Here is a 57671-nt window from a genome sequence, read left to right as displayed (position 1 = left end):
GGCTTGTCCTGCGTATTGATTGAAATACAGCGTACCGGAGAACACGTCCCCGGCGTCCAAGAGGATCGAATTCGGCGTCTCCGCGCGAATGTCCTGGATCGCGGCCCAGCGGCGAGCGACGTTGTCCAGATGCGCATGCGTGTCGTTGGTGAAGATGACGGTCAGGTCGCTCGGATCCGCGGCCCGGGCTTGCGGCTGAACGGCGAACAGGCCGGCCAAGAGACTCGTGGCGGCGGCGACGATCAAGGCTTTGCGTGGAGCTTTCTTCGTCGTAAGATAGGGCATTCGGTTCTTTCCTCCTATACGCTCTATAAAAATATGAAAACACTCTACTAGCATACTATATTTTCGAGGGTTGAGTGTTAACCAATTGTTAATTCTATCTGTTGACAACGATTCTCAATAGAATTATAATCATAACTAGATTAGAATTATTATAAATTAATAATTATGCAAAATATTAACGAGGTGAAGGAATCGATGAGCGAACAAGAACGCAATTTTCTCACGACGAACCAAGGCGTACCCGTAGGCGACAACCAGAATTCCCGTACGGCCGGTCCGAACGGACCGACGCTGCTAGAAGACTATCATCTCATCGAGAAGCTCGCGCACTTCGACCGGGAGCGGATCCCGGAGCGCGTCGTGCACGCAAGAGGCTCGGGCGCCCACGGCGTCTTCGTCCTCGAGAACAGCATGAAGCGATATACGAAAGCGAAGTTTCTGCAAGAGCCGGGCGCCGAGACGCCGGTGTTCGTCCGCTTTTCCACCGTCATCCACGGGCAAGGCTCGCCGGAGACGGCGCGCGATCCGCGCGGGTTCGCGACGAAGTTTTACACCGAAGAGGGCAACTACGATCTCGTCGGCAACAACCTGCCGGTGTTCTTCATCCGCGACGCCATCAAGTTCCCGGACATGGTGCATTCGCTCAAGCCCGCGCCGGACACGAACATCCAATCGGGCGACCGCTATTGGGATTTCATGAGCCTGACGCCGGAATCGACGCATATGATGACATGGGTCATGTCCGATTACGGCACGCCGGCGAACTATCGCGAGATGGAAGGCAACGGCGTCCACGCCTTCAAGTGGATTAACGCGCACGGCAACTATGTGTACGTGAAATACAAGTGGGTGCCGCATCAAGGCATCCGGAACTTGACTCGGGCGCAGGCGAAGGAAGTGCAGGGGAACGACTTCAATCACGCGACGCGCGACTTGTACGACAACATCGCCGCGGGCAACTTCCCGAAGTGGGATCTGTGCGTGCAGATCGTCGCGCCGGAGGATCTGGACAGCTTCGACTTCGATCCGCTCGATCCGACGAAGCTGTGGCCGGAGGAGCGAATTCCGCTGCAGAGGGTCGGCACGATGACGCTGAACCGCAATCCGGACAATTTCTTCGCGGAGGTCGAGCAGGTCGCGTTCGCGCCGAGCGCGCTCGTGCCGGGCATCGAAGCGTCCGAGGATAAGCTGCTGCAAGGCCGGTTGTTCTCGTATCCGGATACGCAGCGGTACCGTCTGGGCGCGAACTATTTGAACCTGCCGATCAACTGTCCTTACGCGCCTGTGCGCAACAATCAGCGCGACGGCTTCATGCAGACGAAGCAGAACGACTCGCCGATCAATTACGAGCCGAACCGCTACGCGGACGCGCCGAAGGAAGCGCCGGAGTACCGCGACAGCAGCATGCCGCTCGGCGGCGACGCCGGCCGCCGGAAGATCGCGAAGACGAACGATTTCGGTCAAGTCGGCTACACGTATCGCAAGTTCACGCAGGAGGAACAGGACAATCTGGTCGCGAACCTGATCGACGAATTGAGCGCGGTGCACGAGCGGACGCGGCTGCTTTCGATCTGCAACTTCTTCCGCGGCGATCGGGAGCTCGGGGAGCGCATCGCGTCCGGTCTCGGCATCGACATCTCCGGGTACTTGTCGCAGGCGGCGGCGGCGAGGCATCAATAACGGGCTGAAACGATGGAACAAGGGGAGGGCTCGCCGATGGAATCCGCGTCGACGCTCGCAGCCGCTCGCGAGAGGCTGGAGCGCCTTCACATTCGACTGACGCCGCTGCGCCGCGCCGTGCTGGAGACGATGCACGGGGAGGCCGCGCGGCCGTCCGTGGACGCGTTGTGCCGGCTCCTCCGGCCCCGATTTCCGCGCGTGAACGCGACGGCCGTCCGCAACGCGGTGCTCGTCTTCGATAAGCTGGGCTTGCTGCCGCCGTCGGACGGCGGCGGATCGAGCCGGGCGGGCTGACGAAACCTCTCGAGGCGCTTGTCTCGAGAGGTTTTTTTGCGCGTGCGCCGGCGGGGCGGAACGATGCGCGAGCGGAGCTCGCCGGGACAAGCGCATAAAAAAAGAAGTTGACACCGCTGTCAAGGGCATGGTAATTTACCACTTGTAAACAATTGGCTGCACACTACTCGAACGAAACGGAAAGGAGGGATCGCAATGTTGTCCAACGTCAATGCAGGAATGCTTGTTCGTCGTCTCCATGGATTCGTCGGCCATTGCGTGACCTCCTTGTCTCCGGATTCGCGTACCGGAACGCTCGCCCGATCGGCGTAGCGTCTCCGGCACGCGTCATATACGGATTCTCAAGCGCAGGTCACGAATCTTCACTTCGTGGCGTGCGCTTTTTCATTTCATTCGAGGAATGAACGAAGCACACCGCGCATACGTCAGAGCGGTGTGCTTTTTTTTCGCATAGGAGAGGGGTTGGAATTGTAACATGTTGTCCGTATTGGGGAAATTAGGTTGGTTTTTCCGACTGGAATGGAAGCGGTACGCGATCGCGATTCCGCTATTGATTTTCGTCGGGATTCTGGAAATTATTCCGCCGAAGCTGGTGGGCGACACGATCGATACGATCCAGCAGGGCGCGCTGACGATGCCGAAGCTGGCGGAGACGCTTCTGCTGCTCGCCGGCATCGCCGTCGTCGTGTACGGCGTCACGTACATATGGATGTCGCGCCTGTTCGGCGGCGCCTTCGTCGTCGAGCGGCTGCTGCGGTCGCGCCTTATGAAGCATCTGCTCAAGATGACGCCGACGTTCTACGAGAAAAATCGGACCGGAGACCTGATGGCCCGCGCGACGAACGACCTGAAGGACGTCTCGATGACGGCCGGGTTCGGCATCCTGACGCTCGTCGATTCGACGGTGTGGATGCTGACGCTGCTTGTCGTCATGACGACGCTCGTCTCGTGGAAGCTGACGCTCGCGGCGATCATTCCGCTGCCGGTGCTGGCGATCTGCATTCAAGTGTACGGGAACTGGATTCACACCCGGTTCAAGGAAGCGCAGGACGCCTTCGGCGACATGAACGACGGCGTGCTCGAGACGATCTCCGGCGTGCGCGTCATCCGCGCGTTCGTGCAGGAGCGGGCCGCGGAGAAGCGGTTCGCCGGCGTGACCGGAGACGTGCTCGATAAGAACATCGCCGTCGCCCGCGTCGACGCGCTCTTCGAGCCGACGATCAAGATCGTCGTCGGCCTGAGCTACCTGATCGGCATCGGATACGGCGCTTACCTCGTCTTCCGCAACGAATTGACGGTCGGCGCGCTGGTCACGTTCAACGTCTATCTCGGCATGCTCATCTGGCCGATGTTCGCGATCGGCGAGCTGATCAACATTATGCAGCGAGGCAACGCGTCGCTCGACCGCGTGAACGAGACGCTGTCGTACGAACCTGACGTCAAGGAGCATCCGGAGCCGCAGCGCGCGGCGCAAGCGGGGACGATCGAGTTCCGCGACGTCACGTTCCGTTACCCGACCTCGGAGACGGTCAACCTCGACCGCGTCAGCGTGACGCTCGAGCCGGGCCGGACGCTCGGCATCGTCGGACGGACGGGGAGCGGCAAGACGACGTTCGTAAAGCAGCTGCTTCGCGAATACCCTGCCGGCGAAGGCGAAATTTCGATCGGCGGCGTGCCGATCGAACGGCTCGCCTACGACGACCTGAAGGGCTGGATCGGCTACGTGCCGCAAAGCCCGTTCCTGTTCTCGCGTTCGGTGCGGGAGAACATCCTGTACGCGAAGGGCGAGGACGGCGCGGATCGGCTCGACGAGGCGATCGAGCTGTCGGCGTTCAAGAAAGACCTGGAGTTCTTGCCGAGTAAAATCAGCACCCTCGTAGGCGAGAAGGGCGTCGCGCTCTCGGGCGGCCAGAAGCAGCGGGTGTCGATCGCGCGGGCGCTGCTCGCCGATCCGCAAATTCTCATTCTCGACGACGCGCTGTCGGCGGTCGACGCGAAGACGGAAGCGGAAATCATCGGCAACATCCGCCGGTCCCGCCAGGGGAAGACGACGATCATCGTCACGCACCGCATCTCGGCCGTGCAGCATGCGGACCGCATTCTCGTGCTGGACGAAGGACGCGTCGTCGAGGAAGGCACGCACGAGGCGCTGCTCTCGCGAGGCGGATGGTACAAGGAGCAATTCGAACGGCAGCAGGCGGAGGCGTCCAATCAAGCGGACGCGGTCGTCTAGCGCGCCGCGGAAGAGAATATAGAGAAAGCGGGAGGGATCCCAACGTATGCATGACGAGGACTTCGAATGGGAGCTGGACCGGGACGCGGTACGACGCGCGAAGCCGGGAAAGCGACTGTTCCAATATGCAATGACGTATAAGAGAACGATTATTTTCGCCCTCGCGATGCTGCTGATCGCGATCGGCACGGAGCTCGTCGGCCCGTTCATCGCGAAGCGCATGATCGACGTGCACATCGCGGGCATCGAGCAGCCGTGGTACCGCGCGACGGCCGAAGACGCGAAGACGGTGCCGTACGACGGCGCGCTCTGGAAGCGGGCGGACCGGTTCGCCGAAGGCGAAACCCGGGGCGAGGAGGCGCGCGTGCTGCAGGTCGGCCGCGGCTTCGTATTCGTGCCCGGCGGGATCGAAGCGGACGGCGCTCGGTCGATCACCGAGGACGGCGACCTGCGGGTCGAGCGGGACGGCGAGAGCCGAGTCTACGACGCGAGCGTCTTGACGAACGCCGACATCTTCGCCTTCTACCGCCCGGAGGTCGCCGGCATTCTGCAGCTGTCCTGGCTGTATCTGGGACTGCTGCTCGTCTCGGCCGGCTTCAGCTGGGGGCAGCGGTATTATTTGCAGGCGTCGGCGAATCGGATCATCCGCAAGATGCGCGACGACGTGTTCGCGCATATCAACCGGCTGCCGATCCGTTACTTCGACAACCTGCCGGCCGGCAAGGTCGTCTCGCGCATTACGAACGACACCGAGGCGATTAAAGAGCTGTACGTGACGGTGCTCGCGAACTTTTTCTCCGGGACCTTATATATCCTTGCGATTATCGGCGCGATGTTCTTCCTGGACGCGCGGCTCGCGCTCGCCTGCACGCTCGTCATTCCGCTGCTCGCGCTGTGGATCGTCGTGTACCGGAAGTTCGCGGCGGGCTACAACCGGGTCATCCGGTCCACGCTGAGCGAGATGAACGGCATGATCAACGAGTCGATCCAGGGCATGCCGATCATTCAGGCGTTCCGACGCGAGAAGCAGACCGAGACGGAATTCGAGACGATGAACACGCGGTACTTCGACTATCGCAACAAGATGCTGCGCCTGAACTCGCTGACGTCGCACAACCTGGTCGGCGTGTTCCGGAACGTCGCCTTCGTCGCGATGATCTGGTATTTCGGCGGCGTCTCCATCAACGGGGTGCAGGGCGCGGTGTCGCTCGGCGTGCTGTACGCGTTCGTCGACTATTTGAACCGGATGTTCCAGCCGGTCGTCAACATCGTCAACCAGCTGCCGAACCTCGAACAGGCGCTCGTCAGCGCGGAGCGGGTGTTCGTCCTGCTGGACGAGAAGGGAGAGGACGTCGCGGACGAGACGATGCCTCGCTACCGCGGCGACGTGAAATTCGACGACGTCTGCTTCTCTTATAAGGAAGGGGAGCCGGTGCTCAAGGGCATCTCGTTCGAGGCGAAGCAAGGCCAGACGGTGGCTCTCGTCGGGCATACCGGCTCGGGCAAGAGCTCCATCTTGAACCTGCTCTTCCGGTTTTACGACGTCGACTCCGGCCGGATTACGGTGGACGGCGTCGACATCAACACGCTGCCGCGGCAGACGCTGCGCCGGCATATGGGCATCGTGCTGCAGGATCCGTTCCTGTTCACGGGCACGATCGCTTCGAACGTATCGCTGGACGATCCGTCGATCTCGCGCGAGCGCATCGAGAAGGCGCTGAAGGACGTCGGCGGCGATCGGATGCTGGCGTCGCTCGCGAACGGCATCGACGAGCCCGTCATCGAGAAGGGCAGCACGCTCTCGGCAGGCCAGCGTCAGCTCATCTCGTTCGCCCGCGCGCTCGCGTACGATCCCGCGATTCTGATCCTGGACGAAGCGACGTCGAACATCGATACCGAGACGGAAGCGGTCATCCAAGAGGCGCTGGACGTCGTGAAGCAAGGTCGCACGACGTTCGTCATCGCGCATCGGCTGTCGACGATCAAGAGCGCCGACCAAATTCTCGTGCTCGATCGGGGCGTCGTCGCCGAACGCGGCAGCCACGACGAACTGATGGCGCTCGGCGGGAAGTACTACCAGATGTATCAGCTGCAGCAGGGCGGCGCGAGAGCGGACGTCGGCGCGCCGGCGTCCCCCGGGGCGGCCGCCGGAACGCCCGCCATCGCGGCGCAGGCGTAAACCGGGATTCGCGGCAGGAGAAGTGTGAACGTTTGGTTACATCGGGGGCGGGAGTTTGCGCGAGGCGGTTCGTTTTCATTATGATGGGGGTAGCACGTAATCCAAGGATAAGGACGGGATTGAAGTGGCACCGACTCAAGAACGGAACTATACCCCTCTCATCGTGACGCTGTCCATCGTGATCAACGCGCTCGTGGCGATCCTGTTTTTCCTGCCGGAGGCCGAGGGGCTCGATCATATCGACTGGACGATCCTTCCGATGCTGAACGCGATCTTCAACAGCTTCACCTTCGTCTTCCTGCTGGCGGCGCTCTTCTTCATTACGCAGCGCAATATCCGGATGCATCGCAATTTCATCTTCGCGGCGTTCGCGTCGACGACGCTGTTCCTGCTGTCGTACGTGACGTACCATTACGCGACGGAATCGACGGCGTACGGCGGCGAAGGCGCGCTTCGGTACGTATACTTCTTCATCCTGATCACGCACATTTTGCTCGCCATCGCCATCGTGCCGCTGGCGCTCGTGACGACGGCGCGCGGATTGACGAATCAGACGGCGAAGCATCGCAAGATCGCGCGGTGGACGATGCCGATCTGGTTGTACGTCAGCTTGACGGGCGTTGTCGTCTACCTGATGATTTCGCCGTATTACGCATAACGAAGGCGCGTTTCGAGCCGGTCCGGGAATATCCCGGGCCGGCTCGTCGTCGTTTTGGGTGAATTGTTCGATTCTGGGAAAAGTAATGGTACAACGGTCGACGGAGGACGCTGACGTCATGGAAATACGTCTCGGTTACGTGTCGACGGCGCTCGCCCTCTTCCATAACACGCCGAGCTCCACGTTCACTTATAAGCGCTTCGGCGCGCTCCCGAGGGAAGAGGCGACGGAGCGGCTGTTGCAGGTCGCCCGGAACAATCTGGAGGCGACGCGGCGCATCCTCTACTATAACGCCGCCCACGGCGTGCGGCTGTTCCGGCTGAGCTCGGCGCTCGTGCCGCTCGCGACGCATCCGGACGTCGAGCTCGACGTCCGAGAGCGATTCGGCGTTACGCTCGCCGAACTGGGCGCCTTCGCGCGCAAGGAGCGGATGCGGCTGTCGATGCACCCGAACCAGTTCACGCTGCTGAACGGCAGCGACGCGGTCGTCGCGGCGGCGATCCGCGACCTGGAATACCATGCCGCGATTCTCGAGGGGATGGGGCTCGATGAGGAGCATATCGTCAACATCCATATCGGCGGCGTCTACGGGGACAAGCCGTCCGCGATCGAGCGGCTGCACGAGCAGCTGCCGCGGGTGCCGGAACGGATCCGCGCTCGATTGACGTTCGAGAACGACGACAAGACGTACACGCTCGAGGAGACGCTAGCCGTCTGCGAGCGCGCCGGGCAGCCGATGATGCTCGATCTGCATCACGACGCGTGCAACCCGTCGCCCTCGCCGCCGCTCGAGTATCTCTCCCGCGTCGCGGCCAGCTGGGGCGGGCGGCCGATGAAAATTCACGTCTCGTCGCCGAAGTCCGAGAAGGAGTTTCGCTCGCATGCGGACGACGTGGAGGCGGGGCCGGTCGCCGCGTTCCTCAAGGGATGCCGCGAGGCGGGATTGCCGCGGATCGACGTCATGGTGGAGGCGAAGCGGAAGGATCTCGCATGCTTCCGTCTCGCGGAGGAATTGGCCGGCATTCGAGGGATCAAACGAATAGAGGGGGCGGTATTGCAATGGTGAGGCGCCGCGGAGGAACGGGTATGCCGACGCGCCGGAGCGCGCACGACTTCCCGGATGTACTAAAATATGCTAATATGAACATGATTGGCGTCATGGAAGTCGCTGATTCATCTGGAATGGAAACAGACCAAGAGGATTCGGTGAAGCGAGCGGACATGATGATTCAAGAGGAATTGAAGAAGATTAGCAGCTATGTCAGTAAGCTGCTGCGGCAGAAGTTCGGGCGCGGCCCGGAGGCATGCTTCGCGTCGGCCGGCAGCCGGTTTTTGGTGATCACGATCCGGGGATTTCTCTCCCCGATGGAGGAAGTGCTGCTACAGCACAACAAGGAAGACAGCGTCGACACGACGCGGTCGATTATCGTCTCTTCGATGCTTCCCGAGCTCAAGGGCGTAATCAGCGTATCGCTCGGCGTCGAAGTCGATCGCTTCTATCACGATTGGAACTACTCCAATAACGCGGGCGTCGTCATCGCCGTGTTCGGGAAGGAGCTGCCTTTCGCGCGGACGGTCGACCTGCCGCCGCTGCGCACCGCGATGGACGTCGAGGCGTTCCGCGAGGAAGTGAACCGCATCAGCGGGTACGTACAGAAGGTGCCCGAAGGGGTGGATATCCATGCGATTACGCCGAAGCTGGTCGTCGTCCTCCGCGTCGGGATCCTGATCCCGATCGAGAAAGCCCTTCTCGGGCGCGGCTTTGACAGGGAACTGCGCATCGCCAAGGATCGACTGGAGAAGGAGCACTTTCAACAAAGCCCGGTTTTTGCCCGCCTCCTGGGAGGGCCGCTCGAGAACGTATTCGTCGACTGGAACTTCCTGAACGACGAAGGGATCGTCTGTTTTCAATTGAAATAAGGGAACGGTAAATGAGAGAAACATCCGTTGGATGCCGTCTGATCATGGCCTAGCTTTCTAAACGGGAGTTAGGTCTTCTTTATGTTCCGAGGAACCGGAAGGCAGGTGATTGGGAATGAGAACGGTCGCGTACGTCGGCGTGGCGTCGGTCGCCCTTGCGATCGACTGGTGGCTCAGCAGCGTATTGATCGGGCCCGCGCGGTACGTGTGGATCGGGGGATCGAACGCCGTTCTCTTCGTCATCTTCGGCCTGGCGATGCGCAAGCTCTATCGAGACATTCGGACGGCGGAACGGGGGCTGATGCGATTCACGCGGGAAGCCGTAAGCTTGTACTCGCTTCAAGGGCAGTCGATGGATATGAACGAGCAGAGCGAACGGCTCACCGGATATTCGAAGGGCGAGCTGCAGGGCATGCCGTTCGACGCTTGGTTCCCCGAGCATTGGCGTCCCCGGGCCCGCGAGGCGTTCGCGATGGCCGCGGAGGGACGCCCGCAGCACTTCGACTCCGTCTGCGTCTGCAAGGACAAGACGAACGTCGATGTCGAAGTGTCGTACGTCCCGGTGTTGTCGGGCAACCGAATCGTCGGCGTGTACGGCATCCTGAAGGACATCTCGGAGATGAAGCGGAACCGCGAGCTGCTGCAGCAATCGGAGAAGCTGGCCGTCGTCGGCGAGCTGGCGGCCGGGATCGCGCATGAGATTCGCAATCCGCTTACGAGCCTGAAGGGTTTTATGCAGCTGTCCCACAAGAATCACCCGACGTACTATACGCAGATCATGCTTTCGGAGATCGACCGCATTCACGCGATCACGAGCGAGCTGCTGTTGCTCGGGAAGCCGAAGGCGCTCGATTTCGAAAATAAAGCGTTAATGCCTCTGCTCGAGGCGATCCTAACGCTCGTCAACACGCAAGCGATCTTGTACAACGTGCAGATCGTGACGCTCGTCCGGCCCGGCGCGGACGGCGTCGTCGTACGCTGCGAGGAGACGAAGATCAAGCAGGTGTTCTTGAACGTGTTGAAGAACGCCGTCGAAGCGATGCCGAACGGGGGGGACTTGACGATTGCGTTGGAACGCGAGGGCGCCTTCGTGAGAGTGAGCGTCGCGGATCAGGGCGTGGGCATCTCGCAAGAGCAGCTCGCGAAGCTCGGCCAGGCGTTCTTCACGACGAAGGAGAACGGCACCGGACTCGGGCTGATGATCAGCCTCAATATCATCGAGCAGCACGGCGGACGCCTCGCGATCGAGAGCGAGGAGGGCGTCGGCACGAAGGTGGACATTCGGCTGCCGATCATTGAAACCTAGGGGGGATATCATGAACGGAACAGAGGAGCAGCGGAGGTACATGGAAGAAGCGGTCCGACTCGCCGAGCGCAACGTGACGAGCGGGAACGGCGGGCCGTTCGGCGCCGTCATCGTGAAGGACGGGCGCATCGTGGCGACCGGGGTGAACGAGGTGACGAAGAAGCACGATCCGACGGCGCACGCCGAGGTGCAGGCGATTCGCGAGGCGTGCCGCGTCTTGGGATCGTTCCAGCTGGAGGACTGCGAGCTGTACACGAGCTGCGAGCCGTGTCCGATGTGCATCGGGGCGATCTATTGGGCGCGCCCGAAGGCGGTCTACTTCGCCGGCACGAAGGACGAAGCCGCGGCGATCGCGTTCGACGATAAATTTATTTACGACGAACTGGGGCGGCCGATGGCGGAACGTCGGCTGCCGATGGTTCGCATTACGCCGGAGGGGTACACCGCGCCGTTCGAGGCGTGGGCCGCGTCGGAGCGGAAAGTGGAATATTGATATGGATAGCGAACGAAAATCGACGCATCGATCGGGGTTCCCGGATCGATGCGTCGATTTTTCGTCCGTCGATCGCGTTACCAACCGAAGGCGGCCGCGCCGGTCAGCGCGGCGATCCCGACCAGCGCCCAAGGCGGCAGCTTCCAGAAGGCGAGCAAGGCGTAAAGCGCCGCGGCGATCGCGAAGTCGGCGGACGACGTCACGGCGCCCGTGAAGAGCGGATCGTACAGCGCCGCGAGCAGAAGTCCGACGACGGCGGCATTGATGCCGTACACGACATGCGCGACGCCGGCGATGCGGCGAAGCGACTGCCAGAACGGCAGGGCGCCGATGACGAGCAGGTAGCCGGGCAGGAAGATCGCGACGGTGGCGACGACCGCGCCGGTCCAGCCGTGCGAGTCGGCGCCGAGATACGACGCGAACGTGAACAGCGGTCCCGGCATCGCCTGCGTCGCCGCGTAGCCGGCCGCGAACGATTCGGCGGATACCCAGCCGCTCGGCACGACCTCGCGCTCGAGCAGCGGCAGGACGACGTGGCCGCCGCCGAAGACGAGCGACCCGGCGCGGTAGAAGCTCTCGAACAGCGAGAGCAGCGGCGGCAGGGCGCCGGCTTCGCGGGCGATCGGGAGCCCGACGAGCAGCGCGGCGAAGAGGAGCAGCAGCGCTGTCGCGCCGGAGCGACCGCCCGCCGCCGCGGCGGGAGGCTGCGCCTCGGCGGCGGGAGGCGCGCCGCGCTTCAGCGCGAAGCCGACCGCGCCGGCGGCCGCGATAGCCGCGACCTGCGTCCAGGCGTACGGCAGCAGCAGCACGGCGGCCGCGGTCGCGACGAGAATCGCGACGCGCGGCTTGTCCGGGGCCAGCGTGCGGCCCATGCCGAGCACGGCGGATGCCACGATCGCGACCGCCGCCAGCTCGAGGCCGCGAAGCCAGCCGGCGTCCGCCGCTCCCGGAACGGACGACCGCACCCAGGCGAAGGCGGCGAGAATCGCCGCGGACGGCAGCGTGAAGCCGATCCATGCGGCGAGGGAGCCGAGCCAGCCGGCGCGCATCCAGCCGATCGCGATGCCGACCTGGCTGCTCGCCGGTCCCGGAAGCAGCTGACAGAGCGCCACCAAGTCGGCGAAGCTGCGGTCGTCGAGCCACCTTTTCCGATTCACGTACTCTTCCCGAAAATATCCGATATGCGCCGTAGGCCCCCCGAACGAGAGCAGCCCCAGCTTCAGCGCGGTCGCGAACGACTGCAGCCAACCGTGTTTCATCCGAATCCCATCCTCTCAGAAGCATTCTAGCATACCGCCGGAATTCATGTGTAAAGCGAGGGTAAAAACCATTGACGGCGCGGCGGGCGATGATTACGATTAGGGGACAACAACGGAAAAAGAAGGCGTTCGCGATATGTTGGCACGAATCAATGCGGGATTGGAGAAGGCGCTCCCGCTGATTACGCCGGTCAGCGTCTGTATCGGCGTCCTCTTAGGAGGCTACTTATCGGGCTATCGGGAGTGGACGCCTTGGATCTTCGCGTTCATGACGTTCTCGGGCAGCATCGGCATGAGCTTGAAGCAGTTCGTGGGCGTGCTCGCCCATCCGACGCCCCTATTCGTCACGCTCGGCATCCTTCACGCGGCGATGCCGCTGCTGGCGCTCGCCGTCGGGCATGCGTTATACCCGAACGACGCGTATACGATTACCGGCCTCGTCGTCGCCGCGGCGATCCCGACCGGCATCACCAGCTTCGTCTGGGTCGCTATTCTGAAAGGGAATACGCCGTTGACGCTCTCCATCATTTTGGTCGACACGATGCTGGCGCCGTTCGTCGTGCCGCACACGGTTTCGTATTTGATCGGGGCGAAGGTGCAGATGGATACGGCCGCGATGATGCAGGGGCTGTTCTGGATGATCGTGCTGCCGTCGCTGCTCGGCATGGCGCTCCATCAGTGGACGCGGGGGCGCGTCAAGGAAGTCTGGGGCCCGCGCCTCAGCCCGTTCTCGAAGGTGGCGATGGGCGTCGTCGTCGCCATCAACGCTTCGGTCGTCGCGCCGTACCTGCAGCGCGTCGACGTCCGGCTGCTCGGCATCGCGGGAACGGTGCTCGCGCTGGCGGCGGCGGGCTACGGGCTCGGCTGGCTGGCCGGGCGGTGGCTGAAGGTCGATCGGGGGACGGTCGTCGCGCTGACGCTGAACGGCGGCATGCGCAACATTAGCGCGGGAGCGGTGCTGGCGGTGACGTACTTCGCCCCGCCGGTCGCCGTGCCCGTCGTGCTCGGCATGCTGTTCCAGCAGTCGCTCGCCTCGTTCTTCGGCCGTCTGCTGAGCCGGGAGCGGACGCAGCGGATGCCGCCCGCGACGCCGGTATCCGCCGAACCGCATCGTCGGCGTACGGGAGGGACGTTGTAAGTCGGCGAAAACCAGGAAGGGGCCGCCCCTCGAGTAGAATGCTTCTACTTGAGGGTGCGACCCCTTTTGTTTCTTAATTCGCTCTCGTCGCTTGCAGCGCCGCGTCCTTCTCCTCGCAAACTTCGGAGCAGTATCCGCCTTTCGCCTCTTCGCAAGCCTCGCACACGATATGATGATTGTGGCAGAAATCGTACGTGCAGTTGATGTACTTCTCCGACGGCGTGCCGCAGTGGAGGCACTTGCCGACGACCGTCTCCTCGTCGGTCTGGTTCACGCGTACCGTGATGCGCTCGTCGAACACGTACAGCTTGCCGTCCCAGAGTCGGCCTTGCACCTCCGGATCCTTGCCGTACGTCACGATGCCGCCATCCAGCTGGCTGACGTCTTTGAAGCCCTCGCGGATCAAGAAGCCCGACAGCTTCTCGCAGCGAATGCCGCCCGTGCAATACGTCAGCACCTTCTTGTCCTTGAACTGCGCCAAGTTCTCCCGAATCCACTCCGGGAACTCCCGGAACGACTCGACCTCCGGACGAATCGCGCCGCGGAAATGGCCGACGTCGAATTCGTAATCGTTGCGCCCGTCGAGCACGATGACGTCCTCTTGCTGCAGCGCCTCCATGAACTCCTTCGGCTTCAGCCGCTTGCCCGTCAGCTCGTTCGGGTTGATATCGTCCTCTAACCGGAACGTCACCAGCTCGGGGCGCGGGCGGACGAAGATTTTCTTGAACGCGTGCCCGTCCGCCTCGTCCACCTTGAAGATCATGCCTTGGAACAGCGGATGGGCATGCATATGGTCCATATACGCCTGCGTCTGTTCTACCGTGCCGGACAGCGTGCCGTTAATGCCTTCGCGAGCGACGAGAATGCGCCCCTTCACGCCGAGCTCCTTGCAGTAAGCCAAGTGCTCCTTCGCGAATTCTTCGTAGTTCTCGATCGTTACATATTTATAGTAGAGCAAGACTCTGTACGGTTTCGTTTCGGTCGTCATGCGTTCACACCTTTTTCCTTCTAATTTCGAAAATGCCGCGCTGCCCCTATGATACCACAGTTCGAACGAGCCATACAAAAACCCCGCCGCGGCGGGGTCCGAACGAGAAAACGGTTATTGAATGTTCCGGACGATGGACACTTCGACGCGGCGATTCTGCGCCCGTCCTTCCGCGGTGTCGTTCGAAGCGACCGGCTTGTACTCGCTGTATCCGACGCTGGAGAAGCGGTTTTCCCCGACGTCCGGATTTTCCAGCAGCACGGCCATGAACGTGAGCGCTCGTTCGGCGCTCAGATGGAAGTTGGACGGGAATTGCGACGTCTTGATCGGCACGTTGTCCGTGTGGCCCGAGACGACGACCTCGTAGCTCGGATATTGCTCGAGCAGCTCCGAGATCGTGCCGGCCAACGCGCGGGATTCCTGCTTCAGCTGCGCGCTTCCCGAAGCGAACAGCGTATTGTCGCTGATCGTGATCTTGAGCTGTTGATTGTCGAGCTGAGTTTCGAGCTGCGTCGTCAGTCCGTTCTCGTCGATGTATTGATCGATCTTGCGCTTCAACTCGAGCAGCTGCTCGGTCTCTTTCTTCCGGAGCTGTTCCTCCAGCTCGCTCGCGCTCTGTTCGTCCTTCTCTCTCTTGCCCTCGTTGTCGATCCCGACGTTGTCGCGGCTCGGGACGGGGGAGACGTTGTCCATAAAGCTAGGCCCGCCGCTAAGCGCCGATTGGAACGACATCTTGATCTGTTCGAACTTCTTCTGATCGATCTGGCTGGAGGCGAACAAGACGATAAACAAGGCGAGCAGCAGCGTCAGGATATCGGCATACGGGACGAGCCACGACTCGTCCATATGCTCTTCATGCTCATGCTTGCGCTGTTTTTTGCTCACCGGCCGCTTCCCCTTTCTGCTCCGCCGCCCGTTCGGTTGGGGTCAGGTATACGGAAAGCTTCTGGTTAATCGCGACGGTGGAGACGCCGGATTGAATGGAGAGGAGGCCTTCGACCATCATCGTCTTCAACTCGATCTCTTGCTTGGAGAAGCGCTTGAGCTTATTCGCCATCGGGTGCCATAATACGTACCCGGTGAAAATCCCGAGCAGCGTCGCGATGAACGCCGCGGCGATGGAGTGGCCGAGCTTCTCGATGTCCGATAAATTGCCGAGCGCCGCGACGAGGCCGACGACGGCGCCGAGCACCCCGAGCGTAGGCGCGTATGTACCCATTTGGGAGAAAATCAACGCCCCGGACTTATGGCGTTCTTCGATCGCGTGAACTTCTTCCATCAACACGTCATGGACGAAATCTTGATCGTTGCCGTCGATGATCATCCGCATCCCGTTGCGAAGGAACGGCTCTTCGATCTCGTCGACCTTGCTCTCGAGCGCGAGCAAGCCTTCCCGGCGCGTGATCGTCGCCCATTCCATAAACATGCGGATGATTTCGGTTTTGCCGATATGCTTCTGCCCTAAGACGGCTATTTTAAACAACTTCGGCATCTTCTTGAGCTCCGACATCGGAAAGCCTATGAAAATCGTCGCGATCGTTCCCCCGATAATGATCAAGAATGCCGCGGGGTTATTTAAGCTGGACATCGGCGCTCCCTTCAGCATCATCCCGACGAATACCGAGATGACCGCCAGCACTAACCCTACGATCGTTGACTTCTCCATGTCAAAGCACGCTCCTCTTCCGTATGTACCAATACTTCCTATATTATATTAACTTTCGACACGATGAAAGAATCTACGATATATATCGGCAGGATTCGCTATTATTTTAGATTCGCGCCAATGGAAGATATACCATGTTGACAACGAAATGCGCGCCTCTTCCGGGAATCGGCAGCTCGTACTCGTCGACCGCGCGGAAACCGGCCCGTTCATACGCTCTAACCGCGCGGACGTTGCGCTTCTCGACCTCGAGATCGACGACGCAGCCGGGGTGAAGCGCCGCGGTCTCCCGGGCGAGGAACGACGCGAAGCGGGCGCCTCGGCCCGCGCCGCAGTCGTCCGGATGCAGCCCCAGGCCGAGGCGCACGACCGGGGGGCCGACTTCGGCGGCCAGGGGAAGCCATTGCGCGAAGCCGCAAAGTCGGCCGCCGCGCCGCACGGCGCGGTAGTGGCGCTCCCGCAGCGCCGGGTCGGCGAAGTCGCGCCCTTCGCGAACGGCGACATCCCACGCGGGCCAATCGTAAATATCGTACGGCGCGGGGTACCGCCATTCGCAGATTTCGGCGGCGTCGCGCTCGGTCATCGGCGTCAGGACGTATTCGGAAGCGTCGGTCGGCTCGATCCGCTCGGTCGGATGCATAACTTCGAACTCCTTTTAGGGAATATTACAGTTTGATTATAATGTGCGGACGACACTTCTCACGAATCGGACTCTCTGCTAATATAGCAGAAAGCGCTTGTGACAGGTTGTACGGAAATCAGAAAGGGTGTAGAGAATGCGGCATATCGTAAGTTTGGAGAAGGCGTATGCGAAGTGGAAGGACCGGGAGGCGGTATTCGTGGACTGCCGCTTCGCGCTGGGACAACCGCAATCGGGTGCCGACGCTTACGTGACGGAGCACATTCCGGGCGCCTTTTATTTAGATTTGGAGAAGGACCTCTCCGCCCCGAAGCGCGAGGACGGCGTCGGCGGAAGGCACCCGCTGCCGGACATCGACGAGCTGGCCGGTAAGTTGTCTCGCATCGGGATCGTTAAGGGCCGCTGCGTCGTCGCTTACGACGATCAAGGCGGCGCGATGGCGTCGCGCCTCTGGTGGCTGCTCGCATATATGGGGCATGACGAAGCCTACATCTTGGACGGAGGCTTCGCGTCGTGGAAGCAGGCGGGACATCCGACGGCGAGCGGAGCCGAGCAGACGCCGGAGGCCGATACGCGGTTCGTGCCGCAGGTGCGCCGCGATTGGCTCGTCACCGCGGAAGACATCGCGGCCAAGCGGGAGAAGATCGAATCGGGGAAGGTCGTCCTGCTCGATTCGAGGGAAGATTCGCGGTACCGCGGCATCGCGGAGCCGATCGACAAGGTCGCGGGCCATATTCCCGGCGCCCGCCACCTGTTCTGGAAGGCGAACTTGGACGCGGAAGGCCGTTACCGTTCCGTGAAGGAGCAGATGAAGCGGTTCGAGCCGTACCAGGGCGCCGAGGAGATCATCGTCTATTGCGGCTCCGGCGTGACGGCATGCCCGAACGTGCTGGCGCTGCGCGAGGTCGGCTTCACGAACGTGAAGCTGTACGCGGGAAGCTGGAGCGACTGGATCAGCGACGCGTCGCGTCCGGTCGTCGCGGGGGAGAAGTAGAAACAAGTAGCAACGACGAATCGAGGGCCGTCCGCGGAATCAACGCGCCGACGGCCCTCTTTCGTTTGGGTTCGGGCGGGTCCGGGGCCGACGGATTACGTCATGCTTGACCTTGGGGTGCGCCCCAAGGTGTATGATGCAAGAGGAGGCGGAACCATGTACAAGGTCAGCGAATTTTCGGCCATGACGGGACTCAGCAGAGACGCCCTGAGATACTACGACGAGATCAAGCTGCTCGAGCCGGCCCGCATCGACCCGAACAACGGCTATCGGTACTACGACGACGGCTCGTACGTCCTCGCCGTCCTTCTCGTCAAGCTGCGTGGTCTCGGCTTCACGATCCAAGAGATGGTCTCCGTCATGAACGACGAATCGTTCGCCAACCTGGAGAGCTTGCTGCTGCGGAAGCGGGAGCGCATCCAGTCGGAAATCGACGGCCTCCAAGCCAAAATGAAAGACATCGACGAATTTCTGGCATCGGGAAGGGAGAGCGATTCATGATTCAATGGAAGGAAGAGATCGTCATCGACGCGGACCTCGAGACCGTGTGGGCGTTGTTCGCCGTCGAAAACATGCATCGGATCATGCCGAACATCGCCGAAAATCGGTGGAAAGAACGGAAGGAGGGAGTCGTCGGCTCTTCGTTCCTGCAGACGTACCGGGAAGGCAAGCGCTCGGAGACGTACGAAGTGTCCGTCGTGGAATATATGGACGCGCCGGAGGAGAAGCGGCTGCGGCTTGCGTTCGTCCTCGCGAAGGCGTTCGAGATCGACTTCGCGTTCACGCTGCGGCGCATCGACGACGGGCGGACGAAGCTCGGATACGAAGGCTCGAATCGGGGCGTCAACTTCGTCGGAAGGGCGATGACGAAGCTGGGCGGGGAGAGCAACAACAAGAAGGTCGTCGCCGACTTCCTGCGGACGGTGGAGCGGGAGGCGACGTCAAGGTAAGCGGGACGCCGCCGGCGCCCCGGCTCAGTCGGCCAGCTCCAAGGAGACCGGACAATGGTCGCTGCCCATGACCTCGCATTCGATCGAGGCGTCGACGAGGCGCGGCTTCAGCCGCTCGGATATCAAGAAATAATCGATGCGCCAGCCGACGTTCCGTTCGCGGACCTTCGGCATGTACGACCACCACGAATAGACGTCCCCGCGATCGGGATACAGATGGCGGAACGAATCGACGAAGCCGGCGTTCAACAGCCGAGTCATCTTCTCGCGTTCTTCGTCCGTAAAGCCGGAGTTGCCCCGGTTCGCCTTCGCGTTCTTAATGTCGATCTCCTCGTGAGCGACGTTCAGATCGCCGCAGACGACGACGGGCTTCTTGGCGTCGAGCTCGAGCAGGTATGCGAGGAACCGATCCTCCCATTCCATGCGGAAGTCGAGGCGGGACAAGTCGCGCCGCGCGTTGGGCGTATACACGTTCACCAGGTAGAAGTCCTCGAACTCCAGAGTGATTACCCGACCCTCCGGTTCGGCGTCTTCCTCGAGGCCGTATCGAACCGAAATCGGCGCCACCCTCGTGAATACCGCAGTGCCGGAATACCCTTTCTTCTCCGCGTAATTCCAGTAGGACGCATACCCTTCGAACGGCGCTAGGTCGAGCTGGCCTTCCTGCAGCTTCGTCTCCTGCACGCAGAAGACGTCCGCCTCCGACCGCTGAAGGAAGTCCAGAAACCCTTTATTGATGCAAGCCCTCAGGCCGTTCACGTTCCAAGAAACCAATTTCATCGAATCTCGCGCCTCTCCTATGGGATCTATTCCAGTATATACGATAATAGCCGCAGCGGCTCGCCTCTCGGCTTACGCTGCGGCTATCGATCCTCTGCTCTCGCCCGAATCACAATCCGGCCAGTTGCTTCAGCTTCTCGTGGTCCGGGAGGAAAATCCGCTTTTTCTCGACGATGATGATCCCTTCCTCGGACAGCTCCTGCAGTACCTTCGTGGCCGATTCCCGTGCCGTGCCCGCGAAGCTCGCCAGCTGCTGGTGCGTCATGCGAATGTCGACCAGCAGGCCGTCGCCGAGCTTGACGCCGCGCTCCTCCGCGAGACGGAGAATCGTGCGGATGATACGCGACCGGACGTCGAGGAACGTCAGGTTGTAGATTTGATCGTTCGCGTTCCGGAGGCGCTGCACCGTCACCTCGAGCAGTTTAATGCAGATGCGCGGGTGCTTCTCCATGAACTCGTAGAAGACGGACCGCTTCATCGTATAAATCAAACAAGACTCTAACGTTTCCGCGGTGGCGGAGCGGTTGAGAGCCGGTTGAATGACCGCCATTTCGCCGAAGAAGTCGCCGGGACCGAAGAGCGCCAGAATGATTTCCTTCTCGTCGTCGAAGCGGTAAATTTTGACGACGCCGGACTTCACGACGAACAGCTCGTCGCCCGGGTCGCCTTCCATGAAGAGCAGCTTCCCGCGATTCCACTTGTTCTCTTGGAACAAGGGGGCGATCGTCCGCAGCTCTTCCTCCGTCAAATCTTGAAACAAAGGGACGTTGCGCAATAGCCCGACAAGGGCGCTCATGACGAATCCTGGCCTTTCTGCAGCGAGGATTGGGACTTGTTATCCGGCGTAGGATCGGATGTCGCCCACGGATCGAATCATGATGTTGAGATGCTTCGCCAGTTGGAGTTCGTAAGGGGTTTTCAATTCTTCTCCGTTAGGGTTCGTCAATACGCGGATCGTCGGCCGCTGCAAGCACGACGAGTCGAGGCGGGAGACGACCCCCTTCTCGCCGGTGTTCAACGTGACCGCCGTACCTGGAGGGAAGATCGCTACCTTGTTTCTAAATTGCTCTACCTTACCACGATCATACGCGCTTTCGACGTTCGCGTAAAGATAATCCATCGCTTCGTGCGGCAGCATGGCGTTCCGGTAGCTCCGGTGGCTGACGAGCGCGTCGTAGGCGTCGATCATACCGATGAGCTTGGCATACGGGTGAATGTCGCTGCCCCGCAGCCCGAAGGGGTAGCCGAGGCCGTCCACGCGCTCGTGATGCTGCAGCGCGCATTGCGCGGCGACGAGCGAGACGCTGCCGTCGTTCTTGAGCAGCCTGTATCCGAGCTCCGCATGGCGGCGGAGCGTCCGGAGGTCCTCGTCGCTCAGCCTCGTCCGCTTCGACAGCAGCTCCTGAGGGACGAGCAGCTTGCCGATGTCGTGAAACAGCGCGGCGGCGCATACGGTGCGCAGCTCGTCCGCGGAGGCGCCTTCGGCCATGGCGAGCTTCGTCGCGAAGACGGAGACGTTCAAGGCGTTATTGACGAAATGATGTTCGAGCTTGTCGCCCGTCGCGGCCGTCGACCGAATATGGACGATCGGCATGTTACGGTTCAAGACGACGTCGTCTACGATACTATTGACGCTGTCCGAGACGAGCCGAGAGAACGTCACGACGCGTCCGCCGCCGGCGGGACCGCCCGCCCGGACGTAGTCCATGCATTGTTGGAGCGAGCCGTGCACGAGACGCCGCGTCTCTTCCCGAATCGTCTCTTCGACGACGATATCGTCCGTCCGCGGATCGTCGATATATAGTTGATGAATGCCCATATTTCGCAGACGAAGAATAACGGGTTGGGTCAGCTCGTACCCGTACCCGAGCAGTACTTGCCCGTGCTCCGTCAGGACGGCCTTGCCGAGCTTCATGCCCGGAGCGCAGGATTCGATCGTTACTAATCTCATGACTTTCTCACACCTCGGAAAACCGCTTGAATCGGTCGGCCACCGCCGCCGCCTACGTATTATGTCACAGATGCCTGAGGGATTCTGTGAGTTGGGTAACAAAACACAACATATCCGTCACATTCTTGCATGAAAATGGGGAAAAGGAACCGCCTGAATCCGGGAGTAACGACTCTGTTGCGTGCGGCTGAGGTTCGGCGGAGCGGAAGGAAAGCGGAATTCGTGCGCCTATGGATGTCTTTCGACGTAGGTATCGAGGGGATGGGGAAAAGAAAAACCCCCGATGCGCTTGGATCGCATCGGGGGTTTCGACGTTACATGCGCTGCCGCAGCGATTCGACGACGTCTTCGACCGAGACGTCCTCGCCCGCATGCTCGGCCGCGAGCTCCGCCGCTTCCGTCGAAAGCACGACGTCTTCCGTCACGGCGGCCGCTTCCGGCGCTGCAGGGGCCGGTGCGGCCGGCGCTTGCGCGACGACCGGCGCCGCCGGAGCGGCTTCCGTCGCGAGGGCGACGTATTGCGTCTCGTCGAAGACGCGACGCGCAGTGACGTAACGCTTGGAATAATAGCTGTCGTTCATCTTGCTGATCGACACGCCGCGGGAGCTGGAAGAATGGGCGAAGTTGCCGTCTCCCATATAGATGCCGACGTGCGAGATGCCCTTGCCGTCCGTGTTGAAAAATACCAGGTCGCCCGGACGAAGCTCGTCCTTGCCGACCTTCGCGCCGACGGTCGCTTGATCCGCGGATCGACGAGGCAGGTCGATGCCGAGCTTCTCGAAGACGTAGCCGGTAAACCCGGAGCAGTCGAAGCCCTTCGTCGTCGTGCCTCCGTACTTGTAATCGATGCCGACCAATTGATCGACGGCCGTCTCGAGTTCCGTAGCCGCGGCCGCGCCGCCGGCGAACGCGCCGAACCCGATGGACAATGCCAACACCAGAGATGCTGCCTTCTTCAATTGTATACCCCTTCCGATGCCGACGAGGTTAGCTTAAGGGTTCGGTTGAAGGTTCCCTATGATCCCTAGTTGCGAGATCAATTCACCCAAGACTGGTTCCCCCGTAGCCCGGGTCGCAAGGCGACGCGGACATTAGGCACTAATCGATTTTTTTCGACCTACGGTATATTCGACAGCATTCGTCGGAATCCTCCTATTCTAGTAAAATATTCAGCCGTTAAATGATAGTGACGGACGATCGAAAAAAGAGGCGGCCGATCAAGCGGGAACGTGAACGCGCCGTTCCAACGAGAGAGCGAAGGAGAAAATCGCCGGCGATGAGATTCGATCTATACCGGCACGAGGCGCTAGAAATAGCCAAAGTTCGAAGGAGGATTCGAAGTGTCGGAACGGACGCATTTCGCGTTCGAAACGAGGATCCGGAGCGAACGATGTCGCTTTCCGCCGCATGGTTCGGATGGGCGTACGAGGAAGCGACGGGAGGGAAGCGGTCATGGCTTCGAGCGTGCCGCAGGGCGCAATAACGAAGAAGAGGACATCGAGCGCGCATGGCGCCCGATGTCCTCGTATTATATATGAACTTACCGATGCGCCGACCAGAGATGATACTGGGCGCTGATGCCCCATAGTTTCAGCAGGGCGCGAACGATCGGGTACGACTGATGGATGACGACCGCGAAGAAGCCGGCCCACCAGAGCGACAGCGCGCTCGCGGTCAAGCTGACGGCGAGGCCGACCGCGAACGTCGCGAGCGCGAGGGCGGCGATCGGCAGCCCTCGGCGGGCGAACAGCCCAAGTCCGGCCCAGCCGCCGCGTCCCTCGACGATGCCGAAGCCGACGTACATGAAGGCGAGATCCAGGATGCCTTGATATACGAGCCAACCGATCGCATACGGGGCGGCCGCTGCCGCGACGGACGGCCAATCGTACGCGGCCGACGCCGCCTCGAGCGCCCGCGGAATCGCCCAGACGAGCGGCGCGAACGTCAGCAGCGTCTGCAGTCCGTACAGCAGCAGGAACGGCTTCGCGTACGTCTTCGCCCCGCGGACGAACGCTCTCCGGTGGCCGTCCCCGCCGTTCGCCAGCGCGTTGTAGATCCCGCCGTTCAGCAGCGGAGTGAGCAGCATGCGGACGAGCAGCAGGACGAGAATCGTCCACGCGTAAGGGGCGATCAGGTCGGTCTTCGTCAGTTGGAATTCCGCCTCCAGCCAGAACAGGCGGTCCGCGGATTGCGCCAGCTCGCCGCCGGGGTAGCGATGAAGCAGCGGAACGACGATCGACTTCACATATTTATAGAGCGCGAAGCCCCATCCGTACTGATATAAGAAAATGAGAAACAATAGAAACCAACTGCGACGGGCGGCGGCCCATCCCGATTTCGCGTACGACCACATGAAGCGCGCCTCCTCTCCGTAATCTCGGCTCGTTCGTTACCAGACCACCGTGCCGAACAGCGCTTCGAGCAGCTTCGCGACGCCCATCGTCCAGCGGGTCTCTAGTCTTTCGTCCACGTCGGTCTTCATGAAATTGTTAATGCGCTTATGCTCGAGAACGACGCCGTGTTCCGGGTCGACGACGACGTGCTTCAGCTTCGCGGCGTGCGGCGGCAGCGCGAAGACGACGCTGTCTTCCTTCCCCGGCCATTCCTCGCGGATCGTCTGACCGTCCTCGTAGAGGAACCGGACGGATACCGGACCGTCCTTGCCGCCGCGGCTCGATACGGTGACGCGGTAAGCGTACGTCCCGTCGTCCGACTTCGCGCGTTCGATGCGCTCCACCGCGTAATCGGCCATCTGGTCGCCGTAGACGAACTGATCGAAGAACGGCGCCCAGCTTTGTTTCGTTACGTCTTCCGCCGTCTTCTGGAAGTCGCCCGTCGACGGGTGCCGAAACTTCCACCGGTCGAAGTAGGCGCGAAGCACGCGTTTCATCTTCGCTTCGCCGATCTCCTTTTCCATCGCCAGCAGCACGAGCTTCCCCCGAATGTACACGTTGTCCGCGTAATGATCGTGGCTGTCGAAGTTCCAGGCGAAGCGGGTGAGCGAGGCCGGGTTCGTCATGTAGCTCGCTTCCAGCGTCGTGCTCGGCGTCAAGCCGTATTCGGCTTCCATGAGCTTATCCTCGGCGTACGAGGTGAAGCCTTCGTCCAACCACGCTTCCTCGAATTCATTGCTCGCGACCATGCCGTACCAATATTGATGGCCGATCTCGTGCACGACGACGCGTTCGAGCTCGTACCCGACGTCCGCCGAATCCGCCGCCCAAGCAGTGACGAGCGTAGGGTATTCCATGCCGCCCGCGCCGCCCGCGCCTTCCGGGGGCACGACGATCGACAGCGTGCTGTACGGATAAGGGCCGTACCATTCGCTGAAGTGCTGCAGCGACTTCTTGGCCGCGTAGAGGTATCGCTCCTTCAGCTCCAGATGCGTCGGATCGAGATACAGCTTGATCTTGACGCCGGGCACGTTCGGCGCCGAATACGGCTCCTCCGCGTAGATGAAGTGAGGCGAAGCCGACCATGCGAAGTCGTGTACGTCGTCCGCGTAGAAGTGGTACGTCTTCGTGCCCGACTTCTTATCGACGACGGCGGGCTTCGGCGGAAACCCGGTAGCGGCGACGACGTAGTCGGTCGGAACCTTGATCTTCACGTTATAGATGCCGAAGTCCGCGTAGTATTCGGAATTGCCGTGATATTGGTGGGCGTTCCATCCCTCGCCCGTACGGCCGCGCGTCCCGGCGGGCTCGTAAACCGCGATCTTCGGAAACCATTGCCCGGCCATCACGAAGTCGTCCTTGTAGCCCATGCGGGCGAACACCTCGGGCAGCTGCACGGTGAACGACATCTTCAGCGTCACCGTTCCGTTCGGGGGAACCGCCTTCGGCAAGCGGAGCTTCGCCAGCGTCTTGTCCGCCTTGTTGCCGTCGTCGGGCTGCTCGAACGAGAGGCGATGGGTCAGATCGAGCCCCTCGGTCGTCTCGATCGAGGAGATCGTCATGCCGCCGTAGCTGTTCGCCGTCCGCTTATCCTCGCGCAGCTTGCCCCCCGACTCCCTCATGAAGGTCGTCTTGTCGGATTCGAACGCGTTCGGATATAAGTGGAAGTACAGCTCTTGCACCTTCTCCTTGCCCGGATTGCGCCAGGTCACGGTCTGCGTGCCGTGGAGCGCATGGTTTTCCGCGTCCAGCGCCACGCCGATGTGGTATTCCACGACGCGATTGCTCATCGGCTTCGGAGCGGGAGGCTTCTCGGGGACCGGGGGCGCCGCGTTCGGAGCCGGGTTCGGATTCGCGCCCGAGTTCGTCTTCGGCGCCTGCGCCTTCTCCGGGCCGGCGCCGCCGAACGTCGCGACCGCTTCGCCGAAGGAACTGTCGCCGGCGGCGGGGGCGCCGAGCTCGCCCCAGAGCGCGACCCATACCGCGAAGGCGACGCCGGCGATCGCGACCGGCCGCCAGCGCCCTAACTTCATCTTTTTCATGATTTTCACCCCGTTGACAAGCGTCTAGTGGATGTATATGTTTGTCCCCCGGGGATTATTTCGGGTACAATAGAAGAAATTCTAACGAGGAACGAAGGTGGGGGCGCACGTGGAAATCGGCGGGAAGAAGATCAATGCGCTGAACGTCGTCAGCAATAAGGAGCATAAGGGGTTCGGCGCGGGCTCCATCGATTTGAACAACGTATCGGCCGTCATTATCGATAAGGACGGGGAAGAAGCCTACATCGACCTGGGCGCGCTGCATGCGAAGAGCAAGGTGGAGAAGGGCATCAAATTTTCCGCGAACAAGGACGACGTACCGAACGGCCGCCGCTGCTGGATCGTGTGGATCGCGGTAGACAAGCGCGAAGAGGGCATGTATTACGCGGGAGCGACGGCTTGCGAGATGCTGGTCGATCCCGAAGCGCGGCGCGGGTGGAAGATTCTCGCGGATCACGTGAACAAGATGGATTACGCGATGAAGCGACGCATCATTCTGGACGGGATGTCCGACGGGGAGAAGGCGGCGTTGAAGCGTTGCCTGATCGAGTACAACGAGGGCATGTGGCACGCTTCGACCGACGAGTTGAAGGAGAAGCTGGGGTAGACGGATCGACCGCTTTCGCGCGGAACGTCGCGCGGGGGCGGTTTTTCGCGCGAGCCGGTTGGACGAAGGGGACCGTGTCATGGCTAAGCCCGATCGCAAAACATTCGTAGATCGTTCCAATCAATTGATCGCCTATATTCGAACGAATTTGGCGAACGGCACTTATCGGGTCGGCGATTATTTGCCGTCGGAGGTCGCGTTCGCCGAACAGTTCGATCTGAGCAAAAACTCCGTCCGCGCCGCGATGGGGAAGCTGGTGGAGGAAGGCTTGATCCGGAAGGTCCCGCGCGTGGGCACGCAGGTGGCGGCGTCGGGCCGGCAGAACGCGCTTCGCCTCGGGCTGTACCCGTCGTTACACGCGGACGCGAAGCTGAACGACTTGTTGGCGTCGTATCGACGGGAGCATCCCGAGGTCCGCGTGGAGACGGTAACGCTCCCGTATTCGAATCCGGATTCCATTCGGCAGCTGTTGGCGTACGGCGTCGTGGACGTCGTGCTGCTGAACAATCTGGACTATTTCTATTTCCGGGACAACCGACTCCTATCGTTATTCGAGCCCCAGGCTCCGCAAGCGAGCGCGTTCCCCTTTTTAAATAAGCTGTTTATGGAACGTACGGAGCCGAACCGGGCTTACTTGCGGCCGTTCGTGTTCTCGCCTGTGATCCTGTGCTATAACCGCGATCATTTCCGGGAAGCGGGAGCGTTCGAACCGGACAGCAGCTGGACGTGGAGCGACCTGCGGCAAGCCTTGAAGAAGCTGGCCGGGGAGAGCCGGTACGGCTTATTCTTTCACTTGTCCTCCCACAACCGGTGGCCGATCTTCCTGCTGCAAAACGGCGTCGCCTTCGACCGGGAGGACGGGCTCCCGCTTCCGGGACGATCGAACCGGCTCGACGCGTTCCGGGACGTGAGGGAGCTCATCCACGAAGACGGTTTATTTCCGCGCATGCTGTCGTTCAGCTTGCACGACGTGGAGCTGCTCTTCAAGCAGGAGAAGGTTTCCGCCATACTGACGACGTATTATCGGTTGAACGAGCTGGCGGACGCGGGGTTTCCGTTCGATATCGCGCAGCTGCCGCGATCCGAGGGCGGGAGCGGCGATACGCTGCTCCTGTGCACCGGCGTCGGCGTCAACGCGTCGTCGGCGCAGAAGAAAGAGGCGGAAAGCCTGGCGAATTTCCTCTTATCGGAGGAAGCGGCGACGACGATTCGCCGCGGCACGTTCACGCTTCCCGCGAATAAGCGGGTCGCGGACGGGATCGCGTCGGAGCTGCCGAACGCGCCGAGGCGGTTCGATATGTACCGCGAGATGATCCCGAGCTTCGCGACCTACGAGCGGCTGGGGTTGGTTCCCGAGGAGATCGAGACGTTCGGGAAATGTCTCGGACAATACTTCGCGAAGCTGATTGACGAAGAAGGTCTTATTCATATGTTTCATACGTTGATCCGGGAAGGGAACACGCATACGCAAGGATAAAGGTTCATCATGCAACCCACAGAGGGTGCAGGATGGACTTTTTTTGTTTACCCGCTCATTTTCTCGTTGATATTCCGATTTTCATTCTTTAAAATGAACTACAAATGAACCACAACTATTATTTTAGGAGGTTAATAGAAGTTAATTCCTTTTATGTGATCCACATGTAAACTAGTTCGCGACAAATTCGAAAGGTTGTGAATGCGATGTTTGAAAGCGTTATCCATCATGGGAAGAAATTCGCTTCCGTCGTGCTTTCCGCGGCGTTGATCGGCGCGGTCGCCTTGCCGGCCCCGCCGGATTCGAATGCGCTGGCGGCGGATGCCGTCGTCGTTCCGAGAACGTTCTCGGTTCCCGAGGATCTCGGTACCCAGGTGACGGCGCCGAATACGTTCAATGCCGCGTTCGGCGCGGAGGACGGGAAAGACGTCATGTATACCACGGTAGCGGGTTCCGCCGTGCATTCCGCGATCTTCAGCGTCGTCGATCTGGATACGAACCGGGTCGTCCGGGAGCTTCCCTTAAGCGGCGGGGGCCAATCCTGGGGTCACGCCATCGATTCTCAAGGAAATGTGTATACCGTGGCGGGCAACGTATTGTACGCGTATTCTCCCGTAACGAAGCACATTCGAACGATCGGAGCCGTGCCGGAGGCGACGTCGTTATATTCGATCGTCGTGGACGAGTCGGATCGCGTCTACGGCGGAGGATATCCGAGCGGCAAGGTGTTCGTGTACGACCCGGCGCAAGACAAACTGACGCTGTTGACCGGCCAGCTGGCCGAGGCGCAGCAATACGTTCGAGGGATCGCTTATTACGACGGGTATTTGTACGCGGGAACCGGGACGAAGGGCGGCTTGTTCCGAATCGATCCGGCCGACGGCGCGAAGACGCAAATCCCTTTTCCGGAAAACGCGCTGTTCTCGCCCGCCGACGCTCCCACCGTGTATTCCATGAACGCCGTCGGTCATTATTTGTTCGTTATGATGAGTACGAGTCCGACGTCGCTTTTCATTTATGATTTGGAAAACGGGCGCTGGGCGGGAATCGTTGAAAATTATAGAGGCTTGTACGTGTCGCCGGAGAAAGACGGCAAAGTGTATTTCCCGGCCGACGGAGAGCTGAAGTCGTTCGATCTGACGACGGAGGAAGTGGCGGGCACCGGAATCGTGTTCGGCACCTACATCCGGACCGGCGCTTGGGTCGAGCTGGACGATCAGGAGCGGTTCCCGGGCATGTCGCTGGTCACGGTGACGTTCAACGGCGCTCCGTTGATCGCGAACGTCGAGACAGGCGTCGCGACTAGCTTCCCTTCCCTTATCTCCGGCACGCCGGTTTCCATTCAATCGATCGCGACCGGACCCGACGGGTTGATTTACAGCACCGGCTACCAAGGGACGAAGGGCGCCCGGTACGACATCGACACCGGGGAGATCGAGCATTTTCGGATGGGGCAGGCCGAAGGGATGATCGCGTGGGGCGACAAGGTCGTCTTCGGCGAATATCCCGGAGGCTACATCTACGAGCTCGACACGAAGCAGCCGATCGGCGACGACAACCCGAAGTCGATCTATCATATCGGCGGCAAGCAGGATCGCCCGTTCGCTTTGGCGGTTTCCCCTGACCGGTTGTTTATCGGGACGATCCCGAAAACCGGCGAGCTCGGAGGCGCCCTGACCGTCTACGACGGCACGGAATGGAAGGTGTTCGCCGAGATGTTCCAGCCCGGCGGCCCGCTGGAAAACCAGAGCGTGATGGGATTGGCTTATCACGACGGCATGCTGTACGGTTCCACGACCGTATGGGGCGGTCTCGGCATCGATCCGGCGGCGGACAAGGCGAAGGTATTCGTCTGGGACGTGGCGGAGGAACGATTGGTGACCGCATTCTCGCCGGACGTCGCGCAAGCGAGCGGCGTAGCGGCCCGGTCGATCGGCGGGCTGTCGGTCGGTCCGGACGGGCTGCTGTGGGCGGCCGCCTACGGCACGATCTTCGCGATGGATCCGGCCGATGGATACAGGGTCGTGAAGCAGAAGGAAATGTACCCGACCAATTGGGATTTCAGCCATTACTGGGTGCCGGTGAAGCTGCTGTGGGACCCGAAGGGCGACGGCGTTCTGTACACGACGCTAGGCAGCACCGTGACCGCGGTCGACACGAATACGATGGCGCACGCGCAGGTTCCCGGGACGAAGACGAACCTGATGACGATCGGGCCGGACGGAAACTTGTATTTCAACACGGCGGATATGCTGAAGAAAATTACGGTCACGGAAGAATCGCCGCCGCTGTACGCGGACGTTGCCGTTCCGCTCGTCAATAGCGGCTTCGAAGCGCGGACGGCGGACGGTACGATTCCAGGCTGGGACGACTTCGGCCAGTCGACGGCGACAGGCTATTCCGAGATCAGCGGGGCGCGCGCGTCGGAAGGCGAGAGCAGCCTTAGAATCTTCGACTCGACCGATCGGCAAGAAGTCGGCGTCATCTCGCTCCCGTTCGCCGTGGAGCCGGGCGCCGAGTACAAAGTCTCGGCGGACATCTACTTGGCGTCCGGCCGGACGATCGCCGCGATGCGGTATTACGACGCGAACGGGCAGGAGATCAAGCTGACGCCGGCGCCGGCCGCGTACCATCAAGGCTCGCTCGGCGCATGGAGTCCCGCGAATTTCAGCTCGATCGCGCCGGAAGGGGCCGTCGCGGGAAGAATCGTCTTGTTCTGTTCGCTCGGCTGGGCGACGGACGCGTACTACGACAACGTGAAGGTGACGAAGCGCGTTCCGTTCGAGCTTCCGCCGGAGCAGCCGGTCCTCGGCCGGCTGAAGCTGACGAATCCGGGCTTCGAGAGCGCGGGCGCGGACGGGGCGATTCCGGGGTGGACGCAGCGCAATCTCGACAAGTATACGGCGGACGCCTACGTGCGATTGTCGCAAGACACGGTGAAAAGCGGAACGCAAAGCTTGCTTCTCTACGATAATAGTACGACGATCGAAGTGGCGGCCGAATCCGACTTCATTCCCGTCGTCGGCGGAAAGACGTATACGGCTTCCGTCGATGTGTACCGAGGGGACAATCCGCCGGGACGCAGCTCCAACCGGCCGATTCTGCAGACGCGGTATTACGATGCGAATAAGGTCATGTTAAGCACAAGCGCCGCGGTGAATCCCGGCCCGTGGAGTAAAGAAGCGACCGTGCCGCTGGGACGTTGGGGAACGGAAACGTTGACGAATACCGCGCATGCCGCAGCGAAATATATGCGCGTGTTTATGGTCGTGCCGGCGACTTATGTGGCCAATGCCTATATCGACAACGTCCAAGTGTCGACCGCGTTGGAGCCAAGCGAGGTGGCGTCGTTCCGCATGCACGCGGAGCCGTATTCGCACCTTGCCGCGGGCGGCGACGTCGTATTCCAGGCGGCGGCTTCGGAGGGTTCGAGAATCGTCGTGGAAGAGAACGGGGCCGTCGTAGCGGATGTGCCCGCCGTCGGACTCCAAACGCCGGTTTCCGTGACCGTCCCGTCGCCTGCGGCGGGAGTGCACGGCTACACCGCGTACGCGGTTAAGGGAATCAGCCAGTCGGCGCCGTACGGCATCTCGACGACGATTCATGCGCTCGACGACTTGGCGCTCGTTCCCGACGCGCTGGAGCTGCTGACCGGCGAGACGAAGCCGATCGCCGCGACGGCTTGGTTCGGACCGTTGGCCGTCGACGTCGTGCCGGAGGTTGCGGTGGCGTCCGGCGACGCCGTGAGCGTAAGCGGCGCGGCGGTGACGGGCGTTAGCGCGGGCGAAGCCGTATTAAGCGTCGCTTACGGAGGCATGCAGAAGACGCTTCGCGCGTCGGTCAGCCAAGGCGCGCTGGCATCGATTCGCATCGCGCTGCCGAAATCGACGATCGGGCTCGGAGAATCGGTGACGGTTCAAGTGTACGGTACGTACGACAATCCGTTCGACGCGGCGCAAGAAGAGGTTGTCATCGAGGAAGGGGTGACGTTGACCGCGGAGCCCGCCGGCGTCGTCTCGATCCAAGGCTCGACCGTGACGGGCGCTTCGACCGGAAGCGCGGTCCTCCACGCCGAATACGAAGGCTTGTCGGCGTCCGCCGCGATCGCCGTCGAGCGCGGCAACGGTCCGCCGGATCCGGAAGCCCCGAAGCTTGCCGCGATTCGATTGGATCTCTCCGAGACTCGGATCGGCGTCGGACAGAGGGTGACCGCTCAAGTGTTCGGCGTATACGCCGGCGCATCGAAGCCGGTTGCGCTGACGGAAGACGTCGCGCTCTTCGCCGACGATTCCGGCGTCGCGAACGTCGACGGACTGACGCTGACGGGGATCGACGAGGGGCATACGTTAATCCGGGCCGAGTACGGCGGGAAGACCGCTACCGCCTCGATCGTCGTCCGAAACCGAGATGCGAACGGTCCGCCGGATTCGAACGGACCGAAACGCGGCTCCATGCCGTCCCCCGAAGAGGAATGACGACGATGTCGCGCTGAAAGCCGCATAGGACGGAAGGCTGCCTCGCATCGAGGCAGCCTTCCGTATTTTTTAATACGGGATACATGGCTTGCGTTGTCTTACGCCTCCGCTGCGCCGGCATGACGGTCGAGCCAGCCGACGATGTCGCGCAGCACGTCGTCCCGCTCCGGCTCGTTCATGATTTCGTGGTGCAGTCCGGGCAGCAGGCGTACGTCTTTATCCGGCGAAGCGACGCGGCGCCCGAAGTCGAGCGACGGTTCGGGCGCGATAATTTCGTCCGCGCCGCCGTGCAGCAGGAGCAGCGGCAGCGAGATCGCCTCGGCTTCGGCGAGAGCCGCCGCTTGCGCGCGGAGCAGCTCGTTGTAGAAGCGCACGCTCGCGACGTACACCATCAGCGGGTCGGCGGCCGTCGCGAGCAGAACGTCTTCGCTGCGCGTGACGCGCTGCTGCTTCAAGCCGCTCGGCATGCGCAGCCGGGGCAGCACGCCGTCGAGCCGCCGGCCGAGCGCTTCCTTCCACGCCGGGATCGGGAATCGCAGCCGGAAGGCCGGCGACGTCAGGACGGCGCCCGACAGCGCGCCGGCGAGCGGCGACGTCTGCAGCAGCCGCGCGGCGACGAGCCCTCCGACGCTGTGCCCGAGCAGGAAGAGCGGAAGATCCGATCGACGGCTCCGGGCGTCCTCGATCCAAGACGAGACGACGTCGACGAAGTCGTCGAACCGGTCGATATGGCCGCGCAGCCCTCCGGAACGGCCGTGTCCCGGCAAGTCGCCGGAGACGACGTCGTACCCCGCCGCGTTCAACGCCGCGGCGACGTGCGCGTAGCGCCCGCAGTGTTCGCCTTGTCCGTGGACGAGCACGACCGCCGCCTTCGCCGGCGTCTCGTTCGAAGTCGGCCAATCCTTCCGGTATCGTTCCCATGCCATAGCTATTCGCCTCCGGTACATTCTAGTTGATTCCATACTATAAGGTTTTCGTGCAAAAGAAAATGGAGAAGCGGGAAAACCTCCCGTTCATAACGGGCAGGGGAAACGCTTCTCCCTATGGTCAAATCGGCTAAAAGATAGGAAACAAGAAACCCGGAGAGCTATAAGCTCCCCGGGTTCCAATAAGGCTAACTGTTCCACCAGCGCTTCAGATCGTCCCACCAATTGCGTTCTTGCTCCTGCTGCGGCGCGTCCTGCGGCAGCGGCTCGGCGCCGTGGCCGGTGCACGATTCGGTCGGCTCGGTGCCGGCGATGAACGACTCTAACCGCGGATTCGGGCAGTCGGCCGTCGCCAGCAGCCCCGTCGCCGGGTCGATGTACACGGTCGTTACGCCCTCCGGCACCTCGAACAGCTTCGGCGGCACCGCCGACAGCGTCCGCTCCGTAAACTCCGCGAAGATCGGCGAGGCGGTGTGCGCTTCGACGGAGGTGACGGCCCGGCCCTTATCGTAGCCGACCCAGACGGCCGTCGCGAGCTCCGGCGTGAAGCCGACCATCCAAGCGTCGGTGTTCGTCGTGCCGGTCTTGCCGGCGACGGGCCGCTTGATCAAGTCGGACACCCGCCGGCCGGTGCCGCCGTCGTCGAACACGCTTTGCATCAAGTGCGTGAGAATGTACGTGTATTGCGGCGCCACGACCCGCTGCTCGCGGGGCTTCGCCTCGTACAGCACCCGGCCGTACATGTCCTCGATCCGCAAAATCGCGACCGGCTCCCGCCGGATGCCGCCGCCCGCGATCGTGGCGAACGCGGACGCCATCTCGTACGGGCTGACCGGGTACGTCCCGAGCGCGAGCGACGGCAGCGGCTCCATCTCGCTCGTGATGCCGAGGCTCTTCGCCGTCTCGATCACCCGTTCCGGCCCGACCTGCATCATCGTGTTCACCGCATAGATGTTATCGGACTTCGAGATGGCGTAACGCAAGTCTACCAGCTTATTCGGGTATTTGTTCCCGTAGTTCTGCGGCGAATACGTCTTCCGTCCTTCGTCGTAGGTGAAGACGGTCGGCTCGCTCATGAATCGGGTGACGGCCGTGAAGCCTTCCTGCTGCAGCGCCGTCAGGTACAGAATCGGCTTGAACGACGATCCGGGCTGACGCGTCTCCGCGAACGCGCGGTTGTATTGGTTCTCCTCGTAATTCCGGCCGCCGACCATCGCCTGAATATGCCCGTTGCGCGGGTCGATCGAGACGAGCGCGGCTTGCAGCTCTTCGTGCGGTTCCAAATATTTCGCGACCGCCGCTTCCGCGTTCTCCTGCGCGTGCAGGTCGAGCGTCGTAAAGATCCGAAGTCCCCCGGAGTCGTACAGCCGCTCGTCGATGCCGAGCTTGCCGACGGCGACGCTGCGGACATAGTCCCGGAAGTAGGGGGCTTTGGAGGATTCCTTGTCCGTCAGGGGCAGGAGGTTCAGCTCTTCCGCATACACCGCCGCCGCTTCCGCGTCCGTAATGACGCCTTGCTTGGCCATGGTCGTCAGCACGAGTTTCTGCCGCTCGCGCGACCGCTCGTAATCCATGTGCGGCGAGTAGTACTTCCAGCTCTTCATGACCCCGGCGAGCATCGAGCTTTCGGCGAGGGTCAGCTCGGACGCGCGCTTGCCGAAATACAAATTCGACGCGGCTTCGATGCCGTACGCGCCGTGTCCGAAGTAGATCTGATTCAAATACATCGCGAGGATCTCGTCTTTCGTATACGCCATCTCGAGCTGCAGCGCGTACATCGCTTCCTTGATCTTCCGCGACCACGTCTTCTCGTGGGTGAGGAACAAGTTGCGCGCGAGCTGCTGCGTCAGCGTGCTGGCGCCTTGGCTGTTCGCGTCGAGCGAACGGATGTTCACCCAGATCGCGCGGGCGAGCCCCCTTGGGTCGATGCCGAAATGGCGGTAAAACCGCTTATCCTCGATGGCGAGCGTCGCCTTAAGCATATTGGGCGAGATGCTGGAGAGGTCGACGATGTGCCGATTCTGCCCGTCGTGGAACGAATCGATGAGCGAGCCGTGAACGTCGAGCAGCTCGGTCGACTGCGAGAACGACAACGGCGGCATCGGTTGCACCCGCAAGTAGAGCAGCAGTCCCGCGAACAGGACGGACGCCAAGACGATCATAGCGATCGAAAATACGATAAGCCGCTTCGCGGCCCGCAGAAATCGAAGCGGAGCGGGCTCGCGGTGCGCCGCGAGGCGCGGCGGTTGATGCAACGGTTCGTCCATGGGAATCGCTCCTTCGCCAAACTGGCACTTCTTAAGGAAAATGATACCTCTCTCTCCATTATGGGTGGAAACGTTATGGGCTATACTTTGGTTGCATTTTTAGGTAAGTTCTCTATAATACAACTTGTTGCGGTTTCGCGCGGAAGAACTTGGAACCTTACGGATATGGACGAAGAGAGGGATTTAACCATGGATTTATGGTATACGGAGAAGCAAACCGACAATTTCGGCATCACGATGAAGGTGACGAAAACATACGAAAACGAGCAGACGGACTTCCAGCATCTGACGATGATCGAGACGGAAGAATGGGGCACGATGCTCACCCTCGACGGCATGGTCATGACGAGCGTGCGCGACGAGTTCGTCTACCATGAGATGGTGGCGCATCCGGCGCTCGTGACGCACCCGAATCCGGAGCACGTGCTCGTGGTCGGCGGCGGCGACGGAGGGGTCATCCGCGAAGTGATGAAGCACCCGAAGGTGAAGAAGGCCGTGCTCGTCGACATCGACGGCAAAGTCATCGAATATTCGAAGAAGTACCTCCCGACGATCGCGGGCGAGCTCGACAACCCGCGCGTCGAAGTGATCGTCGGCGACGGCTACATGCATATCGCCAAGCACAAGAACGCGTATGACGTCATCATGGTCGATTCGACGGAGCCGGTCGGCCCGGCGGTCGAGCTGTTCTCCAAGGGCTTCTACCAAGGCATCTACGAAGCGCTCAAGGAAGACGGCATCTTCGTCGCCCAGACGGACAACCCTTGGTTCAAGGCGGACCTCATTCAGACGGTCAATCGCGACGTGAAGGAAATCTTCCCGATCGTGCGCGTCTACGGCGCCAACATCCCGACGTATCCGAGCGGTCTCTGGACGTTCACGATGGGCAGCAAGAAACACGATCCGCTGGCGGTCGAAGCGGCGTCCATTCCGGAATTCGAGACGAAGTATTACACGCCTCGCCTGCACGCGGCGGCGTTCGTTCTGCCGAAATTCGTGGAGGATTTGGTGAAATGAAAATCGATCAAGCGTATTCGGGCAACGTCTTCATCCTAAGCTCCGAGGAGTACGAGAAGTCGCAAGCCGTCATTTACGGCATGCCGATGGACTATACGGTCAGCTTCCGTCCGGGCTCCCGCTTCGGACCGGCGGCGATCCGCCGTTCCTCGATCGGCCTCGAGGAATATAGCCCTTACTTGGACAAGCACCTGGAGGAAATTACGTACTTCGACGCGGGCGACCTGCTGCTGCCGTTCGGCAACGCGGCGAAGAGTCTCGATCTGATCGGCGAGTACGTGCGGCGGCTGCTGGACGACGGCAAGGTGCCGGTCGGACTCGGCGGCGAGCATCTGGTGTCGTGGCCGGTCATTCGCGAAGTGTTCGCGAAATATCCGGACCTGCACCTGATCCACATCGACGCGCACGCGGACCTGCGGGAGCAGTACGAGGGCGAGCCGCTGTCGCATTCGACGCCGATCCGCAAGGCCGCCGAGCTGATCGGCGGCAAGCGCGTGTATCAGTTCGGCATTCGCTCGGGCATGCGCGAGGAATTCGCGTGGGGCCGCGAGAACGTCAACTTCTTCCCGTTCGACGTGCTGGAGCCGCTGCAGAAGGTGCTGCCGCAGCTCGAAGGCAAGCCGGTGTACGTCACGATCGACATCGACGTGCTCGATCCGTCGGCGGCGCCGGGCACGGGCACGGCGGAAGCGGGCGGCATTACGTCGAAGGAGCTGCTCGGCGCGGTGCACGCGATCGCGAAGAGCGGCGCGAACGTCGTCGGCTTCGACCTCGTCGAGGTCGCGCCGATATACGATCCTACGGAGCAGACGCCTATCGTGGCCGCGAAGCTCATTCGCGAGATGCTGCTCGGGTTCTTGAAATAAGATGACGGCCCCCTCGGGAATGCGAGGCGGGCCGTTTTTTTCTTGGGCGCAAGACTTAGGTCCGGCCGCGCGCTCGACCCGGAACTATGGTTCGGGAAAGGTCGAACGCGCCATAATGAGAACGGAGGTGAACGTTCGTTGGAAGCGTTGGCTTGGCTGGAACGGGTTTTCGAACAATACGGATACCTCGTCCTGTTGATCGGACTGCCGATCGACTTCATCGCGCTGCCGCTGCCGCCGGGGCAGACGACGCTCGCGTATACGGGGTACTTACTATACAAAGAGGCGCTGTCGCCGGTCGCAGCCGTCGCTGCGGCGTTCCTGGGCGCGTCCATCGGCGTGACGGCGACGTATACGATCGGCTATCAAGCGGGGGCGCGCCTGCTCGAGAAGTTCGGCAGGCGGCTGATGATCCGCCCGGACGTGCTTGAGAAGTCGAGAGGGTATTACGAGCGGTACGGCAACCGGTTTCTGTTCGCGAGCTTCTTCATCCCGGGGGTGCGCCAATTCGCGGGGTACGCGGTCGGCATGCTGCGGGTGCCGTTCCGCACGTTCGCGGTCTACGCCTATGGGGGCGCCGCGTGCTGGACGGGGGCGTTCATCGCGATCGGGTACGCGTTCGGCGAGCAGTGGGAGGCCGCGTTCCTGTTGGTCGAGCGGTACTTGCTCTTCGTCTGCATCGCGGTCGGCGTCGTCGCGGCGGCGTATGTCGCATGGGTTCTCTATAAGAAGCGAAGGAAGGCGGAGTAACCCGGTATTACCGCGTAACACTCGAAGCCCCTTAGCCGAGGAACAGCTGCCGGAACTGGCTTGGGGTCATGCCTTCCTGCTGCTTGAACAGCTTGATGAAATAGCTCGTATGACCATAGCCGACGCGGCGTCCGACCTCCGCCACGGCGAGCGAGAAGTCGGCGAGGAGCAGCTCCTTCGCGCGGCGCAGCCGATGCTTCGTCACGTACTCGAACGGACGCATGCCGAACGAACGCCGGAACAGCGCGCAGGCGTACTGCGGCGTCACGCCGAGCGTTCCGGCGAGGTCGTCCAGCGACAAGTCGTCCGCGTACCGCTCTTCGATCAACCGCAGCATCGGAGCGATGTTCTGCAGGTGCTGCTGCCGCGATCCGCCGGCTTTGAACGAGCTCCGTTTGGCCAGGTCGAGCAGCAGCCGGTACAGCAGGGCGGAGCCTTCGTAGCCCCGGAGCGGATCGCTCCCGGACATGACCTCCGCGGCGCGGTCCAGCTGATCGAGCAGCGACTCGGGCTCCGACACGGTATAGACGCCCGATTCCTTCAGCCTTAGGCGCTCCAACATCTCGGGTACGACGCTGCCGTGGAACGTCACCCACACCACGCTCCAAGGCTCCTGCACCGCGTAATAGCGATGAGGGACGCCCGCATACAGCAGCATGCCTTGCCCCTCGCCGACGTCGGCGGCCGTGCCGCCGAGCTCGAGCCGCCCTTGCCCCCTCAAGCACTGAATCCATTGGAACGAGAAAAATCCGTCCGGCCGGTCCGTCCGCTCCTGATTGATCCATCCGCCCGCGCTCGTGAGATACATAGGCAGCTGCAGCTCGAGTTCGGTCAGCACCGGGAAGAAGTTTCGGTCTCTCATCGTCCACCCGCCTCGGTAAAGTTTCATATCGTTATATTATCAAGAACAGCGGCGGATGGATAGAAAGCGGAAACGCTTGAAGACGCGTCCGGGCGCCCGGTTGCAAAGGAGAAGAACGTTAGAGTACACTGAAAATCATGAATGAGCACAAGCGGAACGTCCGCGTCCGGCTGACCACCGTGAACGACGGACGGAAATCGATCGTCGACACCGACGGCGCAGCGTACTTGCGGGGCGGTCATACGTATATTCGATATCAAGAGACGTCCGCGGACCTCGCCGGCGTCACGACGACGGTGAAGCTCGAGGAGGGCGGCGTCTCGGTCATTCGCCAAGGCGCCGTGCGCGCGGAGCAGCGGTTCGTCCCGAACGGCATCGCCGTCGGCTATTACGAGACCGCGCACGGGTCGTTCCCGCTCGAGACGAAGACGGGAGCCATCTCCGTTCGCTTCGAGGGCGGCGTCGGCGTCGCGTCGTGGTCGTACGAACTATGGGTCGGTGGCGCGGAAGCGGGACGGTTTCAAGTGAACTTGGACGTGCAGGAGGCGGAAGAAGCAGGATGAACGCATTGGAGCAGCAAAAACAGAAGGTGACCGACGCGCTGCGGCAGGCGGCGGTGAAGGCGGGGCTCGTTCCCGAAGGGGAAGTGCCCGTCATAACGCTCGAGGTGCCGAAGGAGAAGGCGCACGGCGACCTCGCGACGAACTTCGCGATGCAAATGACGAAGGCGGCGAAGAAGCCGCCGCGGGCGATCGCCGAAGCGCTCTTGACGGCGTTGGACGGCAAGGCGGCCGGCGTGGAGCGCGCCGAGATCGCGGGTCCCGGCTTCATTAACTTGTTCATGGACAAGTCGTACCTGCGCGAGATCGTCGTCCAGGCGGTAAGCCAGGGGGACGATTACGGCCGCACGAACTTCGGCAAAGGCGCGAAGGTGCAGGTCGAGTTCGTCAGCGCCAACCCGACCGGCAGCCTGCATCTCGGGCACGCGCGCGGCGCGGCGGTAGGCGATGCGCTGTGCAACGTGCTGGACTTCGCCGGCTACCGCGTCGAGCGGGAATATTACATTAACGACGCGGGCAATCAGATCGCGAACCTCGCGTATTCGATCGAAGCGCGCTATAAGCAGGCGCTCGGGCAAGACGCGGCGATGCCGGAAGACGGCTACCACGGCGAAGACATCGTCGCCTTCGGGCGCGAGCTGGCCGAGTCGAAGGGCGACGCGCTGCTGTCGCTGCCGGACGGCGAACGGTTCGCCTTCTTCCGGCAGTACGGGCTCGAGCGCGAGCTGGACAAGATCAAGCGGGACCTCGAGCGGTTCCGCGTCCGCTTCGACCACTGGTTCAGCGAGACGTCGATCTATACCGACGGGCTCATCGAGCCGACGCTGGCGAAGCTGCGCGAGAACGGCCACGTGTTCGAACACGAAGGCGCCGTCTGGCTGCGCACGACGCCGTTCGGCGACGACAAGGATCGCGTGCTGATCAAGAACGACGGCTCGTACACGTACTTGCTGCCGGACATCGCGTACCACCTGAACAAGTACAGCCGCGGCTACGACCGCATGATCAACATCTGGGGCGCCGATCACCACGGTTACGTGCCGCGCATGAAGGCCGCGATGGAAGCGCTCGGCGAGGACCCTGCGAAGCTGACGGTGCTCATCGCGCAGATGGTAAGCTTGTACCAAGGCGGCGAGAAGGTCAAGATGTCCAAGCGGACCGGCAAGGCGGTCACGATGGAAGACTTGATGGACGAAGTCGGCGTGGACGCGACCCGATACTTCTTCGCGATGCGCAGCACCGATTCGCATCTCGACTTCGATATGGATCTGGCCGTGTCGCAATCGAACGAGAACCCGGTGTTTTATGTACAATACGCGCATGCCCGAATTTGCAGCGTGTTCCGCCAAGCCGAGGAGAAGGGCATCGCCGTGCCGACGACGGCCGAAGGCGTCGACCTGTCGCCGCTCGCGTCGGAAGCGGCATACGATCTGCTGCGGAAAATCGGCGAATTGCCGGCCGAGGTCGCCGAAGCGGCCGAGTCGCTCGCGCCGCATCGCGTCGTCCGTTACGTCTTCGAGCTGGCCTCTCAGTTCCACAGCTATTATAAGGCGGAGCGTGTGCTGACCGAGGACGAGTCGGAGACGAGAGCGAAGCTGGCGTTGTTCCTCGCGCTGAAGCACGCCTTCGTCAATGCCCTGCGCCTCATCGGCGTACATGCCCCCGACCGGATGTAAGACGCCGGCCGGGAGCGAGCCTTATCCTTTCAAGTGCCGGAAGGCGCGCACCGCATCGAGGCGGCCCGGATACCGGGTCGCTTTTTTCGGCAGCTTGAGCGGCACCTGCGCCGCGGCGATGAGCCGCTTCGCCTGCGTCGGCGTCAGTCCCGGACGCGCGGCCATCGCCAGCGCGAGCACCCCGGTCACGTGCGCCGTCGCCATGGACGTGCCGTTCATCTCGTGGTAGCGTCCCTTCGGCCACGTCGACATCACCTTCTCGCCGGGGGCGAACACGTCGATCCGCTTGCCTCGGTTGCTGAACGGGGCGATGGCGCCCTTCGCGTCGACCGCGCCGACGCTGATCGTCTGCGGGAAGCGCGCGGGATAATCGATGAAGCCGCGGCGTCCGTCGTTGCCCGACGAGGCGACGATGATGACGCCCGACCGCTTCGCGTTGCGGACCGCCTCCAGCATCGATTCGCTCCGCTGCTTCATGCCGAAGCTCATGTTGATGATGTGCACGCCTTGGTGGACGCACCAATCGATGCCCTTGATAATGTCGGAGACGTACGCCGAGCCTTCATGGTCGAACGCCTTCACCGGCAGCAGCACGGCGTGAGGGGCGATGCCCGTCATCGCGAAGCGGCCGGCGGCCGCGATCGTGCCGGCGATATGGGTGCCGTGCCCGTTGTCGTCGTACGGCAGCGTGCGCGGGTGAACTAGGTTGATGCCGCGGGACAGCGCCGGCTGCAAATCCGGATGGTTGTAGTCGACGCCGGTATCGATGACGCCGATCTTCACGCGGTCGCCTCGCGAATGCTTCCACACGGCGGGGACGCGTACGGTCCGGATGCCGGACGGGACGAAAGGGCGCTTGATGCGGCCCGGCGGGACGGGCGAGCCGGCCCCGTGCGCCGGCAGGGCGTGCACGGAGACGGCGACATCGTCTTCGATCGTAACGAGGCCGGCGAATTTCCGCAGGAAGGCGGGGTTCAAGGCGCCGTTGTACGAGAACGCGTGGATGAGCGGCAGCGGACGGACGGACGCGAGCCGCCGGAAGACGCCCTTGGTTTCCTGGATCGTCTTTGCGATGCGATGATAATCGGCGGCGTTCGCCACGCGGAGAATGTGGCGGCCGGATTCCCTCCTCTTCGGGCGGGTTAGCGCCTGATGGAGCATTTTCACAAAGGCAACGGCTTCCATGAACGACCCCCCAACATAATGTAGCTTCAATCCGTTAGTTGCCAACAGGGAATGGAATGTCACATTGTATGTGGTTGATGGGACGTAGGGATGAGCGTTCGCCGTTTTTTCAAGAAATGGGCATGAATACGTAGCGCTCTGCGTCGCGCGTCATACAATATAGGGAGAGTTGAGAAACTCCCGATTCCCGAACGCCGGCGCCCCGCTCGTGCGCCGGCGAAGCGGATACAGTCAAGGCGAAGGGAGCCCCCCTTCGCCTCCGCTTTTTTCCAGGGGGTCAGTTGCTTTTTTCTAAAAAATAGGTTTTACTAAGATGTGAAAATGGAAAGGGTAGCAGTATACATATTCTCGCGCGTCCGATGCGTCTCGTCGGCCGGAGAACCGAAAGGGTTGTGCATACCGTGAGCGAGTACAAGCTGAAGTTTACGCCCGATCAAGCGAAGGAAATTCCGATGGTCGACGTGGCGTTTGAAATCTTAAAGGCGGCCAATACGCCGTATTATTACCGGGACTTAATGCGGGAGATCGCGAAGTTCAAGGGGCTCTCCGAGGAAGAAGCGAAGGAAGTCATCGCGCAGGTGTACACGGAGATCAACATCGACGGGCGCTTCGCGTGCGTCGGGCAGAATCTGTGGGGCCTGAAGCGTTGGTATCCGGTCGAGAAGGGCGACGAAGCCGTCACGGGCGGCGCCAAGCGTCCGCGCATTATCAACGACGAAGACGATGACGACGACGATCTGTACACGGAGGAAGAAGAGGAAACCTACGACGGCGATCGCGAGGAAGTCGAAGATTTCGACGCGCTGGACGAGGATCGCGACGAGTTCCTGGAGGAAGAAGAGGAAGAAGTCGACGAGGAGCTGGACGACGAGGACGCGGAGGATGACGCCGACCTCGACGAGGACGCGGAAGCCGAGGAGGCCGACGAAGAAGTCGACGACTTCGAGGACGACTTGGAGGACGACGACGAGAAGTAAGCGAAGCGCCGTTATCTTGCGGGGAGCATGTATTGACATGCTCCTTCCGGCAAGGTAAACTATCTTTTGGGCTTCAGCCGGATATAGGTAATAATGATAAAGTGCCCCGCACCCGCGGTGTCACTTTTTCTTTGTTTATTCGCATAATTTTCGTAAATTTCGCCTCGATAGAGGTTGCGTCCTAGGAGGAATCACGTCATGACGAAGTATATTTTCGTAACCGGAGGTGTCGTATCGTCTCTCGGGAAGGGCATCACCGCAGCGTCGCTCGGCCGTCTGTTGAAGAACCGGGGACTCAAGGTCACGATTCAGAAGTTCGATCCGTACATTAACGTCGACCCGGGCACGATGAGCCCGTACCAGCACGGCGAAGTATTCGTGACGGACGACGGCGCGGAGACCGACCTCGATCTCGGCCACTACGAGCGCTTTATCGACATCAACCTGAGCAAGAACAATAACGTCACCACGGGCAAGATCTATTCCTCCGTCATTACGAAAGAACGGCGCGGCGAATATTTGGGCGGCACCGTACAAGTCATTCCTCATATCACGAACGAGATCAAGGAGCGCATCCTTCGCGCCGGCCGGGAGACGCAGCCGGACGTCGTCATCACGGAGATCGGCGGCACCGTCGGCGACATCGAGAGCTTGCCGTTCCTCGAGGCGATTCGTCAGATGAAGAACGACATCGGCCGCCAGAACGTCATGTACATACACGTGACGTTGATCCCGTACCTGAAGGCGGCGGGCGAAGTGAAGACGAAGCCGACGCAGCACAGCGTCAAGGAGCTGCGCAGCATCGGCATCCAGCCGCAGGTCATCGTCTGCCGAACCGAGCATCCGCTCGCCGACGACATGAAGCGGAAGATCGCGCAGTTCTGCGACGTCGATTCCGACGCGGTCGTCGAGTGCATCGACGCCGAGACGCTTTACGAAGTGCCGCTTATGCTGCAAGCGCAGCGCCTCGACGATATCGTCCTGCGCCATCTCGGATTGGACGTGCCTCCGGCCGACATGACCGAATGGCAGGACCTCGTGCGCCGCGTGAAGTCGCTCACGCACCGGACGGAGATCGCCATCGTCGGCAAATACGTCGCGCTGCACGACGCGTACCTCAGCATCGTGGAAGCGCTCGGCCATGCGGGCATCGACGCGAACACGGAAGTGAACATCCGCTGGGTGAACGCCGAGGAAGTGTACGATCATAACGTAGCGGAGCTTCTCGCCGGCGTGCACGGCATTCTCGTGCCGGGCGGCTTCGGCGACCGCGGCATCGAAGGCAAGATCGCGGCGATCCGCTACGCGCGGGAGCAGCGCATCCCGTTCTTCGGCATCTGCCTCGGCATGCAAGTGGCCGTCATCGAATACGCGCGCAACGTGCTCGGTCTTCGGGGCGCGAACTCCTCGGAGATTCACGCGGCGACGCCGTACCCGGTCATCGACCTGCTGCCGGAGCAAAAGGATATCGAAAATCTCGGCGGCACGATGCGCCTGGGCTTGTACCCGTGCAAGCTCGACGAATCGTCGCTCGCGGCGCGCTGCTACAACGACGAACTCGTATACGAGCGTCACCGCCATCGGTACGAGTTCAACAACGCGTACCGGGACCGCATGGAAGCGGCGGGCCTCCGCTTCTCCGGCACGTCGCCGGACGGCCGCCTCATCGAGATCGTCGAGCTGCCGGATCACCCGTGGTTCCTCGCGGTGCAATTCCATCCGGAATTCACGTCGAGACCGAATCGTCCGCAGCCGTTGTTCCGCGAGTTCGTCAGCGCGGCGCTCCGCCTGCAACAATAAATAAAATGTAGAAAAAGGTTGCCTTCTAGCGGATTTTGTCGCTTGATGGCGACCTTTTTTCCATCTCTGCAAATTGTATGCTTTCCTATGGTTTTTTTTGAAAAAAAGAGAAGGAATACGTGCGCGGGACGCGAACTATATTGTTTAACAGTCGGACCGTCAGCCCTTTGTCAAGGGTTTGGCGACGGGAGGAGAAGCCATCATGCATAATAATAAGGTACTCATCGTGGACGATCAGAATGGCATCCGGGTGCTGCTGACCGAAGTATTCAGCAGCGAGGGTTACAAGACGTATCAGGCTTCCAACGGCAAGCTCGCTTTGGACATCGTAAGGAACGATAAGCCGGATCTCGTGCTCTTGGACATGAAGATCCCGGGCATGGACGGACTGGAAATTTTAAAGCATATCAAGAAGATCGACGCGAGCATCAAGGTCATCATGATGACGGCGTACGGCGAGCTCGATATGATCAAGGAAGCGACGGAATCGGGGGCGCTCATGCACTTCACGAAGCCGTTCGATATCGACGAGCTTCGCTCGGCGGTCAACGACCAGCTGCGCGGCGGATCGTCTTACTCCCGCATGGCGGTGGAGTCGTAAGAATATTCGCAGTGATTTCCGTCAATACCATTCGCGGCGCGATTGTGTTATAATTTGCTTCGGGTCGCGTCCGGCGGACAAGTATCGCGTGCGTTTTCGGGCACGGCCTTCGAATAGGAGATACATACTAGGGAGGTTATACTTGTGCCGCTTGTTTCAATGAACGAATTCTTACCGAAGGCGAAAGCTAACAAGTTCGCCGTCGGCCAATTCAACATGAACAACCTGGAGTTTGCGAAAGCCATTACGGAAGCCGCCATGGCGGAGAAATCCCCGTTTATTTTCGGCGTTAGCGAAGGCGCGTTGAAATACATGGGCATCGAGTACACGGTCGCGATCGCGGAAGCCGCGGCGAAGCAATCGGGTCTGCCGATCGCGCTTCACCTTGACCACGGCAGCACGTTCGAAGTCGCGATGAAGTGTATCCGCGCGGGCTTCTCTTCCGTCATGTTCGACGGCTCTCACCATTCGTTCGAAGACAACATTCGCCTGACGAAGGAAGTCGTGAAAGCGGCTCGCGCGATGGGCGTGTCCGTCGAGGGCGAGCTCGGCACGATCGGCGGCGTGGAAGACGACATCAGCGTCGACGAAGCGGATGCCGCGCTGGCGAAGCCGGAAGAAGCGATTCGATTCTACGAAGAGACGGGCGTCGATTGCGTCGCGATCGCGGTCGGTACGGCGCACGGCATGTATAAGGGCGAAGTCAAGATCCGCTACGACATCATCGAAGAAGTGGCGAAGGCGATTCCGGTTCCGGTCGTGCTTCACGGCGGTTCGGGCGTACCGGACGAAGCGATTCGCTTGTCGATCGCGGCCGGCGTAGGCAAGATCAACGTCAACACGGAAAACCAAGTCGCATGCACCGAAGCGATCCGCGAAGTGCTGAATAAGGACGCGAAGGTATACGATCCGCGCAAATACCTCACTCCGGCGAAGAACGCGATGGTCGAGGTCGTCAGATCGAAGATTCAATTGTTCGGCAGCAGCAACCAGGCGTAAGGGCAACAATACAGCGTCAGGCGAAGCGGGGAAATTCATTCGACGGACATTCCGGCGCCGAGTGGTTTCCCTGTCTCTTTTTTTCTAACCGGAAAACCTTGCCGACCGTGGGAGAGGCGGGGTTTTCATTTCGAGCAGGGGGAACAGTTACGAATGACGGATAAGCTCATGATCGCCGGCGGCCGGCCGCTGCGCGGAACGGTTACGATAAGCGGCGCGAAGAACAGCGCGGTGGCTCTAATCCCCGCGGCGCTTCTCGCCGAGACGACCGTCGTCTTGGACAATCTGCCCGATATTAGCGACGTCGCCATCTACGCCGAATTGCTCGAGGAACTGGGCGCCAAGGTGCGCTACGCGGACGGCCAGATGACGATCGACCCGAGCGGGCTGCGCTCGAAGCCGCTTCCGAACGGGAACGTAAAGAAGCTTCGAGCTTCCTATTACTTGATGGGAGCATTGTTAGGCCGATTCGGCGAAGCGCTGATCGGCATGCCGGGCGGCTGCAACTTCGAGCCTCGCCCGATCGACCAACATATCAAAGGGTTCGAAGCGCTCGGCGCCACCGTCGAGAACGAACACGGCTCCATTCATATCACCTCCAAATCCTTGCAAGGCGCGAAAATTTACCTCGACGTCGCCAGCGTCGGGGCCACGATCAATATTATGCTAGCTTCCGCTCGCGCGAGCGGAGTCACGATTATCGAAAACGCGGCAAAAGAGCCTGAAATCATAGATGTAGCAACGTTGTTAAGCTCCATGGGGGCGAAGATCAAAGGCGCGGGCACGGAGACGATTCGCATCCAAGGCGTGAAGGAGATGCACGGCTGCCGCCATTCGATCATTCCGGATCGGATTCAGGCCGGCACGTACATGATCGCCGCGGCGGCGACGTCCGGCGACGTGTTGGTCGACAACGTCATACCGAAGCATATGGAGGCGCTCACGGCGAAGCTGCAAGAGATGGGCGCGCACGTCTACGAGATGGACGAAGCGATCCGCGTCGTCGGGCAGCCGGAGTATGCGCACATCGACGTGAAGGCTCTCGTGTACCCGGGCTTCGCGACGGACCTGCAGTCGCCGATGACGAGCCTGCTCACCCGCGGCAACGGCGTCAGCATTTTGACGGACTACGTCTATAGCAGTCGATTCAAGCATGTGCCGGAGCTGCAGCGCATGGGCGCGAACATTCGCGTCGAAGGCCGATCGGCCATCATTCAGAAGAGCGTGCTGAACGGCGCCAAGGTGCGGGCGACCGACCTGCGCGCAGGCGCAGCGTTGTTCATCGCGGGCTTGATGGTCCCGAACGGCGGCGTGACGGAAATTACCGGGTACGAATACATTCGACGCGGGTACGACCTGCTGACCGACAACTTGTCGCGCCTCGGCGCGGAAGTGTGGCTGGAGCGCGAATAGAACCGCGCGTTCTCGTCTATAACTGGAACGATAGGGTTTCGAACGAACGCTATTTTTATAAGAAATGTGGTGGTCATACGATATGGATCTCACTTTAGCCGACTTGGAAGCGCTGAAGTTGACGGAGCTGTACAAGCTTGCGAAATCGTATCAGATTCCCTATTACGGACAGATGAAGAAGAAAGAATTGGTCTTCTCGATCCTTAGGGCGCAAGCGGAAAAATCCGGACTTATGTTTATGCAAGGCGTACTGGAAATTTTGCCAGAGGGCTTCGGGTTCCTCAGGCCGATCAATTACTTGCCGAGCTCGGAGGATATCTACATCTCGGCTTCGCAAATTCGCAAGTTCGACCTGCGATCGGGCGACTTGGTTTCCGGCAAATGCCGGCCTCCCAAAGAGAGCGAACGCTACTTCGGCTTGCTGCACGTGACTGCGGTCAACGGAGAAGACCCGGAGACGGCGTCCGAACGATTGCATTTCCCCGCGCTTACCCCATTGTATCCGCAGGAGAAAATCGTCTTAGAAACCGCCCCTAACGAAATTTCCACCCGCTTGATGGATTTGTTCACGCCGGTCGGCCTCGGCCAACGGGGCTTGATCGTCGCTCCGCCGAAAGCCGGCAAGACGCTGCTGCTGAAGAAAATCGCGAACAGCATCTCGAAGAACTACCCGGACATCAAGCTGTTCATCTTGCTCATCGACGAGCGTCCGGAGGAAGTGACCGACATGCAGCGGTCCGTCGACGCGGAGGTCGTATCCTCGACGTTCGACGAAGTGCCGGAAAATCATATCAAGGTGGCGGAGCTCGTGCTCGAGCGGGCGCTGCGTCTCGTCGAGCATAAGAAGGACGTCGTTATTTTGCTCGACAGCATCACGCGGCTCGCGCGCGCGTACAACCTCGTCATTCCGCCGTCCGGGCGCACGCTCTCCGGCGGCGTCGATCCGGCCGCGTTCCATCGGCCGAAGCGGTTCTTCGGCGCGGCGCGCAACGTGGAGGAAGGCGGCAGCTTGACGATTCTCGCGACGGCGCTCGTAGAGACGGGCTCGCGAATGGACGACGTCATCTACGAGGAATTCAAGGGAACGGGCAACATGGAGCTGCATCTGGACCGTAAGCTCGCCGAACGTCGCGTGTTCCCGGCGATCGATATTCGCCGATCGGGAACGCGGCGCGAGGAAGTGCTGCTGACGAAGGAAGAGCTCGAGAAGGTGTGGGCGATCCGCAAGTCGATGCAGGATTCTCACGAATATACCGAGGCGCTGCTGAAGAAGCTGGCGGATACGAAGACGAACGAAGAGTTCTTGAAGACGATCGAGACGAAGCGGGGCTCCTCCGCGGGCGGAACGACCGGCTCGTCCGGCGGCTCGTCCGCTTCGTCCTCCGGAACCCGCTCGGCCGGAGTCCGCAAGACGAGCTCGGCCGTCGGCACGCAGCCTAGGACGTAACGACATCTTGCAAGATACGAAGAAGGTGAAAGTTCCATGCAATTGGTTTATGCGGATGCGGAAGGCAACGTATACGATCACCCCGATTACGTCGCGCTCGGGCGCGGCGGAGACGCGATCACGGACATTCTGGAGGAGGAGCTGATTCCCCTTCCCGAAGGAGCGACGCTCGTGTCGCTGCCCGGCACGCGCCCCGTCGCCGCGGATCGCGAGACGGGCGAGATGGTGCGGCTGGACGAGGGCGACGTCTTCGCGGTCGGCGCCTTGCTGCCGCAAGGATTTACCCGGCTTCTGTTGCCCGGGTACGTGAAGCGGCCGGGCGCGGAGCCGCTGCCGCTGTTCGGATACTCGGCCGTCGTCTGGAAGGACGGCGCGTTCTACGTCGCGGCGCGGCAATCGGACGATCCGGAGCGGTGGAATCCGAAAAACTGCGACGTGGATGTGTTGGAAGCGGGCGTGAAGCGGCTGACAGAAGCGTATCCGGACAATCGCTTGTTCCAGCACTTGTCCCACTGCGCGCTCGGATACGAATGCCTGACGGCGTCGAACACGTTCCTGCAGCGGTGGGAAGGGGCCGTGCCGGTCTCGTTCTCCTGCAACGCGGGCTGCTTCGGCTGCATCTCGGAGCAGCCGGACGACAGCGGCTTCCCGGCGCCGCAAACGCGCCTGAAGTTCAAGCCGACCGTGGACGAAGTCGTCGAAATCATGCTCGAACATCTGCGAACGCCGGAGAGCATCATCTCCTTCGGCCAAGGCTGCGAGGGCGAACCCGCCACGCAGGCGCCGACGATCATCGAGGCGATCAAGCGCGTTCGAGCGAAGACGAGCCTCGGCTACATCAACATCAATACGAACGCGGGACTCAGCGACCATATTCGCGGCATCGTGGACGCGGGGCTCGATCTGATGCGCGTAAGCACGATCAGCGCGCTGGACGAGCATTATAACGCGTACTATAAACCGCGCGGGTATACGCTGAAGAACGTCGAGAAGTCGCTCGTCTATGCGGAGAGCAAGGGCGTCTACACGTCGATCAATTATTTGATCTTCCCGGGCGTAACCGACCGCGAAGAAGAGCTCGAAGCGATGATCGAATTCGCCCGCCGGACGAAGCTGAAGCTGATTCAGCTGCGCAACCTGAACATCGACCCGGAGAGCTACCTCGCGATCATTCCGAAGCCGCAAGGCGAGCTGCTCGGCATGAAGCAAGCGATCGAAATTTTGGAGGCCGAGCTGCCCGACGTGAAGATCGGCTCGTACACGCACGTTCCACTTCGGACTTGACAAGGGGGATTTTGTCTTGTTGCAAACGGTGCGGGCGCGTGATATAATCACATCTGCTATGAATTTTACTCTGGATCGACCACAGATTCAGGGCGGAAAGAGGGGACTCCCACATGAAAACTGCGATCCAACCGAAATATAATGTGACGACGGTAACGTGCGCTTGCGGCAACTCGTTCGAGACGGGCTCGGTGAAGCCGAACCTTCGCGTCGAAATTTGCTCCAACTGCCACCCGTTCTTCACTGGTAAGCAGAAGTTCTTGGATGTCGGCGGCCGCGTCGACAAGTTCAAGAAGAAATACGGCATCTAATCATTACCAAGCATATAAGGGCGCCTCGGCCGGGTACGATAACGGCAGGAGGTGCCTTTTTCTTATGAAGAGCGATCGGGGAACGAAGCGGAGCATCCCCCTAACGATGTTATTGCTGTCCGCGCTGCTGCTCGTCGGCGGCTGCGGAAGCGAACCGAATCATATGGACGCGAATCATTACGCGGAAGACGGATATCTCGGGATGAGCAATTCGAATCCGAATTTTCGGACGAACCCGTCCCATCATAACTACACGAAGGATCGCCAGTTGATGCGGCAGGCGCTGCGAGAGATGGATCTCGATAAGCGGTCGTCGATCCTCATGAGCGGCACGGACGTGACGGTGACGATCCGCATGGATAACCTGACGCCGGCGGAAGCGGCCGCGATTCGGTCGGATGCTTACTTGCTGCTGAAGGGCAATGCGCCGCGGTACGACTACCATATCCGATTCGAGTGACCGCGCGTATGGGAATGGTTGGACTCGTCTTGCTATTTCCTATCGAGATGGAGTATACTTAAGTTCGGTCGGGGCCCTGGCAATGGGTGCCTACGAACCCGGTCAGGTCCGGAAGGAAGCAGCCGTAAGTAGGATGTCTCATGTGCCGGGGTCCCCGGCCTCTTCTATTGTTCACAAAGCATACGCCTCATCCGCTTGCGGGAAGCCGCCGCCGGACGAGGCGTTTTTTCTTGCCCTTGGAAGGAAATGGCGCCGCCCGAAGCGAAACATATCCATATCCGGCAACTGGGAAGGCGGTGTGCGGCATGCTTGAACCATATTGGTGGACGGTACATAAGACGAATCGAAAGGATGAACTGACGGATATCTTCGACGGATTGTTTTTGGTCCTCGACGGCGCCGGCTGCATCTGTTACGCGCAATCGGACCTGGCGTCGGCGCTCGGCCTGCGCACCGAGGAATTGATCGGCCGACCGTTCGCCGAGCTTGCCGTAGACGCTTCTTCGTTCGAGGAGGTGCTGGAGAGGGCGATCGGTTCGCCTCGCCCGACGCTGGCGCTGCGCGCGCCCGGCGTTGCCGCGCTGACTACCGAGTACAGCGCGTTCCGGATCGAAGGGGCGGAGCGGGTCCGCTACATCTTGTCGCTGCATCGATTGAACGGGGACGTCCGGCTGAATATGCTGCAGCGATTCGCCGGCGCCTTCATGAAGGACGTCAACTTAGGCGTGCTGTTAATGAATCCGGAGTTCGAGCTGGTGGAGATCAGCGACACCGCCTGCCGCATTCTCGGCGTGAAGCGCGAGGCGGCGATCGGTCGGTCGATGGACGACGTGTTCGAGGGCGTACCGGTGCAGCATCGCCTCGTGCAGCGGACGCTGCTCGACGGCATGGTCGTGAAAAACCACGCCGTCTCCTGGACGAACGATCGAGAGCGCTTCGAGCTGATCATGGACACGAGCTTGTTGAAGGATGCCGAGGGGCGGGTCGCGGGCGCTTACGTCATTTTCAAAGACGTCTCGAACTTACGCTCGCTCGAGCAGCAAGTGCAGCGCAGCGATCGGTTGGCCATGATCGGACAGATCGCGGCGGGCACGGCGCATGAAATACGGAACCCGTTGACGTCGATCAAGGGTTTCCTACAAGTCTTGAAGAAGTCGCTCGGGGAACGCGGCATGACCAAGGAGTTCGGCTACGCGGAACTGATGCTCAGCGAGATCGATCGCATCAACGATCTGGTCAGCGAGTTCTTGCTGCTGAGCAAGCCGAAGGACACGACGTTCTCGTCGATCGACGCGGCGGCCGTCATTCGGGAAATTCTGCCGATCATCAACAACGAAGCGATTCTTCACGGCGTGACGGTCGAGTACCGGGCGGAGCTCGATCCGCCGCCGATCGTGGCGGACCGCGAATTGCTGAAGCAAGTGTTCATTAATTTGAGCAAGAACGGGATCGAGGCGATGGCCGCCGAGGGCGGCACGCTGACGATCACGGAGAAGACGGACCGAATCCAGCAGCGGTTTAACGTGTACGTCCAGGATACGGGGCCTGGCATCCCGCCGTTCTTGATCGATAAAATATTCGATCCGTTCTTCACGACGAAAGAAGAAGGCACCGGCCTCGGGCTGGCGGTGTGCCAACGTATCGTGCACGACATGGGCGGGACGCTCCGGGTATCTTCGAAGGGCTACGGCACGATCTTCGTCGTATCGATCCCTTACACGAAGCCGTAAAGGAGGTCTCGTCCTTCTCGACCTGTTACGTTCTTCGCCGAACTGGTATAATAAGAAGGATCATGAGGAGCACTGCCGTAACGGGCGGGAGCGACCGAGGAAGTCAGAGGGGAAGCGTATGGCGCGCATGGCGTTGTACCGCGCATGGCGGTCACAGACGTTCGAGGACGTTATCGGACAACAGCATATTACGCAGACGCTTCAGAATTCGATCCGCGAAGGCCGGCTGTCGCACGCTTATTTGTTTAACGGGCCGCGAGGCACCGGCAAGACGAGTACGGCGAAGATTTTGGCGAAGGCCGTCAATTGCGAGCGCGGCCCGTCGGCGGAGCCTTGCAACGAATGCGACGCTTGCCGCCGGATTACGTCGGGCGCTTGCATCGACGTCAGCGAATTCGACGCCGCGTCGAACCGAGGCGTCGAGGAAATCCGCGACATTCGGGACAAGGTGAAGTACGCGCCGACCGAAGTGCGATACAAGGTGTACATCATCGACGAGGTGCACATGCTCACGACGGAGGCCTTCAATGCGCTGCTGAAGACGTTGGAGGAGCCTCCGGAGCATGTCCTGTTCATTCTAGCGACGACCGAGCCGCATAAGGTGCCGGCGACGATTCATTCGCGCTGCCAGCGGTTCGACTTCCGGCGCATTACGCCGGTCGAGCAGGCGGCTCGGATGCGCCGCATCTGCGAGGCCGAGTCGATCGACGCCGACGAAGAAGCGCTGGCGTTGATCGCGCGTCTGTCGGACGGCGGCATGCGCGACGCGCTCAGTCTGCTCGATCAAGCGACGTCGTACGCAGGGGGACGCGTGACGGCGGACGGCGTGCTCGCGATGACCGGCGGCGTCGCCGGCGAGCAATACGGCGCCTTGGCCGAAGCGGTGCTGAAGCAGGACGTCGGCTTCGTGCTCGATTTCGTCGACAAGCTGATGCGGGACGGGAAGAGCGCGGACAAGTGTCTGGAGGGCTTCCTGTCGTTCTTGCGGGATCTGCTCCTGGTCAAGCTCGTGCCCGGCTCCAATGCGGTGACCGACCGGCTGGCGCCCGCGGAACGGGATCGGCTCTCCGCCGTGGCGGGGGCGTTCGCGAACGATCGTCTCTTCCAGATGATCGACATCGTGAACGGGTATCTCGGCGAGATGAAATACGCCGCGATGCCGCAGACGATGCTGGAGGTCGCGCTGCTGAAGCTGTGCGTCCCGGGGGCGGGGGATTCCGCCGCGGCGGCTTCGACTTCGGCGGCGTCCGCCGGAAGCGGCGTGGCGGCGGCCGCTACGAGCGGCGCCGACGTGAGCGGCTTGTCGGCGGAGCTGCGGCGGCTCGCGGCGCGAGTCGAGCGGCTCGAGTCGCGACCGGCCGCGCCGGCGGAGAGCGCCGGCGGCGCGACGGCGTCCGCCGCGCCCGCGAAGGCGCCGCCGCCGCCGCCGAAGCCGATGAAGACGCCCGCGGCGCTGCAGCCGTTCCTGGCTTCTCGCGATTCCGAGCCGTATCGGCTCGCGATGCGGGATTGGCAGACCGTGCTGCAGCGGGTCAAGGAGCGGAAGATCACGGTTCACGCCTGGCTCGTGGACGGCGAGCCGGTGTCGGCGACGGAAGACGTCGTCCTGGTGGCGTTCAAGAACACGTTCCACCGGGACACGACCGAGAAGCCGGCGAACAAGGAGCTGATCGAGAGCGCGATGGCCGAGGTGTTCGGGCGGCCGGTTCGATTGGCGACGATGCTGCTGAAGGATTGGAAGGCGGCGGAGGAGACGGCGGCCGGCACGGCCGCTGCCGCGGAGGTGCTGGAGCTGACGCCGGACGACGGCGGGTCGGAACCGGCCGACGGCAAGAAGTATAGGGAAGACTGGATCAACGAGGCGATCGACGTCTTCGGCGAAAACCTCGTCGTAGTGAAAGAGTAGGACCCTTTTCGGACAAAATCAATTCCATTCTTACGTGTGAGGTGCTGGTACGGATGATGCGGGGCGGAAATCGCGGCGGCATGGGCGGCGGCGGCAATATGAATCAAATGTTGAAGCAAGTGAAGAAGATGCAGGAGCAGATGTTGAAAGCGCAGGAAGAGCTCGCGACCAAGACGGTCGAAGGCACGGCCGGAGGCGGCGTCGTATCGGTCGTCGTCAACGGGCAGAAGAGCGTATTGTCCGTCACGATCAAGCCGGAGGCGGTCGATCCGGAAGATGTGGAGATGCTGCAGGACCTCGTGATGACGGCCGTGAACGACGCGTTGACGAAAGCCGAAGAGCTGGCGAACCAAGACATGGGCAAATTCACGGGCGGTATGAACATCCCGGGATTGTTCTAAGGAGACGTTCTTTTTGTTCTACCCGGAACCGATAGCGAAATTGATTGATTCCTTCAGCAGACTTCCCGGGGTCGGTCCGAAGACCGCGGCCCGGTTGGCGTTCTACGTGCTTCGAATGAAGGAAGAGGACGTCATGAACTTCGCCAAGGCGTTGGTGAACGTGAAGCGGAATCTGTTGTACTGCTCCGTGTGCTGCAATATTACGGATACGGATCCGTGCCGCGTGTGCTCCGATAAGCAGCGGGACCGCTCGGTCATCTGCGTCGTGCAGGAACCGCGGGATTTGGTCGCGATGGAGCGAACGAAGGAATATCACGGCATGTACCACGTGCTGCAAGGCGCGATCTCTCCGATGGAGGGCATCGGGCCGGACGATATCCGGGTGGCGGATCTGCTTCGGCGATTGGCCGACGACGAGGTGCAGGAGTTGATCCTGGCCACGAACCCGAACATCGAGGGCGAAGCGACCGCGATGTACTTGTCCCGGCTCGTGAAGCCGTTCCAGATCAAGGTGACGCGCATCGCGCACGGTTTGCCGGTCGGCGGGGATCTGGAGTATGCGGACGAGGTCACGTTGTCGAAGGCGCTGGAAGGAAGAAGAGAGTTAAGTTAAGTCGATGGGAACGCGTCGGGCCGGGTACGGTCGGATCGCGGATGACCCGGGGCGAATGTGCCTCGGGTCTTTTCTTGTTTATCGGGACAGGGTCTAGGCTTGTGGGACAGGTTGCTGTTCTATTTCAAGGAGCTCGTACTTATATCTATATAGAGCCCGGTTACATCGGGTATCTGCGAGATATCGGGGGACGGGATATGCAAGCGAAGTGGAAGCGATGGACGGAGCAAGTCAGAAACCTGGGAACACAGATGAAGCCGGCGAAAAAGGGAAAACCCGACGTGTTCGGGCCTGCGGGCAACGAACATGACGCGCTGTTACGGGAGCTTCGGATCGCGCATCGCGAATGGGCGTGCGCGCAGCATCGACTCGACCATGTGCTCGGGGACGACGAAGTCGATTACGCGATCTTCGCGCTCGAGACGGCGGAGAAGCGGTACGGCATGCTGCTGAAGCAGGCGAAGGCGATGAAGGCGTCCGGGTTCGGCGTATACGCGCAATCGACGAATACGACCCGCGCTCGGGAGAGCGGGCGCACATTGGAGGGGTGAAGAGGACATGCTGACTTCGATTTGGTTATGGGTGTTCGTCGGGTCGATCTTAGGTCTTGCGTTCCTAACGCTGCGTCGACGCATCGGCTTTCGTTGGCTCGGGGTCGTCGCTCTGAACATCGCGATCGCCGGCATCTTGCTGTATTTCCTCGGTCTCGCCGAGCCGTATACGCATTTCCATCTGCCGATCAACATGGTGACCGTAACGACGGTCGCGGCGCTTGGGGTGCCGGGTTTGGCGGCGTTAGTCGGGTTGAAATTTTTAGTGGTCGTTTAAAATAAAAAGGGTGTTGACTTCGAGAATTGGGCTGTGATATATTATTGCTTGTCGTCGTGAGAACGATGACGCCGAAATGCGAAGCGGCAACGGTGGGAAACTTTACCGGTTGCAATGAGAGTTTCGGGTGTGGTAAATTAATAGTCCGGCCTTGAGCCGACAGCTTGTTCCTTGAAAACTGAACAACGAGCGCATACGCGCTGTGAGCTTCGGCTCATAGCAAAGTTTTGAAAGCTAGCTTGTAATGAGCGCAGCATATTGAACTACCCTTTTTGGAGAGTTTGATCCTGGCTCAGGACGAACGCTGGCGGCGTGCCTAATACATGCAAGTCGAGCGGAGTTGTTCCTTCGGGGACAGCTTAGCGGCGGACGGGTGAGTAACAC

The 57671-nt window shown here is 61.1% G+C and carries 52 protein-coding genes, 1 rRNA gene, 1 other RNA gene and 1 riboswitch (1 of these 55 running past the window's edge); of the genes, 38 read left to right on the top strand and 16 right to left on the bottom strand.

Annotated elements, in window-relative coordinates; translation table 11 throughout:
- Positions 1-285, bottom strand: partial view of a 5'-nucleotidase C-terminal domain-containing protein gene (locus RIN49_RS22915; protein WP_309122472.1) — the 5' end (the start) only. It extends 1752 nt beyond the left edge of the window; 285 of the gene's 2037 nt are visible here — the first part of the coding sequence; the start codon lies at positions 283-285; its stop codon lies beyond the left edge, outside the window.
- 195 nt (positions 286-480) lie between these two features.
- Here RIN49_RS22915 and RIN49_RS22910 point away from each other — a divergent pair, with 195 nt between their 5' ends.
- The 9 genes from RIN49_RS22910 (at position 481) to RIN49_RS22870 (ending at position 11048) form a co-directional block, all read left to right on the top strand.
- Entirely contained in the window at positions 481-1965 is a 1485-nt protein-coding gene (locus RIN49_RS22910; protein ID WP_309122471.1) for a catalase, read from the top strand.
- Positions 1966-2001: 36 nt separating this feature from the next.
- Entirely contained in the window at positions 2002-2259 is a 258-nt protein-coding gene (locus tag RIN49_RS22905) for a hypothetical protein (RefSeq protein WP_309122470.1), read from the top strand.
- A 475-nt stretch (positions 2260-2734) separates the two neighbouring features.
- Positions 2735-4492: an ABC transporter ATP-binding protein gene (locus RIN49_RS22900; protein WP_309122469.1), complete on the top strand. Its 1758-nt coding sequence runs from the start codon at positions 2735-2737 to the stop codon at positions 4490-4492.
- 46 nt (positions 4493-4538) lie between these two features.
- Positions 4539-6671, top strand: coding sequence for an ABC transporter ATP-binding protein (locus tag RIN49_RS22895; RefSeq protein WP_309122468.1), 2133 nt, complete (start codon positions 4539-4541; stop codon positions 6669-6671).
- A gap of 124 nt (positions 6672-6795) precedes the next feature.
- On the top strand, positions 6796-7329 hold the full coding sequence (locus tag RIN49_RS22890; RefSeq protein ID WP_309122467.1) for a DUF420 domain-containing protein: 534 nt from the start codon (positions 6796-6798) through the stop codon (positions 7327-7329).
- Positions 7330-7447: 118 nt separating this feature from the next.
- Positions 7448-8395, top strand: a complete 948-nt coding sequence (uvsE, locus tag RIN49_RS22885; protein ID WP_309122466.1) for a UV DNA damage repair endonuclease UvsE — start codon at positions 7448-7450, stop codon at positions 8393-8395.
- A gap of 140 nt (positions 8396-8535) precedes the next feature.
- Complete coding sequence (locus RIN49_RS22880) at positions 8536-9249, top strand: Na-translocating system protein MpsC family protein (protein ID WP_309122465.1); 714 nt, start codon at positions 8536-8538, stop codon at positions 9247-9249.
- 115 nt (positions 9250-9364) lie between these two features.
- The gene (locus RIN49_RS22875; RefSeq protein ID WP_309122464.1) at positions 9365-10555 is read left to right on the top strand and encodes an ATP-binding protein; all 1191 of its coding nucleotides are present in this window, start codon (positions 9365-9367) and stop codon (positions 10553-10555) included.
- A gap of 10 nt (positions 10556-10565) precedes the next feature.
- On the top strand, positions 10566-11048 hold the full coding sequence (locus RIN49_RS22870) for a nucleoside deaminase (RefSeq protein ID WP_309122463.1): 483 nt from the start codon (positions 10566-10568) through the stop codon (positions 11046-11048).
- A 77-nt stretch (positions 11049-11125) separates the two neighbouring features.
- On the opposite strand, the gene chrA is transcribed toward RIN49_RS22870, so the two are convergent.
- Positions 11126-12307, bottom strand: coding sequence for a chromate efflux transporter (chrA, locus tag RIN49_RS22865; protein ID WP_309122462.1), 1182 nt, complete (start codon positions 12305-12307; stop codon positions 11126-11128).
- Positions 12308-12443: 136 nt separating this feature from the next.
- Between chrA and RIN49_RS22860 the strand changes: the two genes are divergently transcribed.
- On the top strand, positions 12444-13445 hold the full coding sequence (locus RIN49_RS22860) for a bile acid:sodium symporter family protein (protein WP_309122461.1): 1002 nt from the start codon (positions 12444-12446) through the stop codon (positions 13443-13445).
- A 73-nt stretch (positions 13446-13518) separates the two neighbouring features.
- Here the strand turns inward: RIN49_RS22860 and trhO are convergent, their stop codons facing one another.
- From trhO to RIN49_RS22840, 4 genes are all read right to left on the bottom strand, one after another.
- A complete protein-coding gene (gene trhO / locus RIN49_RS22855; RefSeq protein WP_309122460.1) occupies positions 13519-14433 on the bottom strand; it encodes an oxygen-dependent tRNA uridine(34) hydroxylase TrhO in 915 nt (304 codons plus the stop codon).
- 114 nt (positions 14434-14547) lie between these two features.
- Positions 14548-15318, bottom strand: coding sequence for a flagellar motor protein MotB (gene motB, locus RIN49_RS22850; protein WP_309122459.1), 771 nt, complete (start codon positions 15316-15318; stop codon positions 14548-14550).
- Entirely contained in the window at positions 15293-16099 is an 807-nt protein-coding gene (gene motA, locus RIN49_RS22845; protein WP_309122458.1) for a flagellar motor stator protein MotA, read from the bottom strand. The genes motB and motA overlap by 26 nt, the downstream gene beginning before the upstream one ends.
- A 106-nt stretch (positions 16100-16205) precedes the next feature.
- Entirely contained in the window at positions 16206-16739 is a 534-nt protein-coding gene (locus RIN49_RS22840) for a GNAT family N-acetyltransferase (RefSeq protein WP_309122457.1), read from the bottom strand.
- 136 nt (positions 16740-16875) lie between these two features.
- Between RIN49_RS22840 and RIN49_RS22835 the strand changes: the two genes are divergently transcribed.
- The 3 genes from RIN49_RS22835 to RIN49_RS22825 all read left to right on the top strand — a co-directional run bounded on the left by RIN49_RS22835 (position 16876) and on the right by RIN49_RS22825 (position 18683).
- The gene (locus RIN49_RS22835; protein ID WP_309122456.1) at positions 16876-17733 is read left to right on the top strand and encodes a sulfurtransferase; all 858 of its coding nucleotides are present in this window, start codon (positions 16876-16878) and stop codon (positions 17731-17733) included.
- A 156-nt stretch (positions 17734-17889) separates the two neighbouring features.
- Entirely contained in the window at positions 17890-18234 is a 345-nt protein-coding gene (locus RIN49_RS22830) for a MerR family transcriptional regulator (protein ID WP_309122455.1), read from the top strand.
- Positions 18231-18683 (top strand): SRPBCC family protein, encoded by a 453-nt coding sequence (locus RIN49_RS22825; protein ID WP_309122454.1) that lies wholly within the window; start codon positions 18231-18233, stop codon positions 18681-18683. The genes RIN49_RS22830 and RIN49_RS22825 overlap by 4 nt, the downstream gene beginning before the upstream one ends.
- A 24-nt stretch (positions 18684-18707) precedes the next feature.
- On the opposite strand, the gene RIN49_RS22820 is transcribed toward RIN49_RS22825, so the two are convergent.
- From RIN49_RS22820 to RIN49_RS22795, 6 genes are all read right to left on the bottom strand, one after another.
- Positions 18708-19463 carry an exodeoxyribonuclease III gene (locus RIN49_RS22820; protein ID WP_309122453.1) on the bottom strand — a complete coding sequence of 252 codons (756 nt, stop codon included), beginning with the start codon at positions 19461-19463 and terminating at the stop codon, positions 18708-18710.
- A 109-nt stretch (positions 19464-19572) separates the two neighbouring features.
- Positions 19573-20259, bottom strand: a complete 687-nt coding sequence (locus RIN49_RS22815) for a Crp/Fnr family transcriptional regulator (protein WP_309122452.1) — start codon at positions 20257-20259, stop codon at positions 19573-19575.
- Positions 20260-20298: 39 nt separating this feature from the next.
- Entirely contained in the window at positions 20299-21414 is a 1116-nt protein-coding gene (locus RIN49_RS22810) for an HD-GYP domain-containing protein (protein ID WP_309122451.1), read from the bottom strand.
- A gap of 314 nt (positions 21415-21728) precedes the next feature.
- Positions 21729-22373: a C40 family peptidase gene (locus tag RIN49_RS22805; RefSeq protein ID WP_375295276.1), complete on the bottom strand. Its 645-nt coding sequence runs from the start codon at positions 22371-22373 to the stop codon at positions 21729-21731.
- Between the two features lie 2 nt (positions 22374-22375).
- Positions 22376-22522, bottom strand: a riboswitch (cyclic di-AMP (ydaO/yuaA leader).
- Between the two features lie 432 nt (positions 22523-22954).
- Positions 22955-23767 (bottom strand): hypothetical protein, encoded by an 813-nt coding sequence (locus RIN49_RS22800; RefSeq protein ID WP_309122450.1) that lies wholly within the window; start codon positions 23765-23767, stop codon positions 22955-22957.
- Positions 23768-23803: 36 nt separating this feature from the next.
- Entirely contained in the window at positions 23804-25849 is a 2046-nt protein-coding gene (locus RIN49_RS22795) for a M1 family metallopeptidase (protein WP_309122449.1), read from the bottom strand.
- A gap of 109 nt (positions 25850-25958) precedes the next feature.
- Between RIN49_RS22795 and RIN49_RS22790 the strand changes: the two genes are divergently transcribed.
- The 3 genes from RIN49_RS22790 (at position 25959) to RIN49_RS22780 (ending at position 32408) form a co-directional block, all read left to right on the top strand.
- The gene (locus RIN49_RS22790) at positions 25959-26456 is read left to right on the top strand and encodes a YwhD family protein (RefSeq protein WP_309122448.1); all 498 of its coding nucleotides are present in this window, start codon (positions 25959-25961) and stop codon (positions 26454-26456) included.
- Positions 26457-26535: 79 nt separating this feature from the next.
- Positions 26536-27933 carry an extracellular solute-binding protein gene (locus tag RIN49_RS22785; RefSeq protein WP_309122447.1) on the top strand — a complete coding sequence of 466 codons (1398 nt, stop codon included), beginning with the start codon at positions 26536-26538 and terminating at the stop codon, positions 27931-27933.
- Between the two features lie 206 nt (positions 27934-28139).
- On the top strand, positions 28140-32408 hold the full coding sequence (locus RIN49_RS22780; protein WP_309122446.1) for a carbohydrate binding domain-containing protein: 4269 nt from the start codon (positions 28140-28142) through the stop codon (positions 32406-32408).
- Positions 32409-32506: 98 nt separating this feature from the next.
- On the opposite strand, the gene RIN49_RS22775 is transcribed toward RIN49_RS22780, so the two are convergent.
- The gene (locus RIN49_RS22775; RefSeq protein ID WP_309122445.1) at positions 32507-33334 is read right to left on the bottom strand and encodes an alpha/beta hydrolase; all 828 of its coding nucleotides are present in this window, start codon (positions 33332-33334) and stop codon (positions 32507-32509) included.
- Positions 33335-33522: 188 nt separating this feature from the next.
- Positions 33523-35601 carry a transglycosylase domain-containing protein gene (locus tag RIN49_RS22770; RefSeq protein ID WP_309122444.1) on the bottom strand — a complete coding sequence of 693 codons (2079 nt, stop codon included), beginning with the start codon at positions 35599-35601 and terminating at the stop codon, positions 33523-33525.
- A gap of 189 nt (positions 35602-35790) precedes the next feature.
- Between RIN49_RS22770 and speE the strand changes: the two genes are divergently transcribed.
- The 3 genes from speE to RIN49_RS22755 all read left to right on the top strand — a co-directional run bounded on the left by speE (position 35791) and on the right by RIN49_RS22755 (position 38234).
- Positions 35791-36618 (top strand): polyamine aminopropyltransferase, encoded by an 828-nt coding sequence (speE, locus tag RIN49_RS22765; protein WP_309122443.1) that lies wholly within the window; start codon positions 35791-35793, stop codon positions 36616-36618.
- Positions 36615-37484, top strand: coding sequence for an agmatinase (speB, locus tag RIN49_RS22760; protein ID WP_309122442.1), 870 nt, complete (start codon positions 36615-36617; stop codon positions 37482-37484). The genes speE and speB overlap by 4 nt, the downstream gene beginning before the upstream one ends.
- A gap of 138 nt (positions 37485-37622) precedes the next feature.
- On the top strand, positions 37623-38234 hold the full coding sequence (locus tag RIN49_RS22755) for a DedA family protein (RefSeq protein ID WP_309122441.1): 612 nt from the start codon (positions 37623-37625) through the stop codon (positions 38232-38234).
- Positions 38235-38265: 31 nt separating this feature from the next.
- On the opposite strand, the gene RIN49_RS22750 is transcribed toward RIN49_RS22755, so the two are convergent.
- On the bottom strand, positions 38266-39096 hold the full coding sequence (locus RIN49_RS22750) for an AraC family transcriptional regulator (RefSeq protein ID WP_309122440.1): 831 nt from the start codon (positions 39094-39096) through the stop codon (positions 38266-38268).
- Positions 39097-39233: 137 nt separating this feature from the next.
- Here RIN49_RS22750 and RIN49_RS22745 point away from each other — a divergent pair, with 137 nt between their 5' ends.
- Both RIN49_RS22745 and argS read left to right on the top strand, forming a co-directional pair.
- On the top strand, positions 39234-39659 hold the full coding sequence (locus tag RIN49_RS22745) for a YwiB family protein (protein WP_309122439.1): 426 nt from the start codon (positions 39234-39236) through the stop codon (positions 39657-39659).
- Entirely contained in the window at positions 39656-41332 is a 1677-nt protein-coding gene (gene argS, locus RIN49_RS22740) for an arginine--tRNA ligase (protein ID WP_309122438.1), read from the top strand. Before RIN49_RS22745 ends, argS begins: the two co-directional genes overlap by 4 nt.
- Before the next feature lie 21 nt (positions 41333-41353).
- On the opposite strand, the gene RIN49_RS22735 is transcribed toward argS, so the two are convergent.
- Entirely contained in the window at positions 41354-42517 is a 1164-nt protein-coding gene (locus tag RIN49_RS22735) for a S8 family peptidase (protein ID WP_309122437.1), read from the bottom strand.
- Positions 42518-42969: 452 nt separating this feature from the next.
- Here RIN49_RS22735 and rpoE point away from each other — a divergent pair, with 452 nt between their 5' ends.
- The 17 genes from rpoE to RIN49_RS22650 form a co-directional block, all read left to right on the top strand.
- Positions 42970-43494 carry a DNA-directed RNA polymerase subunit delta gene (gene rpoE, locus RIN49_RS22730; RefSeq protein WP_309122497.1) on the top strand — a complete coding sequence of 175 codons (525 nt, stop codon included), beginning with the start codon at positions 42970-42972 and terminating at the stop codon, positions 43492-43494.
- A gap of 198 nt (positions 43495-43692) precedes the next feature.
- Complete coding sequence (locus RIN49_RS22725; protein ID WP_309122436.1) at positions 43693-45294, top strand: CTP synthase; 1602 nt, start codon at positions 43693-43695, stop codon at positions 45292-45294.
- 202 nt (positions 45295-45496) lie between these two features.
- Positions 45497-45895: a response regulator gene (locus RIN49_RS22720; RefSeq protein WP_138196806.1), complete on the top strand. Its 399-nt coding sequence runs from the start codon at positions 45497-45499 to the stop codon at positions 45893-45895.
- A 144-nt stretch (positions 45896-46039) separates the two neighbouring features.
- Complete coding sequence (fba, locus tag RIN49_RS22715; protein WP_138196805.1) at positions 46040-46894, top strand: class II fructose-1,6-bisphosphate aldolase; 855 nt, start codon at positions 46040-46042, stop codon at positions 46892-46894.
- 153 nt (positions 46895-47047) lie between these two features.
- Positions 47048-48307, top strand: coding sequence for a UDP-N-acetylglucosamine 1-carboxyvinyltransferase (locus RIN49_RS22710; protein ID WP_309122435.1), 1260 nt, complete (start codon positions 47048-47050; stop codon positions 48305-48307).
- Positions 48308-48389: 82 nt separating this feature from the next.
- On the top strand, positions 48390-49754 hold the full coding sequence (rho, locus tag RIN49_RS22705) for a transcription termination factor Rho (protein WP_309122434.1): 1365 nt from the start codon (positions 48390-48392) through the stop codon (positions 49752-49754).
- Positions 49755-49790: 36 nt separating this feature from the next.
- On the top strand, positions 49791-51038 hold the full coding sequence (locus tag RIN49_RS22700) for a radical SAM family protein (protein ID WP_309122433.1): 1248 nt from the start codon (positions 49791-49793) through the stop codon (positions 51036-51038).
- Between the two features lie 113 nt (positions 51039-51151).
- Positions 51152-51349, top strand: coding sequence for a 50S ribosomal protein L31 (gene rpmE, locus RIN49_RS22695; RefSeq protein WP_138196801.1), 198 nt, complete (start codon positions 51152-51154; stop codon positions 51347-51349).
- A 64-nt stretch (positions 51350-51413) separates the two neighbouring features.
- A complete protein-coding gene (locus RIN49_RS22690) occupies positions 51414-51809 on the top strand; it encodes a hypothetical protein (protein WP_309122432.1) in 396 nt (131 codons plus the stop codon).
- A gap of 66 nt (positions 51810-51875) precedes the next feature.
- Positions 51876-51972: signal recognition particle sRNA small type (ffs, locus tag RIN49_RS22685), an RNA gene on the top strand.
- 142 nt (positions 51973-52114) lie between these two features.
- On the top strand, positions 52115-53539 hold the full coding sequence (locus RIN49_RS22680; RefSeq protein WP_309122431.1) for an ATP-binding protein: 1425 nt from the start codon (positions 52115-52117) through the stop codon (positions 53537-53539).
- Between the two features lie 118 nt (positions 53540-53657).
- Complete coding sequence (dnaX, locus tag RIN49_RS22675) at positions 53658-55445, top strand: DNA polymerase III subunit gamma/tau (protein WP_309122430.1); 1788 nt, start codon at positions 53658-53660, stop codon at positions 55443-55445.
- Between the two features lie 80 nt (positions 55446-55525).
- Positions 55526-55846, top strand: coding sequence for a YbaB/EbfC family nucleoid-associated protein (locus RIN49_RS22670; RefSeq protein WP_309122496.1), 321 nt, complete (start codon positions 55526-55528; stop codon positions 55844-55846).
- Positions 55847-55859: 13 nt separating this feature from the next.
- Entirely contained in the window at positions 55860-56459 is a 600-nt protein-coding gene (recR, locus tag RIN49_RS22665) for a recombination mediator RecR (RefSeq protein ID WP_309122429.1), read from the top strand.
- 197 nt (positions 56460-56656) lie between these two features.
- Positions 56657-57010, top strand: a complete 354-nt coding sequence (locus tag RIN49_RS22660; protein ID WP_309122428.1) for a DUF2508 family protein — start codon at positions 56657-56659, stop codon at positions 57008-57010.
- 7 nt (positions 57011-57017) lie between these two features.
- On the top strand, positions 57018-57287 hold the full coding sequence (locus RIN49_RS22655; RefSeq protein WP_309122427.1) for a pro-sigmaK processing inhibitor BofA family protein: 270 nt from the start codon (positions 57018-57020) through the stop codon (positions 57285-57287).
- A gap of 269 nt (positions 57288-57556) precedes the next feature.
- Positions 57557-57671, top strand: a 16S ribosomal RNA gene (locus RIN49_RS22650); the annotation flags it as partial.

This window comes from Paenibacillus sp. (assembly GCF_031177825.1).
GTDB lineage: Bacteria > Bacillota > Bacilli > Paenibacillales > YIM-B00363 > Paenibacillus_AE.
Note: the sequence above shows the minus strand (reverse complement) of the source record. Positions and strands in the feature narration are given on the sequence as shown.

Coding starts and splice junctions, on each gene's coding strand:
- argS (WP_309122438.1), top strand. CDS start 39,656: ATGAACGCATTGGAGCAGCAAAAACAGAAGGTGACCGACGCGCTGCGG.
- RIN49_RS22775 (WP_309122445.1), bottom strand. CDS start 33,334: ATGGCATGGGAACGATACCGGAAGGATTGGCCGACTTCGAACGAGACG.
- RIN49_RS22750 (WP_309122440.1), bottom strand. CDS start 39,096: ATGAGAGACCGAAACTTCTTCCCGGTGCTGACCGAACTCGAGCTGCAG.
- RIN49_RS22840 (WP_309122457.1), bottom strand. CDS start 16,739: ATGCATCCGACCGAGCGGATCGAGCCGACCGACGCTTCCGAATACGTC.
- RIN49_RS22825 (WP_309122454.1), top strand. CDS start 18,231: ATGATTCAATGGAAGGAAGAGATCGTCATCGACGCGGACCTCGAGACC.
- RIN49_RS22895 (WP_309122468.1), top strand. CDS start 4,539: ATGCATGACGAGGACTTCGAATGGGAGCTGGACCGGGACGCGGTACGA.
- RIN49_RS22785 (WP_309122447.1), top strand. CDS start 26,536: ATGGCTAAGCCCGATCGCAAAACATTCGTAGATCGTTCCAATCAATTG.
- RIN49_RS22710 (WP_309122435.1), top strand. CDS start 47,048: ATGACGGATAAGCTCATGATCGCCGGCGGCCGGCCGCTGCGCGGAACG.
- RIN49_RS22745 (WP_309122439.1), top strand. CDS start 39,234: ATGAATGAGCACAAGCGGAACGTCCGCGTCCGGCTGACCACCGTGAAC.
- uvsE (WP_309122466.1), top strand. CDS start 7,448: ATGGAAATACGTCTCGGTTACGTGTCGACGGCGCTCGCCCTCTTCCAT.
- speE (WP_309122443.1), top strand. CDS start 35,791: ATGGATTTATGGTATACGGAGAAGCAAACCGACAATTTCGGCATCACG.
- RIN49_RS22835 (WP_309122456.1), top strand. CDS start 16,876: ATGCGGCATATCGTAAGTTTGGAGAAGGCGTATGCGAAGTGGAAGGAC.
- RIN49_RS22910 (WP_309122471.1), top strand. CDS start 481: ATGAGCGAACAAGAACGCAATTTTCTCACGACGAACCAAGGCGTACCC.
- RIN49_RS22875 (WP_309122464.1), top strand. CDS start 9,365: ATGAGAACGGTCGCGTACGTCGGCGTGGCGTCGGTCGCCCTTGCGATC.
- RIN49_RS22905 (WP_309122470.1), top strand. CDS start 2,002: ATGGAATCCGCGTCGACGCTCGCAGCCGCTCGCGAGAGGCTGGAGCGC.
- RIN49_RS22815 (WP_309122452.1), bottom strand. CDS start 20,259: ATGAGCGCCCTTGTCGGGCTATTGCGCAACGTCCCTTTGTTTCAAGAT.
- RIN49_RS22670 (WP_309122496.1), top strand. CDS start 55,526: ATGGGCGGCGGCGGCAATATGAATCAAATGTTGAAGCAAGTGAAGAAG.
- RIN49_RS22690 (WP_309122432.1), top strand. CDS start 51,414: ATGAAGAGCGATCGGGGAACGAAGCGGAGCATCCCCCTAACGATGTTA.
- RIN49_RS22870 (WP_309122463.1), top strand. CDS start 10,566: ATGAACGGAACAGAGGAGCAGCGGAGGTACATGGAAGAAGCGGTCCGA.
- trhO (WP_309122460.1), bottom strand. CDS start 14,433: ATGACGACCGAAACGAAACCGTACAGAGTCTTGCTCTACTATAAATAT.
- rho (WP_309122434.1), top strand. CDS start 48,390: ATGGATCTCACTTTAGCCGACTTGGAAGCGCTGAAGTTGACGGAGCTG.
- RIN49_RS22770 (WP_309122444.1), bottom strand. CDS start 35,601: ATGGACGAACCGTTGCATCAACCGCCGCGCCTCGCGGCGCACCGCGAG.
- RIN49_RS22810 (WP_309122451.1), bottom strand. CDS start 21,414: ATGAGATTAGTAACGATCGAATCCTGCGCTCCGGGCATGAAGCTCGGC.
- RIN49_RS22860 (WP_309122461.1), top strand. CDS start 12,444: ATGTTGGCACGAATCAATGCGGGATTGGAGAAGGCGCTCCCGCTGATT.
- RIN49_RS22720 (WP_138196806.1), top strand. CDS start 45,497: ATGCATAATAATAAGGTACTCATCGTGGACGATCAGAATGGCATCCGG.
- RIN49_RS22820 (WP_309122453.1), bottom strand. CDS start 19,463: ATGAAATTGGTTTCTTGGAACGTGAACGGCCTGAGGGCTTGCATCAAT.
- RIN49_RS22725 (WP_309122436.1), top strand. CDS start 43,693: ATGACGAAGTATATTTTCGTAACCGGAGGTGTCGTATCGTCTCTCGGG.
- motA (WP_309122458.1), bottom strand. CDS start 16,099: ATGGAGAAGTCAACGATCGTAGGGTTAGTGCTGGCGGTCATCTCGGTA.
- chrA (WP_309122462.1), bottom strand. CDS start 12,307: ATGAAACACGGTTGGCTGCAGTCGTTCGCGACCGCGCTGAAGCTGGGG.
- dnaX (WP_309122430.1), top strand. CDS start 53,658: ATGGCGCGCATGGCGTTGTACCGCGCATGGCGGTCACAGACGTTCGAG.
- RIN49_RS22700 (WP_309122433.1), top strand. CDS start 49,791: ATGCAATTGGTTTATGCGGATGCGGAAGGCAACGTATACGATCACCCC.
- rpmE (WP_138196801.1), top strand. CDS start 51,152: ATGAAAACTGCGATCCAACCGAAATATAATGTGACGACGGTAACGTGC.
- RIN49_RS22655 (WP_309122427.1), top strand. CDS start 57,018: ATGCTGACTTCGATTTGGTTATGGGTGTTCGTCGGGTCGATCTTAGGT.
- RIN49_RS22735 (WP_309122437.1), bottom strand. CDS start 42,517: ATGGAAGCCGTTGCCTTTGTGAAAATGCTCCATCAGGCGCTAACCCGC.
- rpoE (WP_309122497.1), top strand. CDS start 42,970: ATGGTCGACGTGGCGTTTGAAATCTTAAAGGCGGCCAATACGCCGTAT.
- RIN49_RS22680 (WP_309122431.1), top strand. CDS start 52,115: ATGCTTGAACCATATTGGTGGACGGTACATAAGACGAATCGAAAGGAT.
- RIN49_RS22830 (WP_309122455.1), top strand. CDS start 17,890: ATGTACAAGGTCAGCGAATTTTCGGCCATGACGGGACTCAGCAGAGAC.
- RIN49_RS22900 (WP_309122469.1), top strand. CDS start 2,735: ATGTTGTCCGTATTGGGGAAATTAGGTTGGTTTTTCCGACTGGAATGG.
- speB (WP_309122442.1), top strand. CDS start 36,615: ATGAAAATCGATCAAGCGTATTCGGGCAACGTCTTCATCCTAAGCTCC.
- RIN49_RS22660 (WP_309122428.1), top strand. CDS start 56,657: ATGCAAGCGAAGTGGAAGCGATGGACGGAGCAAGTCAGAAACCTGGGA.
- RIN49_RS22780 (WP_309122446.1), top strand. CDS start 28,140: ATGTTTGAAAGCGTTATCCATCATGGGAAGAAATTCGCTTCCGTCGTG.
- RIN49_RS22795 (WP_309122449.1), bottom strand. CDS start 25,849: ATGAAAAAGATGAAGTTAGGGCGCTGGCGGCCGGTCGCGATCGCCGGC.
- RIN49_RS22800 (WP_309122450.1), bottom strand. CDS start 23,767: ATGTGGTCGTACGCGAAATCGGGATGGGCCGCCGCCCGTCGCAGTTGG.